The organism is Streptomyces sp. NPDC026575, from assembly GCF_055567415.1.
Genome location: NZ_JBVHQM010000043.1, coordinates 1 through 49,232 on the forward strand (window position 1 = coordinate 1; position 49,232 = coordinate 49,232).

The following is a 49,232-nucleotide window of genomic DNA, read 5'->3' on the forward strand; positions in this document are numbered from 1 at the left end:
CGATAGCGGAGCTATCGGGATGATTCGGCAACGCCGCGAGGTGCCGTGCCAGACGCCGCGGGCCCGGCCAGGACCCATCGGACAGGCCCTAGTCCCGGGGCACCCGGGGGTCTCCGTGCACGGGATGGCGTTGTCTTCCTGGTGACCCATAAAGGTATTTCCTCCGATCGGAATCAGAGGGCGCGCAGCGGAACCAGCACACTGAGCAGGTCCAGTACCAGTTCTCATACCCCTTGCCTGTCGTGCTCGTGTCCTTCCACAGGGGGTTTTGGCACTGCGGGCATGGTGGCGGCTGATCCATCACGAACCCCTCATCGGAAGTAGTCACAGGCACTGGCACCAGCCTTGCGTGCCTGTGGCTACCGGATGAGGCGGCGCGTCGTCTGCCATCCAGATGAGTGAGCACTACCGACTTGCGGCCACTCGAAGCCCTGTCGGACATCCTGCCTGCCGTCTGATCCTCACCGCTTCCTACGGTCAGCGGCGCCCCAGCGGCGGCACCGGCGATCGAGATACCCCGTTTGGGCTGAGCTGCGGGTGCGTTAGCGTCCGGACATGATCACGATACGGACCGCCGTTCCCCAGGATGCCGCCGAGATTGTCCGGCTGCGCCGGCTGATGTTCCACGCGATGAACGGGCGTGACGAACCCGGGAGTTGGGAACGGGGCGCGGAAGCGGCGGCCCGCCGGATGCTGACCGGGCCGGATCCGCGGCTGGGCGCGTTCGTGGTGGCGGGTGACGAGCCCGGTGCGCCGCATCTGGCCGCCTGCGCGGTCGGGACGGTCGAGGAGCGGCTGCCGGCGCCGGGCCACCCCTCGGGCCGCTTCGGCTTCGTCTTCAACGTCTGCACCGACCCCCGCTACAGGGGCCGAGGCTATGCCCGCGCCACGACCGAGGCGCTGCTCGACTGGTTCGCCGGCCAGGGCGTCAGCCGCGTGGATCTGCACGCCACCGACGGCGCCGAGCCCCTCTACCGCAGCCTGGGCTTCACCGAACACTCCACGCCGCTCTCACTGGATCTGCGCTCCCGTACAACCCCGACCGCCCCACCCCGCCCGTAGTGCGCAACGAGGGGACGCGGCAGGGTTCGGCAGGCGTGCTGCGAGGCCGTGCGGCGCCAGGCCAGTGCTTCATCGGCATGCTCGATCAGGACCACGACGTCGGCTGTGGGGCCTTCGTGTCCGTGCCAGTCGTGAAGGCAGTCCACGAGCGCGTCCCAGTTGTGACCGAAGTAGCCGGGGAAGGAGAGCTCCCGGGCAAACGCGGCGAACAGGGCCTCGGGCTCGCGCAGCTCCCGGCCGTCCATGCGGAGCACTCGCCCGCCCTGCTCCTGGAGCCTGGCGGTTTCGGCGTGCAGCCAGGCGTCGGGTGGACGCGTGAAGACGACCCATGGCGAGCGGCGCTGAGTGAGGGAGAGGGCCATGCGCGTGATCCTGGCACTGGCGTGAGCGCCGTTGCCACTCGGATTACCGGCTCGTCGCCGACATGCGTCGTCGATGTGTGTCGGTGTCCGACGCGCGGTGGGCGCGCAGCGAGCCCGTGGTGGTGGTCCCCGAGAAGCGACCTAGGCGACGCCGAGGCCCTCCAGGACGACGGCGCCGGGGAGTTCGGTCAGCGCCTTGCCGGGGACGATGAGCTTGCCGCGGCGGCTGCCGCTGCCGATCAGCGCGTACGGGATGTCGGCGACGGCGGCGTCCACGAGCAGCGGCCAGTCGGCCGGCAGCCCGATCGGGGTGATACCGCCGTACTCCATCCCGCTGTCGCCGACCGCCTGCGCCATCGGCGCGAACGACGCCTTGCGGGCGCCGAGTTGACGGCGCACCACGCCGTTGACGTCGACGCGGGTGTGCGAGAGGACGACACAGGCGGCCAGGGTGGTCTCGCCGCCGCGCTTGCCGGCCACCACCACGCAGTTCGCCGACTGCTCCAGCAGCCAGGGACCGTGGTGTGCGACGAGGGTGGCGGTGTCCGCGATGGCCGGGTCGGTGTCGACGTAGCGCAGCTCCTGGACCGGTACGGATCCGCTCCAGGTGCGGATCGCGGCGGCCACGGGCCCGGTCAGCAGGTCCAGGCACTCGGCGGCGGGCCGGACATCGTCGAAAGCATCCATCGGCGCAGGCATATTCGCCAAGTTAACAGCCCCGCCCGGCCGTCGGCGGGCCGTCTCAGCGGGCGAGCGGAATGATCACCGACATGGTCATCTCGACCGGCTCGCCGCCGTCGTTGCGGTAGCCGTGCGCGACCTTGGCCTCGAAGGACGCCGAGGCGCCCGCCGGCACCTCGTGCTCCACCTCGTCCACGACCAGCGTCAGCGTCCCGGCCCGGACGTGGATCAGCTCGACGGTGCCGGGCGGATGGGGGTCGGAGGCGCTGCTGTCGCCGGGCATCAGCCGCCAGTCCCACAGTTCGTACGGCCCCGGCGCCTCGGCGCCCACCAGGAGCATGGTGTAGCTGCCGGCCTCGGTGGACCACAGGCGGACCGCCTCGTCCGAGGGCACGATGCGGACCTGCGGCCCCTGCTCGTAGTCGAGAAGCGTGGTGATGCTGACGCCGAGCGCGTCGGCGATCTTGACGGTGGTCCCCACGCTCGGGTTCGTACGGGCCTGCTCGATCTGGATGATCATGCCGCGGCTGACCCCGGCGCGGGCGGCCAGCGCATCGAGGGTCAGGCCGCGCTCGGCGCGCCAGTGCTTGAGGTTGCGGGCGAGCGACTGCGTGAGCTGGTCGAGATCCGTCACGGTCCGTCCACGTCGTAGGCCAATATATTCAATACCGCAGTTCAATCTGTTGCACTACGGTGTGGTGTACTCAATCGTTCGGTTCACTGTACTGCGAGGTTTCACCATGACTGCGGTCTTCGCCCTGGCCACCAGCCTCCTGTGGGGGCTCGCCGACTTCGGCGGCGGACTGCTCACCCGGCGATTCCAGGCACTGACCGTAGTGGTCGTCTCGCAGACCCTGGCCGCCCTGGTGCTGGGCGCCATCGTGGTGGCCACCGGAGGCTGGCGGGAGGCCGGACCGCAGCTGTGGTTCGCGGTCGGCGCGGGCGTCGTCGGACCGGCGGCGATGCTCTGCTTCTACCGCGCCCTGGCGCTCGGCCCGATGGGCGTGGTCTCCCCGCTCGCCGCGCTCGGCACCGTCCTGGTACCGCTCGGCATCGGCATCGTGGCGGGCGAGCGGCCGGGCCTGCTGCAGGCGACCGGCATGGTGGTGGCCGTGGTCGGCGTACTGCTGGCGGGCGGTCCCCGGATAAGCGGCGCGTCGGTGGCCCGCCAGACGATCGTGCTGACGCTGGTCTCGGCGCTCGGCTTCGGCGCGGTGATGGCGCTGATCGCGGAGGCGTCCACCACCGTCACCGGGCTGTTCCTGGCGCTGTTCGTCCAGCGGGTGTGCAACATCGCGGTCGGCGGCGCCGCGCTGTACGCGTCGGTGCGGCGCGGCACCCCGGCGCTGCCCGAGGGCGGGTTCCCGGCCCTGCGCGGCTCGCTGCCGATGCTCGCCTTCGTCGGTATCGCCGATGTCGCCGCCAACGGCACCTACGCCATCGCCGCCCAGCACGGCCCGGTGACCATGGCCGCGGTCCTCGCCTCGCTCTACCCCGTCGTCACCTCGCTGGCCGCGCTCGGCGTCCTCAAGGAGCGGATGCGGGCGATCCAGACCGCGGGCGCCTCCCTCGCGGTGGTCGGCTCGCTGCTGCTGGCCTCCGGCGGCTGACGACCGGCCCGAGCGGGCCGGGGGGCCGGGGCCAGGTCGCGGGCCGGCCTCCGGCTGACAGCGCCTCAGGAGGCCGTCGCGGACCCGTCCTACCCCTCCCCCGCCGCCGCTTCCTGCCACGCTTCGAGCGCGAGCAGGTCCTGCGGAGTGACGCCCTCGGGGATCGGCACCGGCGTGGGCGTACGCAGCGGCGGCTGCCAGCCCTGCTGCGGGTCCCAGCGGCGCACGATCCTGGCGGGCGCACCGGCGACCACCGCGTGGTCGGGGACCTCGCCGCGCACCACGGCCCCGGCCGCGACCACCACGTTCCGGCCCAGCCGCGCGCCGGGCAGGATCACCGCCCCGGTGCCGATCCAGCCGCCGGGGCCGATGGCGACCGGCTCACTGCGCGGCCACTGCTTGCCGACCGGCACTTCGGGGTCGTCATAGCTGTGGTTGGTGGTGGTGACGTAGACGCCGGGGCCGAAGAAGCAGTCATCGCCGATCGTCAGCCGGACATCCGCGATCACATGGCTGCCGCGGCCCAGCACCACCCCGTTCCCCAGCGTGAGGATCGGCTCCGGGCCGAGATCGAGGTCCGGCATCATGCCCGCCGTCAGCGTCACGTCCTGGGCGATGATGCAGTAGTCGCCGATCTCGATCCACGGATCACCGAAGACCGTGCCCTGCGGAAAGGCGAGCCGGGTGCCGGGGCCGATCCGGCGGAAGCGGTACGGGCCCGGACGCTCGGCCGAGACGGCCGCGGCCTCTCTCACCCAGCGCGCACCGCGATGGACCGCACGCGACACGGCCCGGCGCCGCCAGGCCGCGACGGATGAGAACACGTTCTGGTTTATCGGCACCCGCACACCGTAATCGGCCCGCCGGGCGACCGGCCGCACGCCGGGCTGTGATCTTCGCCCCACCGGCTGCCGCACCCGCCCGGCGGTGCGACGGTCGTCTACGGTGCTGGTGGCGCGGCCCAGAAGCGGCAAAGGAGATCCAGTGATGGCGGAGCGGGCGTTGATTTCTCAGGTGGGCGGCAAGGAGCCGAGCATCGATCAGACGGCGTTCTGCGCCCCCACGTCCGTGGTGCTCGGCGAGGTCACGCTGGCCGCGGGTGCCGGCGTCTGGTACCACGCGGTGCTGCGGGCCGACTGCGGCCCGATCGTGCTCGGCGCCGACAGCAACATCCAGGACAACTGCACCGTGCATGTCGACCCCGGCTTCCCGGTGACCGTCGGCGAGCGGGTCTCCGTCGGGCACAACGCGGTGCTGCACGGCTGCACCGTCGAGGACGACGTACTGATCGGCATGGGCGCCACGGTGCTCAACGGCGCCCACATCGGCGCGGGCTCGCTGGTCGCCGCGCAGGCGCTGGTCCCCCAGGGCATGCAGGTGCCGCCCGGGTCCCTGGTCGCCGGGGTGCCGGCGAAGGTCAAGCGGGAGCTGACCGACGAGGAGCGCGAGCTGATCAAGGTCAATGCCGCGATGTATCTGGAACTGGCGGCACAGCACCGGGAGGCGACCGGGAGCGGCCAGGACTGAGCCGGGGCGCTCCGGCCCGCAATCACGCCGACGGCACGGGTCCCTGCATCTGCTCGCTGATCCAGTGCAGCGACTCGGCCATGCGCTGCATATAGGTCTGCGCGCTGTGCACACCGTCCGGTATTTCGAAGAGCGTGGAGTGGATCGGCCCGCCGGTGTAGTCCCTGACGAAGTCCTTCACATCGGGCACCGCGGCCTCCAGGCTGCCCAGCTCGAACGCCAGGTACACCGGCGGGCCCTGACGCTCGGCCAGCCGCCGGGCCAGATACCGCGGGTCGTTGGCGCGCATCTCGGCCGGGTGGCCCCGCCACAGCGGTGAATCCGGCGCCGTGTCCGGGCCGTTGACGATGGCCGCCTGGAATTTCTCCGGCTGTTTGAGCACGGCCTTCAGCGCGGCGAAGCCACCGGACGAGGACCCCATGAAGGCCCAGCCGTCACGGCCCGCGTACGTACGGAAGTTGGCCCGCGCGAAGTCCGGTACGTCCTCGGTCAGCCAGGTGCCCATCTTCGGCTGCCCCGGGATGTCGCTGCCGTCGTAGTACCTCTTGCCGGGATTGAGCACCGGCATCACCACGATGAACGGCAGCGTCTTGCCCTGCCGCGACCACTGCGCGATCCGCTCCTGCAGCGCGAACGACGCCCCGGCCCAGTAGTTGGAGGGATAGCCGTAGGCGCCGGGCAGCGCGATCAGCACCGGGAAGCCGCTCTTGGCGTACCGCGCCTGGTGGTACTGCGGCGGCACCCAGGCCCATATGTCGCCGGTGAAACCGGACTTGCTCCCGTGCCACCGGGTCCGCACCACCTGGGTGCCGTCGTCACCGGTCGTACGGAACGGGGCGAACGAGGAGCGCGGGCCACGGGGCGGGACCACCCGCGGCTTGCCGTTGGCCGCGTCCGCGGGCTGCGCCCTGAGTCGCGGCACGCTCGACGCGTCGACGGTGTCCATGCCGGTGCCGCATCCGGCCAGCAGCCCCAGAGCCACCGCACTCACCGCGGCACCCCACCGCAGGCACTTCATCGGGACGTTCTCCTCGGGTCCTTGGGCCGGTGCCACGGGCAGCCACGGTGCCACCCCATACCGGTCGAAAGACACCACTCTAAGTTCGGCCGGAGTGCCCTCGACGCCGACCCCGGCCTTGTGACCTGCGGGTCCGCTCTCCGGCCGTCGAGAAGGCGGCCCTCGCGTCAAGCGCACCGGCCGGGTTTTCCCTCGTTCGATGCGGCCACCGCCTGTTTACCGGTAGGTCGGTTCTGGCATGGTTGGTTCCCCCATCGGAAGGGCGCGGCGCTGTGCCGCGGTTGGGGATGACCGATGACCGCGTGGGCCGATCGAGGGCCGCTTTCCGGCGTAGTGGGGCGGGCCGTTGAGCACGAGCAGGTGTCCGGCCTGCTGCGCTCCGCTCCGTTGGTGACGCTCACCGGACCCGCCGGGGTGGGCAAGAGCGTCCTGGCCCGTGCCGTCCTGGAGGAGCACACCGCCCGGCACGGCGGCACGGTCCTCCGGGTCGCCTGCTGGGACGGCCTGGCCGAGGGCGGTCTGACCGACGCGCTGCTGCGGGCGGCCGGGCTGCCGGACGCCGCCCGCCGGTTCACCGCACGGGCACTCGCCCGGCGCAGCGCGCATCCGTGCGTCGGCAGGCCGGCGCGCGGCGCTTCGGGCGGCGGGGGCTCCCCCGCGGACGATCCCGCGGAGGCCGGGGAGGTCATCTCGGCGCTGGCCGCGCACTGCCGGCGGCAACGGGCGACCGTGCTGCTGGACGACTGCGATCCGATGCTCGGCGAGTGCGCGCAGCTCGTACGGCGGTTGCTGCGGGCCGAACCGGAGCTGCGCATCGTGGCGACCGCGCGGTGTGCGCTGGGGCTCGCCGAGGAGCGGGTGTTCGGGCTCACGACGCTGCCGGTGACGCTCGGCGAGGGGATCGCCGGACCGGCCGTCGAGCTGCTGGCCGCGCGGACCGGCCCGGCCGCCCCGGAGCTGCTGGTCGCGGTCTGCCAGGCGCTGGAGGGTTCGCCGCTGGCGATCGCGCTGGCCGCGCACCAGTTGGACCGGCTGTCGCTGCCGCAGCTCGCGGCCGAGGTGGGCGCGGACGGCGCGCTGTTCTACTCGGGGCCGGCGGTGAGCGTGCGGCACACCTCGCTCTACGCCGCGCACGCCGCCGGCTACGCGCTCTGCTCGCCCGTCGACCGGCGGGTCTGGGCGAGGCTCTCGGTGCTGCCCGGCGATTTCGACCCCTGGCTCGCCGGCTGCGTCTGCACCAGCAGTGACGTTCCTGCAGGCGCGGTCGACGGCGCGCTGGAGCGGCTCCGTACCGCCTCGGTCATCGAACGCGTACGGGACGCCGGCGGCCCCCGGCACGGCACCGAGGCCACGCTGCCGCCCCGCTACCGGCTCGCGCGCGCCGCCCGCGACTTCGGCCGCACACAGCTGCGCGAGGCGGGCGAGGAGGCCGCGGCGCTGCGCCGCTTCCGGCAGGCATGTGCGGCGCTCGCGGCCGAGGCGCAGATCGCTTGGCAGGGCCCGAACCAGCAGGTCGCGGTACGTCTGGTGGAGGACGAACAGCACAACCTCGACGCCGCGCTGACCCATCCGCCGCAGGATGCGGACGATGCGCTCGGCGCGCTGGAGATCGCGGTCTCGCTGTGGTTCCACTGGGCGGCCTGCGGCTTCCGCCATGAGGGGCGGGCGCACCTGGACCGGCTGCTGCTGCTCTCCCGGGAGGACACCGCGCTGAGGGCCCGGGCACTGTGGCTGGCCGGCTATCTGGCGGCGCAGGAGAACGCGCTCGGCACCGCGGAGCGGCTGCTGGACGAGGCGTGGACGGCGGCGGTGATGCATGCGGACGCCGACGGGCTGGCCCGTATCGCGCATGTGCACGGCGTGGTGGCGCTGTATCGCGAGGACACCGGGGCGGCCGTGGCCGCGCTGGAGGAGGCCGCCGGGCACCGCTCCCGGGACCGCTGGTTCGGACCGGGTCCGGCGCACAGCTGGGCGCTGCTGGCCATCACCCTCGCGCCGATCGACGCGGACGGGGCGCGGGCGGCGGCCCGCAGCGCCTGGGCGGGCCGGCACTCCGACGGGGACTTCTGGCTGTCCTCGACGGTCCTGTACGCCGAGGCCATGATCGAGCGGGCGCACGGTGAGCCGGCGGCGGCCCTGCGGGCCTGCCGCAAGGCGCTGGCGGCCAAGAAGGCCGTCGGCGATCCGCTGTTCATCGCGGGGGCCCGCAACCTGCTGGCGGGTCTGCGCCGTGCGGTACGCGGCGGCGCCCCGGTGCCGGACCTCGGCCGGGGCGCTCCCTGGTGGCAGGGCGACGGCAGTGGCACCGCCAAGGGGCGGCCGTTCTTCTCGCGGCTCCGGGCGGGGTCTTGATCACGGGCGGACGGACGCGCCTGAGAGCGGGCGGGCGCACCCGGGAACGGGCGGGCCGACGTACCCGGGAGCAGGTGGGCGGCGCGAAGACGGGCTCAGGGCGTGCCCCGGAGCCGCGAACACGCCGGGTGACGTACCGACCGCGCTCGGGATGCGGGGGCCAGGGGGCGGTCGCATCCTGGGGCCATGAAGCGTGCCCCCGTGATCGTGCATCCGCCGTGCACCGGCGGCCGGCGTGTAACGCTCCACGGACAGGATCTGGGCCGGGCGCTGCGCCCCGGCGATGTGGCCGCGATCCTGCGCCGGGCCGGTTTCTGCACCACGAGGCTGGTCTGGGACGACACCGGCGTCTTCGAGTGGCGGGATGGCGGGCCGGACATCTGGCAGATGCCGTGACCCGACGAACGCGCGGCCTGGGACGCGGTCAGTCGACCGTCGCGGCGACCGGGGCCTCGGCCGCCTCGCGCGCGGCGGCCGCCTTCTTCGCCCGATGCTTCATGAGGAGGAACGAGCCGATGCCGAACAGCACGGCCGCGACCAGTCCCCACGTCGAGAAGCGCTTGAGCCACGGCTCGGCGACGATGCCCACGCTGTAGATCAGCGCGGTCGTACCGCCGGCCCAGACGATGCCACCGAGGACGTTGGCGATCAGGAACTTCCAGTACGGCATCTTCAGCACGCCGGCGAGCGGACCGGCGAAGATCCGCAGCAGCGCGATGAAACGGCCGAAGAACACGGCCCACATGCCCCACTTGTCGAACTTCGACTCGGCCATGGCCACATGGTCGGGGCCGAAGTGCTTGGGGAACTTCCGCCCGGCCCACTGCAGCAGGGGCTGACCGCCCTTGCGGCCGATCAGATAGCCGATGGAGTCACCGACGATCGCGCCGACGGACGCGCAGGCGCCCAGGACGAACGGATCGATATGGTCCTGGGTCGCGGCCAGGATCGCCGCGCTGACCAGGACGATCTCGCCGGGCAGCGGAATGCCCAGGCTCTCCAGGCCGATGACCACCCCCACCAGGAGGTAGACGCTCACGGCCGGTACGGTCTCGAGCCACTCCTGGATGTGCAACGCCGATTCCTCCGCTGATTTTGGGCCCCCGTGGGCCGTCGCCCCGGCCGTCCGTGACGCCGGTGCCGGTCGTTCCCCTGACGCGCCGCAGCGCGCCCGGGAAGCGTACTCGATCGCGCCGACCGAGAGCCGAATTCACGTGCGGTACGCGACATCCGGCTTCTCGGCGGAACGATTCAAGCCCCGACGGCCCCAGGGCGGCCCGTCCAGCGGCTCACTTGTTGGGGCGCAGGGTCCACACGATGCTCATCTCGCCGGTCACCGCGCCGTCCTCACGCGTGATGGAGATGTTCACGGGGAATTCCGGGCGCTCACCGGCGTCCAGCTCGGCGACCACCTCGGCCACCGGCCGGCCCAGCTCCGCGGTGGCGGTGACCGGTCCCATGGCGAGCTTCTTGTAGCCGATCTCGGCGCGCACGGCCAGCGGCACCGCGCGACCGAGCTGGTCGCCGAAGGCCGTCATCACGATCGCACCGCTCGCGGACTCGGCGAGGGTGAACATCGCGCCGGCGTGCGGACCGCCGACGTGGTTGTGGAAGTCGGGCTGGTCGGGCATGCGGACCACGGCGCGCTCGGCGGTGGTCTCGGTGAACTCCAGGTTCAGGGTGCGGACCATCGGCACGGATGCCGCCATCATTTCGCCGATCGACGGCAGGGTCTCAGAGGACATACGCTGATGTTACCTAGCGGTAGCTTAGCTGTGAAGAGTCGGGCCGGACGGGGCACCGAGAACTGCCCGCGGCGCCCGGATCACGGCGCCGTACTGGCCGTCCGCCCCGCCGCATATCGTTGACGCCCATGGGGTCAGGACAACAGCACATAGGCGACGACAGGGCAGCGGGCGACGGGCGGAAGCGGCCCGGCCCGATCCGCCCGAGCTGGGCGGGGCGCAACTACCTGCTGCTCACGGGCGCCACGGTGATCGCCGGCCTCGGCAGCTCCGGCGCGCTGATCGCGACCGCCTTCGCCGTCCTCGCCACCGGCGGCTCCGCCACCGACGTCGGCCTGGTCGCCGCCGCCCGCACCATCCCGCTGGTCCTGTTCCTGCTCATCGGCGGCGCGGTCGCCGACCGGATCCCCCGGCACCGCGTCATGGTCGCCGCGAACGCCCTCAACTGCGCCTCCCAGGGCCTGTTCGCCGTGCTCGTGCTGACCGGGGAGCCGCGGCTCTGGCAGATGGCGGTGCTGGCGGCGCTCGGCGGCACCGGTCAGGCGTTCTTCGCGCCGGCCTCCGAGGGGATGGTGCTCGCCAGCGTCTCCGGAGCACAGGCGGGACGCGCCTTCGCCGTGTTCCGGATGGGCATGAACGGCGCGAACATCGGCGGCGCGGCGCTGGGCGGCGCGCTGGTCGCCGCGGTCGGCCCCGGCTGGGTGCTGGCCGTGGACTCGGCCGCCTTCGCGCTCGCGGGGACGCTGCGGGCGTTCCTCGACGTCGGCGAGGTCCCCGAGCGCGCGCCGGGCGGCGGGCTGCTGCACGATCTGCGGGACGGCTGGCGCGAGGTCGCCGCCCGGCCCTGGCTGTGGGCGGTGGTGGTCCAGTTCTCCATCGTCAACGCGGTGGTGTCGGCGGCCGAGGCGGTCTACGGACCGCTGGTCGCCGAGCAGCACCTGGGCGGCCCCGGCCCGTGGGGGCTGGCGCTGGCCGCCTTCGGCGCCGGCACCGCGGGCGGCGCGCTGCTGATGACCCGCCTCAAACCGCGCCGCATCCTCCTGACCGGCACCCTGTGCGTGTTCCCGCTGGCCCTGCCGTCCGCCGCGCTCGCCGTACCTCTGCCGGCCGCCGGACTCACGGTGCTCATGTTCGGCACCGGCATCGCCATCGAGGTCTTCGCGGTGATGTGGATGATGGCCCTGCACCAGGAGATTCCCGAGGAGAAGTTCTCCCGGGTCTCCTCCTACGACTGGTTCGGCTCGGTGGCCATGGTCCCGGTGGCCACCGCCCTGGCGGGTCCCGTACAGGACCTGATCGGCCGGACCACCGCCCTGTGGGGCTGCTCGGCACTGATCGCCCTGCTGACCGCGGCGGTCCTGTGCGTCCCCGACGTACGCCGCCTGACCCGTCGGGAACCCGCCACCAGCGCCGAACCGCCCGCCCAGTTCCTTGGCGACCACCCGAGCGGGCACCCGGGCGAAGAGCCTTCCAGTGGCTCGCTCTCCCCGTCGGCCGGCCCGCCCGCGCCCTGAGGCCGACGGCCCGCTTCGGTCGGCGGCCGGCCGTCGACCGACTCGCCCTCGGGCTCCTAGGCCCCGCCCGTCAGCCCACGCTGAACGCGCCGTCGGGCGGCACCGGAGAGGCCACCGCCTCGGCGTCCCGTACGGGCGCGGCGTCCGCGATCAGCCGCCGTAGCGCCGCACCGTGCTCGACCCGCGCCGGGAACACGTCGGCGGCCGCCCGCCGGGTCAGCGCGGCGATCGGGAGTTCGGCGCGCGAGGCGAGCAGCACGGCGTTGCCGAAGCGCCGGCCGCGCAGCACCGAGGGCTCGGCGATCAGCGCGAGATGCTCGAAGTGTGCGGCGAAATTGGCGAGTTGGCCGCGCAGAAAAGCAAAGGGCGCGCTGTCCGCGAGGTTCGCCGCGTAGCAGCCGTCCGGGCGCAGCACCCGGGCGGCGGCCTGCGCGTACTCGACCGAGGTGAGCTGGGCCGGTACCCGTGAGCCGCCGAAGACATCGGCCACGATGACATCGGCGCTGGCCGTCGGAGCCGCCTCCAGCGCGGTACGGGCATCCTGCGGATGCACCGCGATACCGCAGGCGCCGGGCAGCGGCAGATGCTCGGCCACCAGGGCGAGCAGCCCGCGGTCGGCCTCGATGACGTCCTGCCGGGAGCGCGGGCGGGTGGCGGCCAGATAGCGCGGCAGTGTCAGCGCCCCGCCTCCCAGGTGCAGCGCGTCCAGCGGCTCCCCCGGGGCGGCCACCTCGTCCAGGACGTGGGCCAGGCGCTGTACGTACTCGAACTCCAGATGCGTGGGCGCGTCGAGGTCGACGTACGACTGGGGTGCGCCGTCCACCGTGAGCAGCCAGGCGCGGGGCCGGTCGACGTCGGGCAGCAGCCTGGCGGTGCCGCAGTCGACGGGCCGGGTGACCGGTATGGGCTCCGGTGCCTCGGCAATGGGCTCGGGCGCCGCGGCCGTCGGTGCGGGCGCAGGGGGCGTCGGCTCCGCCACGGCGGGGGTCGGCTCGGGGGGTTGTTCCACCGTCCCATTGTGCCGGTGGCGCCGTTGCGCGGGTGGACGGGTGGCCGCGCAGGGGAAGGCGATGGGGCGTCGGGAGAGAAGACGGGTGGCCGGACGGATGGGCAGACGGGTGGGCGGGATCAGTCCGTGCCCGCCCAGACCCGTTGGATCTCGGCGACATGGGCGGCCGACTGCCGGTGCCCGGCGCGCGCCGCGGCGGCCCGCTTGGCGGGATCGAGCACATTGCGCCCGAACGCCGACCGGGACGCGCGGTCGGGGGTGATCACACACACCCGGGCGCCCTGTCGCGCCAGCCGCTCGCCCTGCGCCCGGGGTCCGGCGATCGGCCCGCCACTGACCGCCATCGGCGCGACGACCACCACACGGGAGTATCCGGCGGCCAGATCCGCGTTGGCGCTGGAGTGCACGCCGCCGTCGATCCATCGGGTGCCGTCGATCGTCACCGGCGGATAGACACCGGGGACCGCGCAGCTCGCGCCCACCGCGTCGAGCAGCGACACACCGCTGGTGTCGTCGAAGGCGGTCCGCTGCCCCGTCGCCGCGTCCACCGCCGTGATCATCAGCCGTCGGGCCGGCCAGTCGGCCAGGCCGCCCAGGGTCCTGGCGATCGCCGCGCGCTGCTCGGCCTCCGGGCCGGTGCGGGCCGCGAGCGCCAGCTTGCCCATCCGGGCACCGAACGAGACCGCGTCCCGGGAGCGCACCGCGATGGCCGCGAACCGGGCCAGCGCGGCCGGGCCCATCCGGGCGGCGGACCCGCCCCGGGGCAGGGCGAGCTGGTGCTCGTACAGCTCCTCCAGGGTGCGCTGCTCCGCGGTGAGATGGGCGGCGACGATCGATCCGGCGGAGGTTCCGATGACGACATCGGCATCGGTGAGATCGATGCCCTCGGCCGCGAGACCGGCGAGCACGCCGACCTCCCAGCCGATACCGGTGAGCCCTCCACCGCCCAGGACCAGCGCCGTACCCGCCATCAGAGGTCCTTTCCTCGTCGAGCCATGCCCGCTCCGACCGATGCGACCGCCACGCGACGTCCGTCCGACGCACCCACCGGTCGTCCAGTCGTCCGGCCCATCCAGTCGTCCGGCCCATCCAGTCGTCCGGTCGTTCGTCCGTCCGCGGCCCGTCATCCGACGGCCCGTGCCGGGCGAGCAGTGTCGCACCCCTCGCGCCCGTGCGACAGCACAGGGCCGCGCCCCGCACCTGGAAGGTACGGGGCGCGGCCGCCCAGCAGGCGGTGCTCACTCCTCCACGGTGCGCACCGTGCCGGCGCCGACCGTCCGGCCGCCCTCGCGGACGGCGAAGCCGAGGCCGGCCTCCAGCGGCACGTCCCGGCCCAGTTCGACCGATACCGTCACCGTCTCACCGGGGCGGGCGACGCCTCGCTCGCCGAGGTCGAGGTCGCCGACCACGTCCGCGGTACGGATGTAGAACTGCGGCCGGTAGCCGCTGGACACCGGTGTCCGGCGGCCGCCCTCCTCGGTGGAGAGCACATACACCTCGGCGGTGAAACGGCGCCGAGGTGTGACGCTCCCGGGCGCGGCGACCACATGCCCGCGGCGCACCTGGTCCCGGTGCAGACCGCGCAGCAGCAGCGCGACGTTGTCCCCGGCCTGCGCGGACTCCATGGGCTTGCCGAACGTCTCGATCCCGGTGACGGTCGTCTCGGCCTCCGCGCCGAGCACCGCCACCCGGTCGCCGATCCGCACCGTGCCCCGCTCGACGGCCCCGGTGACCACGGTGCCGCGCCCGGTGATGGTCAGCACGTTCTCCACCGGCAGCAGGAACGGCGCGTCGATGTGGCGCCCGGGCATCGGGACGTAGGTGTCCACCGCGTCGAGCAGCGCCTCGATCGCCTCCGTCCAGCGCGGGTCGCCCTCCAGGGCGCGCAGCCCCGAGACCCGTACGACGGGCACGTGCTCCCCGTCGTAGCCGTGGGCGCTCAGCAACTCGCGCACCTCCAGCTCGACCAGGTCGGTCAGCTCCGGGTCGCCGGCGTCGGCCTTGTTGAGGGCGACGACGATGTGCCGTACGCCCACCTGCTTGGCGAGCAGCACATGCTCGGCGGTCTGCGGCATGACGCCGTCGAGCGCGGAGACGACGAGGATCGCGCCGTCGAGCTGGGCCGCGCCGGTGACCATGTTCTTGATGAAGTCGGCGTGGCCGGGCATGTCGACATGGGCGTAGTGGCGGGTGTCGGTCTCGTACTCGACGTGCGAGATGTTGATGGTGATACCGCGGGCGGCCTCCTCCGGGGCCCGGTCGATCCGGTCGAACGGCACGAAGGTGCCGCTGCCCCGGTCGCTGAGCACTTTGGTGATGGCCGCGGTCAGGGTGGTCTTGCCGTGGTCGACGTGGCCCATGGTGCCGATGTTCAGATGCGGCTTGGTGCGTACGTATGCCGTCTTCGGCATGGTGTTCTTCCTCGCAACGATGCGGTGAGAACGGCGTGTTGGCGCCGTGGGGACCCCTGGGCCCGGCCGACCCTCCCCCTGCGGGGTCCGCCGGACGATCCGGAGAGGGTCAGCTTCGTGCGCCGTCAGTGGCCGCGGCGAGGGCCGCGAGGAAATCGGCGGCAGCCTTCGGCGCGTCCGCGACTGCGGACGACAGCGAGAGGAAGGCGTACCGGAACATGCGTCACATCCTGCCGGGCGGCGGTCCCCGCGTCGAACGATTTATGGCGGCGGGGCTCGCCGTTGCGGGTACCCGAAGCGCGGGCACGTGCCCGGCAGGGGCGTGACACCACGCCCGCGCCTGGCAGGGGCATGACGCCATGCACCCTCCCGGGGCACTCGGCCGGGAAGATGCGCCCCCAGGCCACTCGGCCGGGAAGCCCCATTTCGGGACCGTACGGGCAGGATGCCGCTTCCCCGACAGCCGGGTCGGTTACGCTCCCGGGATGCTCGACCCCGCCGCAACGCCCGACGGCCTCGCCGCGCGCTGCACGCGTGTGCTGTTCTCCCCCTGGGCCCGGCTGGGCCTGCTGCTCACCCTGCTGGCCTGCGCCGCGACGGCGATGCTGATGTGGCATCCGCAGCGGCTGCTGATCGGCGGCTGGCTCTCGCAGCTGTCCGGCCCGACGGCCTTGATGGCCTTCGTGCTGGCGTACGGCGTGTGCGCCAGCGCCTTCGTCCCACGCTCGGTCCTCAGCTTCGGCGCGGGCATGCTCTTCGGCGGCGCGGCGGGGTCGCTGGCCGCTCTCACCGGCACGGTGCTGGGCGCGGCACTCACCTTCGGGCTCGGCCGACTGCTCGGCCAGGACGCGCTGCGCCCGTTGCTGCGGACCCGCTGGCTGACCGCCGCCGACCGGCAGTTGAGCGAGCACGGGTTCCGCTCGACGCTGATGCTCCGGCTCTTCCCCGGTCTGCCGTTCTGCGCCACGAACTACTGCGCCGCGGTCTCCCGTGTCAGATGGTTCCCCTATCTGTTCGCGACGGCGCTCGGGAGCATCCCCAACACCACGGCGTATGTGATCGCGGGCGCCCGGGCCTCGACCCCCACTTCGCCGGCCTTCGTCCTCTCCATGGCCTTCATCGTCCTCAGCGGGCTGGCCGCGCTGGTGGTGGCCTGGTGCAAACGCAAGTCGCTGCGCGGAGACGAGCCGAAGGCGGAAGGGGAAGCAGAAGCGGGAAACGAAGTGGGCACGGGAGGGGAAACGCGAGCGAGCGCGGGAGCAGACCAGACCCGGAACTGACCGGGATCGATCGCGCCCCTCATAGGGCAGGGCGCACCCCAACTCGCGCGCTGTGACTCCTGCCACAGCGGGCGAGCACGGTTCGTACAGGACCCCTTGGTCACCCGGACATCTTCGGACGTTACGCTTCCCCGGTCGGGTCGGCAATGACCCATGTCCCCCGCCGGCGTCCGCTGTCCCCGCTCGCGCAGGTAAGCGCTCGATCACCCTTGGATCGCGTAATTCCATGACTTGGTTTGAATCTTTCGTTCTCGGGCTCGTCCAAGGGTTGACCGAGTTTCTGCCCATCTCCTCCAGTGCGCATCTCCGCCTGACCGCGGCGTTCGCCGGCTGGCAGGACCCCGGTGCGGCCTTCACCGCGATCACGCAGATCGGCACCGAGGCGGCCGTCATCATCTACTTCCGCAAGGACATCGGGCGGATCATCTCGACGTGGTGCCGCTCACTGTTCAACCGTGAGCTGCGACACCACCACGACGCCCAGATGGGCTGGCTGGTCATCGTCGGCTCGATCCCGATCGGCGTGCTGGGCATCACACTCAAGGACGCCATCGAGGGCCCGTTCCGTGATCTGCGGCTGATCGCGACCACCCTGATCGTGATGGGCGTCGTACTCGGAATCGCCGACCGCCTGGCCGCCCGCGACGAGACCGGGGGCAAGCACCGCGCCGTCAAACAGCGCAAGACCCTCACCGACCTCAGCGTCAAGGACGGTCTGCTGTACGGCGTCTGCCAGGCCATGGCACTGATCCCCGGCGTCTCCCGCTCCGGCGCGACCATCAGCGGCGGTCTGCTGATGGGGTACACCCGCGAGTCCGCGGCCCGCTACTCCTTCCTGCTCGCCATTCCCGCCGTACTGGCCTCCGGCGTCTTCGAGCTCAAGGACGCGGGCGAGGGCCATGTCTCCTGGGGCCCCACCATCTTCGCCACGATCATCGCCTTCGTGGTCGGCTACGCGGTGATCGCCTGGTTCATGAAGTTCATCTCCAACAAGTCCTTCATGCCCTTCGTCGTCTACCGCATCCTCCTGGGCATAGCCCTGTTCGCCCTGGTCGCGGCGGGCGTACTGGCGCCGAACGCGGGCGAGACGGCGGGCTGAGGACGGCTCATCCACTGCGGCGTCGAGCTGCTGCGATGTAGCACTTCCGCGCAGATCCTGGCGGGTTTCGGGAGACGATCTCCATGATCGTCTCCCGTTCTGCTCCCATTACCCGGGGCAGCGGCCGCTGGGCGATCAGGGCGGCGTCGAGCCGGTGATGGCGGTGAGCGCGCGGCGAAGGGCAGCACCGCTCGCTGGGCGGTCGCGCCAGCGGGCGCCGATGTGACCGTCGGGTCGGACGAGCAGTGCTCCGTGCGGGCGGAGTCCGCAGAAGTCGATGTGCTCGCGCGGAAGGGTCTCGATGCGCAGCGGCCACGGTGTGGTCGTGATGGCCTGTCGCTCCCACTGGACGGGGTCAGGCGTCAGCAGGGTGAACCGCTCGCCGAAGGTGTCGAGCGAGGAGCTGTTGGGCCTGAGCCACAGGTGCGGCATGCGATGGCCCGGCTCTGTGGTGGGGACGTAGTCCGTACCGCTGTCGGACGGCCCGGGTGGGGTGCCGTCGTCGTTGAGGATGCCATCATCATTGAGAACAGCGTCGTCGTTGAGGACGGCGTCGGAGTGGTAGGCGACGCCGAGTACGAGACCGAGCTGGGCGAAATACTCTTCCGACCAAGGCAGTTCGACCTGAGTCGGCGCCGCTACGCCGCTTCGGAGCTGATCGCGGCGCCGGTTCTGCACCTGGAGCAGGAGCTGGGTGTTGGCCACCGCTTGGCGGAGAGTCCTGTCGGCGACCGGCTGTCGTTCCGCCTCGAAGGTCTCCAACAGGCTTGGTCCAGCCCACCCGTGGAGAACGCCCGCCAGTTTCCAGCACAGGTTGTGCGCATCGGCGACGCCGGCGTTCATGCCCAGCCCGCCGATGATCGGGATCGCATGCGCGGCATCGCCGGCCAGCAGGATCCGGCTCTGGCGGAAGCGTTCGGCGACGAACGCGTTCATCACCCAGTGCTGGACCCGCAGCACCTCGGCCCGTACCTCGGCGCCGGGCCCGAGGGCGCGCGAGACGAGACCGGGCCAGTCGGCGTGCGCCGGGTCTTCGGGTGTGGGGGCGAACCAGGCCCAGCCTCCTTCCGGGTAGAGCGGGAGGAAGGAGCCGTGCGCGGTGAAGTAGACCCCGGCCGGCTGGCGGGCGCACCAGCGGTGGAGATCGGCGTCGAACACGACGGTTGTGACACCCCCCAACGCCCCGGGGCCCATGGTGTCGATTCCCAGTAAGTGGCGGACGGTGGAGTTCGCACCGTCAGCGGCGAGCAAATAGCGGGCACGGACCCGGGTTGCGTCACCGTTGCCACGGTCGACGAGCTGGGCCACGACGCCGTCGGTCTCCTCCGCCAGGCCGATCAGCTCGACCCCGAACCGCACCGGTGCGTCCGCTTCGTCCACTGCGGCGAGCAGGGTGGGTTCCAATCGGTCCTGCGAGGTGACCACACCGAGCACGGGGCTCTCGGGTACCGGCGCATTGATCCCGACCATCGCCGCCGTGGCGAAGTCGCGGTCGTACAGGGTGTCGCGAAAGCGGATCCGGCCGTACTCCGGCGCGAACGCGGCCGCCGTGATCCTGGCGGCCAGCCCGAGCTGGCGAAAGATCTCCATAGAGCGCACATTGACCAGCCGGGACCGTGGAAAGGGTGACAACTGCCGATGCTTCTCGACCAGCAGCACCCGCACGCCCCAGCGTTCCAGGAGCGCTCGGGCGGTGAGCCCGACGGGCCCACCGCCGACGATCAGCACCTCCGTCTCGGTGTCTGCCAAGGGCATATCGAAGTTCTGAACCGCCATGAGGCCCATCATCCGCACACGGCGGCCGGCGGCAGCCTCCGCGCCGCGGCGTACGCCCGAACACGCCCGGATAGACGCATGGCGACCGAATTCCAGGATGCGCACTCACCCGACGCCGCCACCCCGGTGGGCCCGGGGCAGCGAGCATCAGTCAGTGACCGTGCACGGGGACCAGCGAGCCATCAGAGGCAGTCGGCACATTCTGGCTGCGGGTGATCGGGCTTGAAGGGGTGGCACCGCCGTTGAGGTCGGCGTGCACCTTGCGAGCGACACCCTCGATCGCCTTCACGCCGGCCGGCATGCTTCCGTGGTCGGCGGTGAGTATGGCGAGTCCGTAGTCGTGTCCCTTTCCGGTGAACGCGCCGATGCTGTGCACCCGCCATCCACCGCCGGTGCGTTGCAGCCATCCGTTCTTGAGATGGACCGTCACCCCGCTCGGCGCGCCGGCGGACACGCCCCACCGTTGGGACGGGATCACCCGGCTCATCAGATCCAGCGCGATGGCACGCGCCTGCTTGTCGAGGACGGCGTTGTTGGACGTGAACAGCTTCATCAGGGTGAGCTGGTCAGTCGCATTGACCTGGGTGAGGCCCCAGTAGCCCTTTTCGTCGGGGGCGGTGTGTTTCATGCCCGCCAGTCGCAGGAACTCCTTGATCCGGCCGAGTCCGAGCTGTTTCCACAGTGCGGTGGTGGCGTCGTTGTCCGATCGCGTGATCATTTTCGTGGCGAGCGCGCGCTGGGTTGAGGTCAGTTCGCGATTCTCGTCCTGTGCCTGCCGCAGCAGCGTACCCAGGACAATTGCCTTGACGACGCTCGCTGAGTCGTACTGCCGGTTCGCGTCATACGTGCACTGCGTTCCGGTGGTGCGGTCGTACAGGGCGACTGAGGTGTGGCCCTTTGCCCCGGTGGCCGATATCGCCGCCCTGATGTCCTTGGTAAGCCGGTCGGCGAGACCAGGCTTGGCGGAAGTACAGACGACCTGGGGAAGTGACCGACCGGCCGCGCCTGTCGAGGACGCACTCGCCGGTGCGGCCGCCCCGAGGGCGGCGCCGGCTGTACCGACAAGGAGTGCCACAGCCACCGCACTTCGGAAACGGCGCGGCATGGCAGGTATGTCAGCTACTGCAAGTATTCCAGGTGTTGCAGATATTCCGGGTATTCCAGGTATTCGCGAAGACACGCCGTACTTTCTGTTCGCTCTCACATACGCTCGCTGCACTTGAATCGCAACGCACTACTGAACTTGAACTCGTGATGTCGGTCGGCTCGTCGTGGCGTCAGGGTGCGAGACCGCCGGATGTTGCCGGCTCGGGTTCAGGACGGTGGCTGCAGCCAGCGCCGCGCTGCGGCGAGATTCACCTCGACGTCATCGCTCCAAGAGCAGACCTCCAGCCATGAGAGGTAGCCGCCTTGCGCGAAGACCAGGACCTCGCCAGGGCACTCGCCGGTTTCGGTGAACAGCGGTACGTCGGCAGCCACGACGGTGCCGGGGCCCGTTGGCGCGGGCTCCACCGCGTCGGTGTCGAGTTCGAAGTAGGCAGTGCCGCACCCGCACTTACAACGGGATTGCACCCTGAGTTGGGGCACCTGCCGTCGGAGGGCGACGTGAGCGGGCTCGTCCGGGTTCAGGACGAGGTCAAGCACGTCGGCTACGTCCGCGGGCAGGCTGTCAGTCATGCCGCCACCGTAGCTGACCAGCGGCTTTGGGCTTCGACCAATTTCGGGTCCGTCGACCCGACGCTCACAGGTCCAGGGGCAGGTCGGTGCCGGCGAGGCAGCCGTCGATGACCTCCGGTCGGTACTGCAGCATCTTCAGTTTGCGCTTCACGGCGCGGGTGATCTGGCCGAGGTCGGACGCGGCGAGGTTGCCGATGTCACGCTTGACCAGCGACCAGACGCCCTCGGTCGGGTTGAGGTCCGGGGCATGTGTACGAGACATGGAACAGCCGGCCTATCAGCGTCTTGATCCGTGCCAGGGTCCACCGCTGGTCCGCCCAGCCGTGAGCCAGTGGACCACGCGCTCCAACTCCCGCTCCAGCCTGGCAATCTGGGCATCGTTGAGTCGAGGTCTTCCCGGCGACCCCTTCGACAGGACCCCTGCTTCTCCGCTCTCGCGCCAGGCCCGGCGCCACCGCTCGACCGACCGCACGCTCATCCGCAAGGCAGCGGCAATCTCCGCGTTCTTCTGCCCAGCCTCGAAACGCTCCACGGCCTGGCGCCGTAACCGCTCCCGCGTGGTTCTCTCGGCGTCGGTCAGCCCGCGCCCTGCGCGTACCTCACAGCCACAGGGCTACCGGTGCCGACCCCCAGCTGTCGGGCGAACGGCACCGACATCACCCAATCAAGTTCAGTAGCCTCCCTGTTTCAGTTGGGGGGCTGAGCTGGACTGATTGCAGCGGGCCGTGGTCGGTGGCCGCTTGTCGTTGAGCGGGCATGGCCGTGGTCCGACGCTGGGGTCGGGTGCTCCAGGGTTCCTCGGGTCGTGGGTGGGCAGGTCGGGTGTCGTTGGTCAGGTTGCCGGCCTGGGTAGAGCGCTGAGGCAGGCGAATGCGTTCACCAGTTCCTGCCGCCAGGGCCAGGTGGCGGCGATCCGCAGAGGTGCAGACGGCGGCCTCCACGGGTGAGACGGGCGGCTGTGTGCAGCAGTCGGTAGCGGAGCTTCTTGGGCTCGGCGGTGGCCAACTCACCCTCCAGCAGCAGGGTCTGGGGCCAGGCGAGCAGGTCGACGGCGGTCAGGGCCAACTCCGGCCAGGCCGTGTTGAGCGCGAAGGGGGGAGAGGGGAAGCGGCCGAAGCCGGTGGCCTTGCCGCAGCGGATGCGGTCCTCGACGCGGGCGTGCGCGCGGTGGCGGGTCTCCAGGTACTGCAGGGAGCCTTGGTCGCAGGGAGTGTCGGTGAGGAAGACCTGGTGGCGCATGCCTTCGTCCAGGTCGAACAGGGAAAACTGGGCGCCGGGATGTGGGGGCGCTCGCGCCGCACGACTGGGCCGAACACTTCGGCCCGGCCGCGGAGCAGGGCCAGGTCCGCGATCGCCTCGCCGCCGTCGGCGGGCATCACCGCCGGATCAACCGCCACCCGGCCCGGGTCGTGTCCGGTGCCACGCGGCCGCAGTCGACGCAGTGCATCGGTGAAGGCGCCGGTCCGGCTGGTGGCATCGTCGAGATCGGCCAGCAGACGGGACCCGGCATGGCTGCCCACCCCGCGCCCGTCGGTGGAGACGACGAGCTTGGGGCGCGACCCGGTGGTGTGCACGCAGAAAGTGCCTTCCTACTGGAACGACAGAAGCCTTCGACAAGCCCTATCGTCCCAATTCAGAAGGCACTTTCACTTTCCCGCTCAAGATCCGGACGCCACCGCAAGTGAAACGCGGAGGCTAAGGGCTGGCCCTTAGGCCACGTTGAGGAAGAACTTCTCGTCGCCGCCGCCGTTGGCCTTGATCTGGCAGTTCACCGTTCCGCCGGGGCCGGTGGCGGTGGTCACCCCACTGCCGGTGACCATGCGCAGGAATATGTTCGAGAAGGCCGCCGACTCGAAGGAGAACGAACCGTCGGCCTGGGCGCGAGCACGGAACTTCTCGTAGGGGCCGAGACCGTACTGACAGTTGACCGTTCCCCCGCCGGCCATGCTGGCGGGGACCCCAGTGCCATCCATGCGCAGGAACACATTCGGGAAGGCCATCGACTCGAACGCATATGAGCCATCGGCCTGCGGCCGGACCTTGAACGTCGTCCAGGGGCCGGTGCCGTATTGGCAGTTGACCTTGCCGCCGCCGGGGTCGGTGGAGGAGGTCACACCGGTCCCGTCCATGCGCAGGTACACGTTCGGGTAGTGGGTCGACTCGATCGTGATCGGAGTGTCTCCGAGCTTTTCGATGTCAGCTGCCGATAACGGCATGATGGCCTCTCCTTCCGTCTGGAGGTGTCGCGGACGAGTTGAACGAGCGCCGTTGTTGGCAGACTTTGCGGCGCTGAGTGCCGGGCTAGAGGGATGTATCCAGTTCCGCACTTACGGCGTCAGTGGCGGGAGTCCTTTGGGCTGAACTACGCGACCTTGCCAGCCCCATGAGTTACTTTCCCGTAAAATGGAAGTCCGTCAAAGCGCAAGATAAGGCGGCAGCTACCCACATGTTTTCTACCCCCCTCTTTCCTGCTGTCGCAGGCCCCGGACGCACTGTATTCGGGCGGGCACAGCCTGTCTAGCCTCGACGCTTCAGTAATGTTTTCCAGCCCGAGTGACGCGCCAATCATTTCTGGCCATTCGCGGGTATCGACTTCCTGCGAATGATCGTTCGGCAGCAGGTCGGCGCAGGACCTCGCCGAGGGCGTGGGTGAGGCCGGTGCATCGGACGATCGCCGGAATGCAGCTTCCGGAGAGCGCGGCCAGTGGACCGGCGCCATGAGTTTTGCTCCTCACGACGGGTCGTTGGTCGTGGTCTCCACATCGCCCTCCGCCGGGTCGTCCAGCTTCTCCTGCCGACTGGCGCGGGAGTCGACCTTTCCGGTCGTGGCGTCCACATAGACGGGCGGGATCCCCAACGAAGGATCGTCCCCGACGAAGGTGGTAAGCCATTGGATCCGCCACGTGCCGTCACGCTGAACGGCCAGCAGTTCACTGTCAGCGGGGCGGATGCCCTTTTCCTGTCCAGGGCGCTTCAAGGTGCCGAGCGCCGCCTGCTCGGCCTGTTCCTTCTTCACCTTCAAGGGAGGGAGTCCACTGGGGTCTTCCGCAGTGCGAGCGAGAAGTTGGGACACCCGGCCGGCTGTGTTGATCTGAACGTCCAGCCGCATGGGCATCAGGACCCCTGAACTGGCTCGCCGTCTCCAGCTCACCATCCACCCGAGTTCGGCCTTGTCACCGACGGGGTAGACCTGCGATGCAGCCGCGCGCAGTTCTTTGGGGAAGTGGGCTTCGGCGTAGCGTCGGGCGATGCGCAGGGCGTCTTTTTCGCCGGTGGGCGCGTTACCGACTCCGGGAACCGGGTAGCTCGCCGATGTGATCTCGCTGGAGTTCTCCAGGCTGACCGTGAGCTGGTCGGCGTCGGGCCAGGAGAGTTCGGCAAACCCCTGGTCCAGGGTGATGAGCAATGTGTCGGGGACGTCCTCCGTCCCGGACTGGAGCTGCACATTGCTGATGGCGTATCGGTCACCGAACGCCTGGCGCAGGACCCTCTTCGCCGCCGCCTTCTCCTCGCTTCCGGTGAATTGCAATCCGGTGGCATCCACCGACATCAAGGTCACCCACGCCGTGCAGACAACACCGGCGACGAGCAAGGCCACCCCAGCGGCGATTGCGCTGCCCCGCGCATGTGCCCGAGCCGGAGCGACCCGGAGCTTGCTCAAGCGCAAGATCCCCCACGAGGCCAACGCGCCGACGATACCTCCGAGGGCGTTCATCTGGAGGTCGCTGCTGTCACACCCCCGGCTGACGCCGGGCAGCAGGGTCTGCAGCAACTCCGTCGCCAAGGACAGCAGCACGCTACCGACCAACACGGGAAAAAGCGTCCGCAGCGCCATCAGCCCAAAGAAGCCGATCGGAAGAAAGAGCAGGAGGTTCCACAGCCCCTGTTGCGTGGCAAACGGTTCGGCGAGATCGCGGTTGATGACGCATATGCTCGACGCGGCCGGGGATTCTCCCCCGCTCGGCAGGCAGAGCGTCACAGCCAACTCGGCACCGACGGATGCTCCGAGGGCCGCGAAGCACCACGGTCTCCCCACCGTGCGTCGGGCGAGAAGGAAGCAGATCGCAGCCATGGCGGCCACAGCGGCGGACGCGATGACTATGAAGTCTGTCTGACCTTTGAATATGGCAGTAAACACGAAGGACAGCGTCCCAATACTGAAAGAGAGCAGAAGGGGTTGCCCTGGCCCGTCGGACCGCATCCTTGAGGCCAGGGTGCAAGTGTCAGTGGGTGCAGTCGGCCGGCGGCGTCTGGAAAGTCTGCTGCCCCTCTACATGCAACATACCGACAGAGGAGGAACAGTACGAAACCCTGCTCCAGGATCCGCTCTTGGTCGTTCCACTGCTCTGACTGAACCAGCCACTCCAGTGGCTGGTTCCATTGACGCTGTAGCCCACGCGCGCCTTGATTCTCGCCCCGTCGGTCTTCTTGTACCAGGTCGACGCCTTGTCATTGGTGTACTTCCGGTGGAACAACTCCCCGCTACCGAGCGAAGTACAGGTGTAGTTGATGTCGATCCGGCCGTCACCTGGGCAGCCCACCGCGGAGGCGACAGCACGGCTCTGCGAGGTGGACGGTGCTGCATAAGCGGTAGTTGCGGTACCGGCGGCAACCAGGGCCATCCCCGTCACAAGGGTGGTGCGCGCAAACTGGGTAATTCTCACGGCGAGTTATCTCCTTCAGTACATATGGCTGGTCGTTCCAGGGCGGGTCGCCATCGTTCAAGGCGCCTCGGCCGGTTAACAGGAAGACAATCGAACTACCGGCCTCAATGATGGCGGAGGGCGGCTCGCGAGCCGTTAGCACGGAGTGCACACCTGTGTTGGCGATGAGTTCACTCGTATGCGATCGCGGCCGGGATCCGGACGTCGCCGACGCAGTCGCTGCGCAGCTCCCTGGCGCCCCGGGCAGCTACCTCCCCCGTGGGTAGCTGTCCGGGGCGTGAGGTCACCGACGTACCGCCACGGCCATGGAGACCGGAGCTCGGACGGCGTCGGCGTCTATCGGAACCAGCGGAGCCGGTGGCGAGGGAAGTCGCCAAGTGGTCCAGCCCCGTCGGTGATTCAGTTCTGCGCGGTCCCGGTCAGGCCCTCAAGCTCCAGCGTGTTGCCCTTATAGGCCAGAGCGTTGAAGTTGATACGCCGGTTCTCCTTCAGCTCCCCGGAGAATTCGCAAGCCGTCCAGCCCGCGTCACCGCCCTTGAAGTCCCGGCAGTCGAAGACGGTCTGCGGGTTGCCCGCGTACATGACGCGCATATAGATGCTCATGCCGTCGGCCCGCATGTCCTTGACGTAGAACTTGTCGCCGTTCGGATCGAAACACACCTTGCCGTGCGTCTTCCTGCCTCCCTCGGAGTAGACGAAGGTGCAGCGAACCGTCCTGCTCGGCTTCGGCACACCGGCGTCGGCCACGTTCTTGGCGTTCTTGACGTAGGTGGCCCACCCCTGACGGTGGGCCTCTCCGGCGTGCCGTGCCGCAGCCGTGGAGGTGGAAGCGGTAGGCGCGGAGGCGGCGTGCGCCGTGTCCGCCAGGCCGCCCAGGCCCAGCAGGGCGGCGGTGGCGACAGCTGTGGCAGTGCGTCGGACTGGCAAAGGAGTCCCCCAGGTCGTGGATGGTGCTTCGGCTGGCTGTGCCGTCGGCTGCCCGGCCGGCTGTCCGGGCGGCCCGACGTCCTCTAGTTCACGGGCCGGGGAGTTGATTCGCACCCCGTCTGACCTGCGGGAATCAATTCGTCGTGGGTCGTCCCTCGGAACGGCCCGCTGTTTGCGGGCCTGGTGAACTGATCTTCAGGGAGCCGCCGTACCGCGGATTGGCACGCTACGAGCCCGGCGAGGCGGAACTGTTCTTCGGCCGCGAGGAGATGACGGAGAGGTGGGAGGAGACGGCCCGTCGCGGAAGCATCACCAGGTCGACGCAGCACCCGATCACGAATGACGAGACAGCCCTTGGCACGGGGGATATGGCCTCACCCCGGGCGAGGCATTGCCGAGGCGTTCTTCTCCGGCCGGCTCGAAGGCCGTCACGCGGAGGCCACGACCTCCCCGGTCGTGACCTGGGGCGGGTTGGGGAGCAGTGACGCGAGCTGGTCCCGTACGAAGCCGACCGCTCTGGAGACCGATTCCTCGGCGCCGGCCTGGTCGCGGAAGACGCTGGTCGAGACCATGACTCCGTTCCCGGCGTCGATCCAGTAGTAGGCCACAAAGCCGGGGGCTTCGCGCATGAGCGGTACGAACCCCTCGTTGACGCGGCGTCCCGCCTCGGCTGGATCGGTGACCCCTTCGTACCGTCGGACTGCTGCGTACATGGGCGAATCTCCTCGTGCGGGTGCGCGGGTCGTGATTGCTGGATCGCCGTACCCCTGCGACGGCCGCCCGGCTCGTGCGAAGTCCGGAAATCACCTGAAGGGCCGTCTTCGGTGGTCCGATCGGCGTGCTGGATCGACGACGTCAGCGCTTGATGGTCCGGTGCCGGCGGATCTCGCCGTCGGCTGTCTGTGGTCAGCGCCCCGGCAGCGTCTCCTGGAGCCAGTCGAAGACGACGTCGCCTCTTCAGCGTCGCGGCATCGGCCGCGGGCAGCTCGGGGGCGACCTCCTTGTTCCAGATGTCGTTGGTCTCCGCCTTGCTCGGGGTGAGGATCTTGCGGACCTCCGGCGGGAAACCCGGCCAGGGTTCCAGGCACCCCGGCATCGCCACCAGGGCGGCGATCCGCTTCTCGAAGGCCGCGGCCCTCGGGGCCAGGTCGCCGCCCATACTCAGCCCGGTCAGGGCGATCCGGGCACCGTCCACGTCGGAGCGGGCGATCAGCCAGTCGACGAGTGGTGTGACCACCGTCTCCCAGCGCGGTGTGAAGACCACCCGGTTCACGAAGAGCAGCTGCCCCTGGCCCGGTCCGTCGTACACCAAGGCGTTCCAGCCGCGCTCCAGGGCCGCCGAGACGCCGTAGGTCCACATATCGACATTCTGGCCGTCGCTGCCGTTCGTGAGGATCACGGTGGGGCGCCGGGTGCCGGAGTCGTCCGGGCGGAAGAACCACACCGGCAGCGGGGTCGCGCCGTACGGAACGTTCGCCGTCACCGGCGCCGGGTCGCACAGCCCGCAGAACGTGTCCCAGGCGCCGCGCCCGTCCCTGTAGAGCCGCTCCTCGCCGCCGGGGCGTCGGAGCCGAGCACGAAGAACAGCGCCTGGGCGTAGTACTGCGCGGCCCGCAGCGCACGGAAGCGCCGCGTCTGCCGGTCGGGCCTGCTGCCCTCGGGAGCCCGCATCAGCTGGTCGCCGAGCTTCTTGAAGGTCTCGACGTACGTCTGCGCGGACAGTCCGGCCTTGTGGATCGTGTTGACGGCGGTGAGCACCTCGCCCACCTCGCTTGTGCTGAACCCGGCCCCGCCGAGCGCCAGAAGGGCACTGAAGTTGTACGCCGGGTTCTCCAAGAGCGTCATGGCCCCGGGCGCGGCACCGGCGGCCGACGCCGAAGGCCCTTCGGTGGGGCCTTGTGCGGAGCTGCTGTCCATGGGCACGCAACCGGCGGTCAGTGCGATCCCGGCTCCGCCGACGAGCCCGGTGAGCGCGGTGCGCCGGCTCAGACCAGATGCGTCCTGCGATACGTGCGTCAGCTGCAGATCGCAGCCAACGGCGAGACCCAGGCGATCCCCACCGAGCAGCTTGATGTCCAGTACGAGCAGGGTCATGGCGATGGCCATCACGCCGTCGGCGAGGGCCAGCATCCTGCCCTTCGGCACCTGGTCCGCCTCGGGCGGGATGAAGCGTCGCCGCTCGCCTTCGTCCATGGCACCGTCGTAGCACCCGCCCCACCCGGGCGACGGCAACCGGGCACGTGTCGTCCACGTCCCCGGAGCCGGCGGTCCGACGAGTCGGCGCGCCCAGGGCGTGGGTCAGTGGCCGTAGGGCGGTTCGAAACAGCCCGTCTCCATGTAGGGCCCGTTGACCTGGACCTGATAGTTGGTCTTCTGCACGAACGCGGTCACGCAGGCGTCCTTGTGGACGTGGAGGCCGATCCGGGCGCCTTCGGGGGTGACGTAATGGTCGCCCTCGAAGCGGGCGTTCATGCCCCGCACTTCGAGCTTCCCGCCGAGTTGCTCCCCCTTGGGGCCGGTGCGCAGTTCCTCGTACCCGAGGGCGAGCAGGGCCGTGCGGACGCTCTTGGGGTCCCACTTCCGCTGCTTCCAGAGTCGTTTGAGTACGGGCTCGATGCGGTCGGCTTCCCGCTGGGCGTCCTTCCCGCTGGCAGGGGACATTTCGCCGGAGCGGCGGTAGGCGTTGTTGTCGCCGTAGTGCGGGGCTCCGTCGTGGGCTCCGGGTTCCACGTAGGGGGACGCACCGGCACCGGACGGGCTGGGAGTGGAGCTCGGAGTCGGGCTGGGAGAAGCGGGGGTGGAGCGGGGGGTGGAACTGGGGGTCGTTCCCGGGGCGCCGGCCGCGACGCGCTGCTGGCCGCAGGCGGTCAGTGGCAGGGCGACGCTCACCAGCAGTAAGGCGGCAGCGAGGTGTCTTCGGCGGCGAGGCGTTGATATGAGCATGCGGGTTACTCTGCCACGACGGGCGCCTCGGTATCGGGCCACGGCCGTCAGAGCGCGGCAGCAGGCCGTGCGGCCCCCACTACCGCACCGCGGGTGAGCCTCGGCCGCCGCCTCCATGGGAGTGACCGCAGCGCCCTTGCCGCGGCTCCGGTCAGCGGTAGCCGGTGTCGTCGGCGGGGAGGCCGCGGGACTGGACCTCGTCGAGGTAGCGCCAGCAGTCCGGCTGGGTGCCGTCGGTGTCGGTGAAGCCGTAGAGGGGGGCGAGTTGGCCGCTGGAGACGACCTTCCCGCTCCAGCGGGCGACGTCCGGATCGGCGGCGAGTGCGGTCACCGCCCGCGCCACGTAGACCGGGGACTCGGAGATGCAGAAGTGCGGCACGTCGGCGGTCGCGTCGCGCCAGTTGTCCTCGGTGACGCCGAATGCCTCCAGCATGTGCTCCGAGCGGAGCCAGCCGGGAGTCACGGCCACGGCGAAGGCCCGGTGCGGGGCGAGTTCATGGCTCTGGGCGAGGGTCATGCGCTGCACGGCGGCCTTGACCAGGTCGTAGTAGAAGCCTTCGTGGTGGCGGTAGGCGGCGTTGTACTCCGCGGTCCCGTCGGTCATTTCGACGACCAGTCCACCGGGGCGGCGGATGAGCAGCGGCAGCGCGTGGTGGCTGGTGATCGCGTGGGTGTCGATGCCCATGCGCAGTATGCGCAGCCCACCGGCGAGGTCGTGCTCCCAGAGAACGGTGCCGAACTGGGCGTATCTGTCGCCGCCGAAGATGTCGTTGACGAGGAGGTCGAGACGGCCGTGGTCGCGGTCGATGCGCCGGACGAGGTCACCGACCTGGTCGCTGTCGAGGTGGTCCACCCGCAGGGCCGCACCGGTACCGCCGGCCGCGACGATCAGGTCGCCGGTCCCCTCGATGGTCTCGGGCCGGTTGATCTCCGACCGTCCCGCGGTCCGGCTGCTGCGCCCGGTGGCGTAGACGAAGGCACCCGCGCGGGCGAGTTCCACCGCGATGGCGCGTCCGGCCCCCCGGGTGGCGCCGGCCACCAGCGCCACTCTGCCGTCCAGCGTGCCCGCCGGAGCTTCGTCGTTCGTCATGGGTCGGTCTTCGTCAGGGGTCAAGAACTGAGGTGGTATTGGGCCCAGGGCTGATGCGCCGGCGCGGCCTCCTCGTGCGAGGGTGCGATGGAGCCCCAGGGGGCGAGGGCGTTGTCCCATTCGGAGGCAAGGGCCGTCACGTCCGGGACGCACTCGGTCGAGGGCATCGTGCCGGTGTGCCAGGCCGATGCCATCTGGTGCGCGGAGGGCGCGGCGTTCCAGGCGGCCGTCTGCTGTGCGGGAATGGTGTACTCGGCTTCATGGACATCTCCGGGGCCGCGCCGGTGGCGTCCCGCATGGGATTCCACGGCGCCTGGATAGAACCGCCCCTGGGCGGACAGTTGCTGGGCACGGGTAACCAGGCGCGTGAGGTCGAGCCCGAATTCGGAGGCGAGTTCCCGCAGGTCCACACCGGTCTGCCAACTGCCGATGAGGACCGCGTCCATCGCCGGGGACCAGCTCTGGTCGGACGTGCCCGCCGTGCCGCCACCGGTACCGTCGCGGGACGAACCGGTGGACCGGGTTCCGGCGGACGGGTTCTGAAGCGGAGGCTCGGCCGAGGCATCGGGCACGGGGGGCGCGTCGTCCGGCTCGCTGGGCGGTGCGGCGACAGGCGAGGAGGCGGCCAGCAGCTTTTCGGCGACGGCACGGGCATCGTCCTTGCCCACGGTGCGCCGGGCGATCCGCACTTCCCGCTCGTTCAAACCGAACAGACCGGCCACCGCGCCCGTACTGCCCACCGTCACCGCGAACGCCGCCAAAACCCGTGACCGGTCGGCCTGCGCCTCGTCGAGCCTGGCCTGCGCCTCCCGCACGCGCTCGTCGCCCAAACAAAACGCTTCCGCCAGAACGGCATTGCGGTCCCACAAGTCTCTAGGATCCATACCCATTCAACGCCTCTTGCGCGGAGGTGTCCCGATCTTGCATAGCAAAGCACACCAAAGCACCCATCGAACCACCAGATGAAAATCACTCCGTGTGTCCGGACGAGGGGTGCCGCCAGGGCGGGCGCACGACGAATCCGCAGGCCAGCGAAGTGCCGTTGATATTCGGCATGGATTGTCAGTGCGGTGGGTTACCGTCTTGATCCATCACATCTTCATAGTTTCGGGTGTCTGTGGGGAGACCATGTCCGATCTTTCGCGTAACTCTTCTTCTGCCGGCTCGCGTTCAGGCGTGTCACGTTCCGGCGCCACCGAGTCCGGCGTCTCTCCGTCCGGTGCCGGGCGGTCCCGTACGGCCATCCGGACGCTGGGGGCGCTGCTCGCGGGTGTGATGGTCTGCGGCGGTGCGGCGGCGTGTACGGCCTCCGGCGGCAAGCCCGCGGCCCGGTCCGGCGGGTCGGGGACCCTCAACGCGACGCCGGTCGCCGCGGTGCAGAAGGCGGTCAACAAGGGCGCCAAGCTCAATTCGGGGTCCTATCGCCTTTCGGGCGAGGTCCCGGGCCAGGGAACCGTCGAGGGCAAGGTGTCGTTCAGCCTTCGCCCGCGGGCCATGGACATGCGGATGAAGGCGTCCGGAGGCCGGGAGGAGGGTGAGTTCTCGGTGCGGCTCGTCGGAGGCGCGCTGTATCTGGGGGGCGGCAAGGACGCGGCGGCCGCGATGGGCGGCAAGCGCTGGATCAAGTTCCCCATGAAGCACAAGGACGCCGACCGGGCCGGCGGCTTCGGGGGAATGCGGCGGCAGGCCGACCAGGACCCGGCGGCACAGGCGTCGTTCCTCCCCCAGTCCGAGGACGTCAGGAAGGTCGGCGAGGAGACCGTCGACGGGGTGCGGACCACGCACTACTCCGGCACGGTCGCCGTGTCGGATCTGCTGACGAAGCGGGCCGCCAAGAGCGCGCTGACCGCCGAGCGCCGCAAGAGGGCGGTCGAGCAGTACAGGCAGCTCGGGGTGGACAAGCTGAAGCTCGATATGTGGGTCGGCCCCGATGACCGGATGGTGAAGTTCCGGGAGCGTGCGCAGGCGACGCAGGGCCCGCTCGACGTGACCATACGGTTCTTCGACATCAACAAGCCGGTCCGGGTCCAGGCCCCGCCCGCCTCCGAAACGATGGACCTGGGGCAGAAGTTGAAGGAGGCGGGCAGGCAGCGCGCCTAGGCTTTCCGGCCCCGGGCCACCGGACCGTGGGCCCTTACGAGGGCAGGGGGTCGTCGAGGTGCGGGAGCCCGATGGGGTTGGGGAAGGGCAGCACGTCCGCGGCCAGGATGCGTCGGACGACGGGTTCCAGGGCGTGCAGCAGCGCCTGGATCTCCACTTCGGGCAGGGAGTTCAGCAGCCGGGCGGCCAGCCGGTCGGTGGCCTGCTCGATGCGCTCGCGCTCCCGCAGGCCGTGGTCGGTGGCGCCGCCGTGCGCGTCGACGAGGCCGCGGGAGCGCAACCGGTCCGCGGCGGCCGCCCACTCCTCCTCGCTCCAGCCCCGGTCCTGGCGGATGGTGTCTTCGGGGACGCGGCCGGACGCGGCGGCCAGGACGAGGGCTTCGCAGCCGTCGAGGCCCTCGTCGGCGAGCACGGCGAGGTGCGCGTCGCCCCTGAACTCGCGCAGAGTGGTGACCAGTTGCCACAGTCGCTCGACGGGGTCGGCATGGTCGCACAGTGCCCGGTTGGCGGCGAAGAGGGGCCGTGCCAGGGCGGGGGCATCGTCGACGATCTTCTGGAGCGGCGGCAGCAGTTCGGCGGCGCCGCGCTCCAGTTCGGGACCGATCCTGCGCAGGGCGCGGGCGGCCCGGCTGCCGCGCTCGTCGAGGACGTGCGACGGTCCGGCGATGCTCCAGGCCGCCGGCAGGGCACGGGCCACCATCTGCGGGGCGAACACCCCGAGTACGGCCGTGGCGGCGGCGGGTTCCACGGCCCCCAACGGTGCGGTGCGGGAGGCGAAATACCCCATCCAGAAGCCCTTGAGGCCGAGCGCCCTGCCCAGGCCGCGGCACTCCTCGTCGAAGTAGCAGACCGCGTGCAGCGGTTCGGTCACCAGCCAAAGCGATCGCGCATGCAGCTCCATGAAGATCACGCTACCGCCGCCGCACGTCCGGCGTGGCGCGTCCGGGCACACCGAAGGGCGTGAACCACCCGTACCGCCCCACCCGCCGGCCGACCGGGTGCTGGAGGAGACGTACGAGGACGCGATGCGACGTCTGGCCTGGTGGAGGGCCCAGCGGGGATCGCCGGCCGCGCTCCCGGGCGTCAGCCGTCGGTGCGGCCGCCGGCGCCGAAGCCCGACTGCCAGGCCCACAGGTGGGTGCAGTTGGGGCACTGCAGATGCAGCACGCTGCCCTCGTTGGCCAGGAGGTAGCGCCAGTGGTCGTGGCAGGTGCGGCCGTCGCGGCAGGCGCCGCAGCCCTCGTGGTCCTGGCAGCGGGGGCACGGCACCCAGGCCCGGCGGCCGATATCGGCGGTGGGGTCGAGGGGCAGCATGCTCAGTCCTGCCCGGAGGGCGGCAGCACGCCCGCGGCGACCAGCATGTCGTAGGTGGCCTGCTGGTCGGCGTCCAGGCCCGAGTAGAGCAGGCGGTTCGCCTCCGTCTCGCCCTCCATGACCGCGATGGGGTCCCAGGTGTCGCCCAGCGCCGCGAGGACCTCGGTCCGCCGGCGGGCCTCGTGCTCGGTGAGGTCGAGCTCGAATATGTGGTGGTCCGAGGTGTTGCGGTCGTTCATGGTGCGCGTCCCATACCACGTGCGGATGATGCGGACGTGTCTATCAAGCGGGACGGCACTGAGGAAGCGTCAGGCGGGGAGGGCGGACCCCAGGGGCCGGGAGGCGAGCGGAAGTGGTGGCGCGGAGTGAGGGGGTGTGGCGCAGGGTGAGGGGATTTATATCGGGCGAAAGTCAATCATGTGGGATCTTCTGGGCACCTGGCTGCACATTCCGATGGGCCGCCCCTCCCCCGTCGACCGATATGTACGGGATCTTCCGGCGTGACGTAATTCATCCTCCGTCATCCCACCCGGCGGCCGTCCCTTCACCTCACCCCGCCCACCCCGCCGCCTCCGCCCGGAATGCCGCGATGAGCAGATCGAGGGCGGACTCGACGGCCGAGGCCGCCATGACCGGGAGGTGCTCGCGTACGCGGTGCAGGCTGGGGAAGGCGTCCGCCGGGAGGCTGCCGTACGCGTCCTGCCATGCCTGCTCGTCCGCCGCGCGCTGGGCGGGTGCCAGCCGCAGCACACCGGCGTCCAGGGCCGCATGGCCGAGGGCGGTGTCGACGAAGGCGTGGTAGTGGCGGACGGCGGCGGCGTCGTCGAATCCGGCCTGGAGCAGCAGCCCGATACCGGTGTCGACGGCGCGCTGCTCGTGCGGGCGGCCGGTGACGCGAAGAGTGCTGAAGGCCGCGATCTGCGGGTGGCGCAGCGCGGAGCGGTAGGCGCGCATACCGAAGTCGCGCAGGTCGGCCGCCCAGTCGCCGCTCGGCTCGAAGCCCTCCATGGACTCACCGATCAGCCGGTCGGCGAGCGCCAGCAGCAGGTCCTCGGTGTTGCGGAAGTAGCGGTAGACGGCGGACGGATCGGCGCCGAGGGCCGCGCCCAGCTTGCGTACGGTGAAGCCCTGCGCCCCTTGGCCGTCGATCAGCTCGCGTGCGGTGTCGACGATGAGATCGGCCGACAGAACCACCCCTGAACCGGTCGGCCGACGCCTTTTGCGCTCGGCCGGGACCCGCTCGCTCGCCGCCACACCGCACCCCTCCGCTTCGCCATGGCGCCCGGCCCTGCCCGGCGCGCTCCTGCGCCGTTCCCGAGCCGCGTCAGCGCCCGTCCGGGCCAGTTAACCACCAGGTTACGTCAACACCGTTGACACAAGGGTGTGCGGACTGTTTCATCGGCGGACACACGGCCCATCGGGACCGGTCCGGCCCCCCGTCCAAGGAGTCAGTGCCATGCCCTCCGCAGTGCAGCAGCAGGACCCCGGCCCGGCGAGAATGCGCCGCTCACTGGGGGTGAAGGACGGGGTGGCGATCGCCGCGTCGAGCACCGCAGCGACCACCAGCATCGGCATCGGGATGGGGTCGCTGGCCGCGTACGCCGGCCGGCAGACCCCCGCCCTGTTGCTGCTGGCCTTCCTGCCCATCCTCGGCATCGCGCTGTCGTACGCCCGGCTCAACCGCACCGAGCCCAACTGCGGCAGCGGCTACACCTGGGTGGGCCGGTCCATCGGCCCCTGGCCCGGCTTTCTGACCGGCTGGGTGGTGCTGGTCGGCAATGTGATCTTCATGGCCTACACGGGTGCCGTCACCGGGTCCGTCGTGCTCCAGTTCCTCAACAAGCTCGGTCTGTACAGCCTGTTGGGGCTGCGCCTGGATCCGTCCTCCACCGGCATCAGCACGGCCGTCGGGCTGATCGCGCTGGTCGCCGTCACCCTCACCGCCATCACGGGCGTACGGGCCGCGACCCGGCTGCAGCTGTGGCTGCTGGTCTTCGAGTACGCGGTCCTGCTGGTCTTCTGCGGATACGCCCTGGTCGTCGGCGACCAGCCGTTCTCGCTGTCCTGGCTGAACCCGTTCGACATCGCCTCACCGCAGGCGCTGGCCCAGGGCATGGTCATCGCGGTGTTCATCTACTGGGGCTGGGACGCCGCGTTCAGCGTCAACGAGGAGACCCGCGACGCCTCCGACGCGGCCCGCGGCGGAATGATCGCGCTGGTGGCGATGCTCGGCCTGTTCCTGATCGGTGCGCTGGCCTTCCAGCGGGTGATGAACACCGAGGAACTCATCCGCAACGGCCCGCAGGCGCTCACCTTCCTCGGCGGGAAGCTGGCGCCCGAGCCCTGGGCCTCCCTGCCGCTCGCCGCGCTGATGTGCTCCGCCTTCGCCTCCCTCCAGTCGAGCGTCATCCCCACCGCCCGCGGTGCGCTGGCGATGGCCCGCGACCGGACGCTGGGCCCCGTGTGGCAGCGGGTGCACCCGCGCTACGGCTCCCCCGCCGTGGGCACCCTCCTGATCATGGCCCTCGCCGCGCTGCTCGCCGTACTCGCCGTCGGCATCCCGCAGCTCAACGACATGATCCTCACGGCGGTCAACTCGATCGGCCTGACCGTGGCCCTCTACTACGGGCTGACCGCCCTGGCCTGCGCGGTGCGCTTCCGCAGCAGCCTGCGCCAGGGGGCGGTCCGGGCGCTGCGGGATGTGGTCGTCCCCGCGGCGAGCGCGCTGGCGCTGTTCGGACTCGGCGGCTACCTCGTCCGGTACTACGCGACGCTCAGCGACCACTTCGAGCCGAGCCCGGACAACGGCTGGTTCATGCTGCTGCTCCCCTCGCTGTTCATCCTGGCGGGCCTGGCGACCGCGGCCTGGGCCAAGTGGGTACGCCGGGCGCCGTACTTCACGACCGGCCGGGGCACCGACGCCGACGCGATCACCTTGCCGATGGACGGCGAGGCGGCCCCGCTGCCCCGCGCGTAGCCGAGCCGGCCGCACCCCGATACGGCGGGTCCCGGACCACGGCCCGCCCGGTCCGGAACACGCCGCACTCGACCTCCCCCATCGCGGCCGGTCCCCTGCCGCACCCGCACCACACACATCCGCATCACACACCCCACGCGACTGGAGCAACTGCCAGATGGACCTCCGCACCACCGTCGAGCCCGAGCCGACCCCGGACACCACCGCCGCCGCCGGCTCCCCGGCCGACCTCGTCTTCCTCTCCGGCCCCGTGCACACCGTCGACGCCGCGCGCAGCCGGGCGGGCGCGGTGGCGGTGCGCGGGGACCGCATCGTCGCCGTCGGACACGAGCCGGAGGTACGCGACCTGATCGGGCCGGGTACGGAGGTGGTCGATCTGGGCGGCCGGCTGCTGATCCCCGGCTTCCAGGACGCGCATGTCCATCCGGTCGGCGGCGGCATGGAGCTGGCCCTGTGCGATCTGAGCGCGGCGGAGACGGCGGACGCCTACCGCGAGCTGATCGGCCGCTATGCCGCCGCGCATCCGGACGTGCCGTGGATCACCGGCGGCGGCTGGTCGCTGGAGGCGTTCCCCGGCGGGATGCCGACCCGGGAGTTCCTGGACGCCCTGGTGCCCGATCGCCCGGTGTTCCTCGTCAACCGCGACCACCACGGCGGCTGGGCCAACTCCCGTGCGCTGGAGCTGGCCGGGCTCACGGCCCGTACGCCGGACCCGGCCGACGGGCGGATCGAGCGGGCGGCCGACGGCCGGCCCACCGGCATGCTGCAGGAGGGCGCCATGCGGCTGGTGGCCGAGCTGATTCCGGAGGCGGGCCTCGACGAGCAGATCGCCGGCCTGCTCAGGGCGCAGCGGCTGCTCCACTCCTACGGAGTGACCGCCTGGCAGGACGCGATGCTGGGCGACGGACCCGGCACGGTCGACGCCGTACCCGCGTATGTGGCCGCCCGGCAGGACGGGAAGCTGACCGCACGGGTGACGGGGGCGCTGTGGTGGGACCGGGCCCGGGGCGTCGAGCAGATCCCCGAACTCATCGCGAAGCGAGCCGAGTTGACCGACGGGCGGCTGCGCGCGACCAGCGTGAAGATCATGCAGGACGGGATCGCCGAGAACCACACGGCCGCGATGCTCACGCCCTACCTCACCGCCTGCGGCTGTGCGTCCGACAACAGCGGCATCTCCTTCATCGACCCCGAGGAGCTGCGGACCTACGTCACCCTGCTGGACGCCGAGGACTTCCAGGTGCACTTCCATGCGCTGGGCGACCGGGCCGTACGCGAGGCGCTGGACGCGGTGGAGGCGGCCCGGCGGACGAACGGCCGGCGCGACACCCGGCCGCACCTGGCCCATCTCCAGGTCGTGCACCCCGATGACGTCCCGCGGTTCCGCCGACTGGGGGCGACGGCGAACATCCAGGCGTTGTGGGCGGCCCATGAACCGCAGATGGACGAGCTGACGATTCCCTTCCTGGGTGCCCAACGGGCGGCCCGTCAGTACCCGTTCGGCGATCTGCTGCGCGCGGGCGCCACCCTCGCGGCGGGCAGCGACTGGCCGGTCAGCTCCCCCGACCCGCTCGCCGCGCTGCATGTCGCGGTCAACCGCCGTACGCCGGAGGCCCCGTCCTCGGCGCCGGTCTTCCTGCCCGAGCAGCGCATCGATCTGGGCTCGGCGCTCGCCGCGTACACGGCCGGCAGCGCCTACGCCAACCACCTCGACGACACCGGCTCCATCCGGCCGGGAATGCTGGCCGACCTGGCCGTCCTGGACCGCGATCCCTTCGACGGCCCCGACGAGGAGATCGCCGAGACCCGTGTCCTGCAGACGTTCGTCGGGGGGCGTCGGGTGTACGCGGCCGAGGACGCCTGAGGCCGGGCGCGGCGCGGGCGTTCTTGGGCGTTCCTCCAGATGCCGTGGGCCTTCCGCGGCGTCGTTTCGGAGGACGTGCGGATGGTCCGGCGGCCGGGACCACGGGTCTACTGGGGCGAGTTGCTCGTTCGGGGGGATGCGGTGTCTGCGGTGAGCGGTCTTCGTTCGGTGTTGTCCGTCGCGGGTACCTGGCTGCCGGTGCTCTCGTTCCTGGCGCGGCTGCCCGCTGCGCTCTGCCCGATCGGCACGCTGATGCTGCTGACGGAGCTGGAAGGTATCGCGCGGGCCGGGGTGGTCGCGGGGATGCTGTGGCTGGGGCAGGCGGTGGGCGGTCCGCCGATCGGGCGGCTGGCCGACCGGCGCGGGCACCGTCCGGTGTTCCTGGTGGCCGCCCCGGCGAACGCGGTGGCCGCCGTGGCGCTGGTGGGGTCGGTGCTCGGCGGGCTTCCGGTAGCGGCGTCGGCGCTGCTGGCGGGGCTGGTCGGGTTGACGATGCCGCAGGTGGGGCCGCTGTCGCGGACGCGGTGGATCGCCTTGACCGTGTCCCGCCCCGAGGGGAAGGAGTTGACCGCGCGTGCGCTGTCGTTGGACACCACGATCGACGAGATCAGTTTCATGGCGGGGCCGGCGCTGGCGGCGACGGTCGTGGTGGTGTGTCACCCCTCGGCGGCGCTGCTGCTCGCGGCCCTGCTCAGCGCCGTGTGCGGGGTGCTGTTCGGGCTGCATCCGACGGCTCCGGGGCCGGTGCGGTCCGGGCCCGGGACGGCGGCCGGGGTACGGCTGGCGTCGCCCGCCCTGATCGTGCTGTGTGCGATGGCGCTGGCGCAGGGGCTCATCTGGGGCGGCGCCAACGCAGGTGTCAGCGCGCTGTCCGAGCATCTGGGCGATGCCGGCATGGCCGGTTTCGTCTGGGGCGCGATGGCGGTGACCAGTGCGCTGGCGGGGCTGGTGGCGACCGCGCGGCCGGGGAAGCGGGATCTGACGGTCCGGCTCCGGCTCGCGATCGTGGCGCAGACGCTGCTGGTGCTGCCGCTGCTCGCGGTGTCCGGGTTCGCCGGTACGACACTGGTCGTCGCCGGGATCGGCGCGGCGGTGGCGCCGCATCTGATCGCGGTGTTCGGGCTCGCCGAGCGGGTCGCGCCGGCCGCGCGGATGGGCGAGGCGATGACGCTGCTGGGGTCCGGGCTGATCGTCGGGCAGGGTGTGGCGGCGCTCGCGGCCGGTCCGCTGGCCCAGGCGTACGGGTTCCGGGCCGCGTTCGGGGTGAGCTGTGCGGCGGGGCTGGCCGCCTGTGCGGTGGCGCTGGTGCTGGTCCGGGGGCGGCGGTTCACCCCGGTGGCCGCCGGGTCCGGGCGTCCAGCACCGTCCGCCACCCTGGTGTCGCCGCCGGCTCCGGAGCCCGCGCCGGCCGCCGACCGCCGCGCTTGAGGAAGTCCGCCAGCGGCAGTGTCGCCGCGCCGACCGTGACGGCGTCCGGGCCGAGCAGGCCCAGACCGATGGTGACGCGGCCGGCGGGGTGGGCGAGGGCGTAGGCGGTGGCGTGGGTGCGGACGGCGGGCAGGAGGTGCGGGCCGAGCCGGAGGCCGACCCAGCCGCCGATGAGCACCCGTTCCGGGCCGAAGAGGTTGATCAGGTCGGAGATACCGGCCCCGAGGTATTCGGCGGTCTCGTCCAGGACGCCGCGGGCGATCGGGTCGGGGGCGCTGCCGTACGGGGGGAAGGCGGCGTCGGCCAGGGCGGTGATCGCCGTCTCCTCGTCGGCGTCCACCGGGGGCCGGCCGCCCGCCTCCCGCCAGCGTCGCAGCAGCGCCTCGGATCCGGTGTACGCCTCCAGGCAGCCGCGGGCTCCGCAGCGGCAGCGCCGGCCGCGGACCTGGACGGTCAGATGCCCCCATTCGCCGGCGCTGTCGCGGGCCCCGCCGTGGACGGCGCCGCCGGTGACGATGCAGGCGCCGACGCCGGAGCCGAGGAGCACGACGACCGCGTCCTGGGCGCCGCGTCCGCCGCCGAACCACATCTCGGCCTGGCCGAGCGCCTTGGCACCGTTGCTGATGAAGAGCGGTACGTGTGCGGGGAGTTCGACGGCGTCGCGGAGCAGGCCCTCCAGCGGTACGGCGTCCCACCCGATGGTCTGGCCGTGGACGACCGCGCCATCGGGACCGGCCCGGTCGACGATGCCGGGGACGCCGACACCGATGCCGAGCAGCCGATCCGGGTCGGTACCGCTCTCGCCCAGCACGGTGGCGACGCCGTCCGCGATCTGCCGGGTGATCGCCTCGACGTCGTAGCGGTGGTCGCTCAACGGGAGTTCGGTGCGGGCGAGTTCGGCGAGCGAGAGGTCGAAGAGCTCGATCCCGACCCGGGTCTCGCCGACGTCCACGCCGATGAGCCGGCCGGCCGACGGGGCGATGCGCAGCAGGGTGCGCGGCCGGCCGCCGTCGGAGCCGACCACCCCGGCCTCCTCCAGCAGTCCGTCGTCGACGAGTTCGGCGACCACATTGCTGACGGAGCCTGAACTGAGGCCCGTTTCCGGGCCGAGTTCCTGCCGGCTCAACGGGCCGTCGAAATACAACCGTTGCAGAACCGCGGAGCGATTGGCTCGGCGCAGGTCACGCACGGTCCGTTGGGTGTGCTCGGCCATCCGGTCCCCCTCCCGCCCGCAATCTACCGGGGTGCGGTCCCTTGACGCGCCCTTCTCTCGGGCTTTAACTCACACCCTAAGTTAAGCCATGAGGCCGTTCAGGAACTGAACATGGCCGACCTCGGACTCCTCAGAGAGAGGCGTATCCGTCATGCGCAGACTCCGAGCCGCGACCCTCACCGCCACCGTCACCGCGCTCGCCGCCCTGGCCTCCGGATGCGGCGGCGGGACGAGCCCCGGTGGCGGGGCCGGCAACGACTCCCCCAGGACGCTGACCTACTGGGCGTCCAACCAGGGACCCAACGTCGAGGCGGACAAGCGGATCCTCGGCCCCGAGCTGAAGAAGTTCGAACGCCGCACCGGAATCAAGGTCGAGCTGGAGGTCATACCGTGGCCCGACCTGCTCAACCGGATCCTGGCCGCCACGACTTCGGGGCAGGGGCCGGACGTCCTGAACATCGGCAACACCTGGTCCGCCTCGCTCCAGGCCACCGGGGCGCTGCTCCCCTGGGACAAGCGGAACTTCGACGCGATCGGCGGACGCGACCGGTTCGCGGCACCGGCGCTGGGCGCAACGGGCGCCCCGCACCAGGATCCGGCCGCGGTCCCGCTGTACTCGCTGACCTACGCGCTCTACTACAACAAGCGGATGTTCAAGGACGCCGGAATCAGCCGACCCCCCACCACCTGGGACGAGTTGGTCGCGGCCGGCAAGCGGATCTCCAAGGACGGCAGGTGGGGCCTGGGCGCCGAGGGCGGCCAGCTGGCCAACAACATCCACCAGGCGTTCGTCCTCGGCAAGCAGCACGGCGCCGACTTCTTCGACGGCGTCGGCAGGCCCACCTTCACCTCCGACGGCGCGGTCGCGGCGGTCAAGCAGTACGTCGACCTCATGGCCAAGGACAAGATCATCGCGCCGGGCAACGCCGAGTACGGGCAGAACCAGTCGCTCAGGGACTTCGCCAAGGGCAGGACCGCCATGGTGCTGTGGCAGGCCGCGGCCACCACCTTCGCGGCCGACGGGATGAAACCCGAGGACTGGGGCGTCGTCCCGGTGCCCGTCGCGTCCGGCACCCCGGGCGGCGGCCGGCAGACCAACTCCATGCTCGCGGGCATCAACCTCGCCGTCTTCCGCAACACCGACAACCTCGACGGCGCCCGGAAGTTCGTGAAGTTCCTGACGAGCGACGCCGAGCAGCGGCTGCTGAACAAGACCTACGGCTCCGTACCGCCGGTCAAGGCCGCCCAGCGGGACGCGGCGTTCAACCGGCCGGACACCAAGGTGCTGCGCGAGACGCTCACCAGGAGCGCGGCACCGCTCCCGCAGGTCACCGACGAGGCGCAGTTCGAGACGTCCGTGGGCACGGCGATCAAGGACCTGTTCGCCGACGCGGCGGCCGGCCACCCCGTCACCACCGAGTCGGTCAGGGCGCGGCTGGCCAAGGCAGAACAGCAGATGGCGAAGTGAGGCGGCTGCCCGTCCGGTTGCGCCGCGCCGGACTGCCCTATCTGCTCCTGCTGCCCGCGCTGGCGCTGGAGCTGCTGGTCCACCTCGTACCGATGGTCATCGGCATCGTGATGAGCTTCAAGGAGCTGACGCAGTTCCACATCGGCAACTGGGGCCCGGCCCCCTGGAAGGCGCTGGGCAACTACCGGGTCACCGTCGACCTCGACGCCCCGGTCGGCGCCGCGCTGCTGCACTCCTTCTGGATCACCTGTGTGTTCAGCGTGCTGTCGGTCGGGCTGTGCTGGCTCCTCGGCACCACGGCCGCGATCATGCTGCAGGAGAACTTCCGGGGCCGCGGCCTGCTGCGCGCCGTCTTCCTCACCCCGTACGCCCTGCCCGTCTACGCCGCGGTGATCACCTGGGCGTTCATGTTCCAGAAGGACAACGGCCTGGTCAACCACGTCCTGCACGACCAGTTGCGGCTCACCGACGGGCGGCCCTTCTGGCTGCTGGGCGGCAACAGCTTCGTGGCGCTGCTGGTGGTCGCGGTCTGGAAGACCTGGCCGTTCGCGTTCCTGGTCGTGATGGCCGGGCTGCAGAACATACCCAAGGACCTCTACGAGGCGGCGGCGCTCGACGGCGCGGGCATGCTCCGGCAGATCCGGCGGATCACCCTGCCCTCGCTGCGGCCGGTCAACCAGGTGCTGGTGCTGGTGCTGTTCCTGTGGACCTTCAACGACTTCAACACGCCGTATGTGCTGTTCGGCAAGGCCGCTCCGGAGGCCGCGGACCTGCTGTCCATCCACATCTACCAGTCCTCGTTCGTCACCTGGAACTTCGGCACCGGATCGGCGATGTCCGTCCTGCTGCTGCTCTTCCTGCTGGTGGTGACCGCCGGCTACCTGCTGGCCACCTCGCGCGGAAGGAGATCCGCCGATGGCTGACCGCTCCCCCACGGCCCGTAGGCGCACCCCGGCCCGCCGCAGGGCCTCCCCCACGGCACCGCCCCGCTGGTTCCGGTATGCCCGAGGGATCTTCCTCACCGCGCTGACCGGCTTCGTCCTGCTCCCCGTCTACGTCATGCTCAGCAGCTCCCTCAAACCGCTGGAGGACGTCTCGGGCACCTTCCACTGGCTGCCCAGCGAGCTGACGATCCGTCCGTACCTCGACATCTGGCGCACGGTCCCGCTGGCCCGCTACTTCACCAATTCGCTGATCGTGGCGGGTTCGGCCACCGTCTGCTCGGTGCTGATCGCGGTCTTCGCGGCGTATGCGGTCAGCCGCTACCGCTTCCGCGGCAAGCGGGTGTTCACGGTAACGGTGCTGTCGACGCAGATGTTCCCGGGCATCCTCTTCCTGCTGCCGCTGTTCCTGATCTACGTCAACATCGGCAACTCCACCGGCGTCGCCCTCTACGGCTCCCGCGGCGGCCTGATCCTGACCTATCTGACGTTCTCGCTCCCGTTCTCGATCTGGATGCTGGCCGGATACTTCTCCTCCGTGCCGCGGGAGCTGGACGAGGCCGCCTACGTGGACGGCTGCGGGCCGCTCGGCGCGCTCTTCCGGGTCGTGGTCCCGGCCGCGCTGCCCGGGATCGTCGCGGTCGCGGTCTACGCGTTCATGACGGCCTGGGGCGAGGTGCTCTTCGCCTCCGTCATGACCAACGACACCACCCGCACCCTGTCGGTCGGACTGCAGGGCTACGCCACCCAGAACGACGTCTACTGGAACCAGGTCATGGCCGCGTCGCTGGTCGTCAGCGTCCCGGTGGTCGCCGGGTTCCTGCTGCTCCAGCGCTATCTGGTCGCCGGGCTCACCGCCGGGGCCGTCAAATGAACCGTGCCGAACCGAACCGTACCGAAAGGCCCCCTACAGAAAGCGGTGCCGTGACCGACCGGATCGACTTCGCCGCCCTGCCGGACGACTTCGCCTGGGGCGTGGCCACGTCGGCGTACCAGATCGAGGGAGCCGTCGCCGAGGGCGGCCGAGGTCCCTCCATCTGGGACACGTTCTCGCACGCCCCGGGCCGGACCCACAACGGCGACACCGGCGACCGGGCCTGCGACCACTACCACCGCTGGCGCGAGGACATCGGCCTGATGCGGCAACTGGGCGTCGGCGCCTACCGGTTCTCCCTCGCCTGGCCGCGGATCGTGCCGGACGGCCGCGGCCGGGTCAACGCCGAGGGCCTGGCGTTCTACGACCGGCTGGTCGACGGGCTGCTGGAGGCGGGCATCACCCCCTCCGCCACCCTCTACCACTGGGATCTGCCGCAGGCGCTCCAGGACCGCGGCGGCTGGACCTCGCGGGAGACCGCCGAGCATCTGGCGGCGTACGCCTCGGTCGTGGCCGGGAAGCTCGGCGACCGGGTCCGGCACTGGGCCACGCTGAACGAACCGCTGTGCTCGGCCTGGATCGGCCATCTCGAAGGCCGGATGGCGCCCGGCCTGCGGGACCTCACCGCGGCGGTGCGCGCCTCGTACCATCTGCTGCTCGGGCACGGCCTGGCGACGGCGGCGATCCGCGCCGGGGCCACCGACCCCGAGGTCGGCATCGTCAACAACCTCAGCACGGTCGAGCCCGCCACCGGATCACCGGCCGATGCCGCCGCGGCGCTGCGGATGGACGGGCACACCAACCGCTGGTGGCTCGACCCCGTCCACGGCCGCGGCTTCCCGGCGGACATGCGCGAGGTGTACGGGGTGGAACTGCCGGAGCGCCCCGGTGACGCGGAGACCATCGCCCGGCCGCTGGACTGGCTGGGGCTGAACTACTACTTCCCGGCCGTGGTCGCCGCCGACCCGGACGGCCCGCCCCCGTTCGCCCGCCCGGTGCGCCGCCCGGGCGTCCCGCGTACGGGCATGGACTGGGAGATCGACGCCGGCGGCATCGAGGCCCTGCTGCTGCGGCTGACCCGGGAGTACGCGGCGCGCAAGATCTACGTCACCGAGAACGGCTCGGCCTACCCGGACGTGGTCACCGCCGACGGAAGCGTCCAGGACGTCGAGCGCACCGATTATCTGCATCGGCACATCGCCGCGTGCGCCCGCGCGGCCCGCCGGGGCGCGCCGCTGGCCGGATACTTCGCATGGTCCCTGATGGACAACTTCGAGTGGGCCTACGGGTACGACAAGCGCTTCGGCCTGTTCCACGTCGACTACGCCACCCAGGCCCGCACGCTCAAGGACAGCGGCCGGCACTATGCCGAGCTGATCGGGAGCCGTCCGCGCCGCGGCACTCCGCCCGCGGCCTGACCGCCACCTCGCCGGCACGGCCTCCGGCCGGCCTCCGCGACGGGGGCCGGCCGGAGGGCGGGCGGGTTACTCGACGACCAGCTCGACGTCGATGTTGCCGCGGGTGGCCTTGGAGTACGGGCAGAACTCGTGGGTCGCCTCGACCAGCCGGCGCCCGGTCTCGCCCGCGAGCGCGTCCGGCAGCTCCACCCGCATCACGACGGCCAAGCCGAAGCCGGTGGCGTCCTTGCCGATCGAGACCTCGGCGGTGACCGAGACGTCCTTGGTGTCGAGCTTCATCTGGCGGCCGACATTGCTCATCGCGCTGGCGAAGCAGGCCGCGTATCCGGCGGCGAAGAGCTGCTCCGGGTTGGTGCCGGCGCCGTTGCCGCCGAGCTGCGGCGGCATGGCCAGCGCCAGGTCGATCTTGCCGTCGGAGCTGACGGCGCGGCCCTCCCGGCCGTTGGCGGTGGCGACAGCGGTGTACAGCGCGTCCATGAGGGGTCCCCTTCGATAGCGCGGCGGCCGTTTCCCGGCCGCCCGACGACATCGACGATCGCACACTTTTAAATTGCTCGCAACTTAGTTGTGCACAACTAAGTCGCTCGCAGGGAGCTACCCTGGATGCCATGACCACGACTCCCGTGCCCGACGCCGAACTGCTCCGCTTGGACCACCAGGTCTGCTTCTCCCTGCACGCCGCGTCGCGCGCGTTCGGCGGCGTCTATCGGGACGCCCTGAAGGACCTGGGCCTGACCTACCCCCAGTACCTGGTCATGCTGGTCCTCTGGGAGCACGGCTCCCAGCCGGTCAAGGCCATCGGCGAGCAGCTCCGGCTGGACTCCGGCACCCTCTCCCCGCTGCTCAAGCGACTGGAGGCGGCCGGCCTGGTCCGCCGCGAGCGCAGCGCCGAGGACGAGCGCTCGGTCACCATCCACCTCACCTCCGGCGGCGATGACCTGCGCGAACAGGCCCTGCCGGTTCCCCGCCGGATGCTCGCCGCCACCGGGTTGACCATCGAGGAACTCCGGACTCTGCGAACCCTGTTGGGCCGCGTGACCAGCGCGCTCGACGAGGCATGACCTCCGCTTCCGGCACGACTTCGACGCGGTTCCCGGCCGCGCCTCTCACCGGTTGACCTGATTTGGACCGTAGGCTTCTCGCCGTCACCGCAACGCGGGGCGCGCCCCTCTGTCGTGCCCTGTACGCCATCACCCCATTGAGCGACCAATGTTGGGGCGAAATCGGGACGAAGGCGTATAAAGGGTGGCTAAACCAGCCGGGCCGCCGGCGAACACCCGTGCAGGACGCGGATGGCAGCACGCCTACGACAAGCGGAGGAGCGCCACGTGAATGCGGCAGAAGTGGTCAAGATTTTGCTGGTCCAACGATTCGGAGTCCCCGCACCCCACGTCAACGCCGATACGCCGTTGTGCAATCTGCGCATGGACTCGCTGGCCCTGGAGGAACTCCGCGTCCTCATCGAGGAACAGCTGGATGTCGACCTCGATGAAGTGCCGTTGACCTCGCGCAACACCGTGGGTCAGCTGGTGGCCGCCCTCGACGGCAAAGTCACCGCGTGACGGCCCGCCGGCAGCCGTTTCACGCGGCTGTGACGGGGCTCGGGATGGTGACCGCCGCAGGCGTGGGCACGAAGGCCACCTGGCGCTCCGTCACCGAGGACACCGTGCCGCACGGAGTGCGCCACGAAGAAGAACTCGTGGATCTCCCCTGCGACTTCATGTACACCATCGCCGATGTGGACACCGCCGCGCTGCTCGGCGTGAGCGCCCAGCGGCTGATGGACCGCTTCTCCCAGCTCGCGGTGATCGCCGCACGGGAAGCCGTCGCCGACGCCGGGCTGGACTCCGACACCTGGGACGGCAGCCGGGTCGCCGTCGTCATCGGCTCGGCGCACGGCGGGCTGCCCTTCTACGACGAGCAGCATGCCGCCATGACCACCCGCGGCGCGCGGCGCGTCTCCCCCAAGCTCGCCCCCCTCACCATGGTCAACGGTGCCGCCAGCAGCGTGTGTATGGACGTCGGCGCCCAGGGCCCCAGCCTGGGTGTGGCGACCGCGTGTTCGTCCGGCACCGTCGCCCTGGGTACCGCCTACCAGATGTTGCGCTCCGGGGCCTGCGATATCGCCATCGCCGGCGGCACCGAGTCGGTCCTGTCCCGGCTGCTGGTCGCCAGCGCCTGCCGGCTCAAGGCGGTCTCCACCCGCCGGGAGAACCCGTCCGCGGCCTGCCGGCCGTTCGACGCGGACCGGGACGGTTTCGTCATCGGCGAAGGCTCCGGGCTCCTCGTCCTGGAGCGGCCCGAGCACGCCAAGGCCCGTGGGGCCACCGTCCGCGCCAGGATTTCCGGATACTGCGCGACCAGCGACGCGTACGCGGCCGTGGCACCCGACCCCGAGGGGAAGGGGATCGAGCAGGCGCTGCGCAGCGCCATGGCGGACGCGGACGTCCAGGCCGGCGACGTCGGCCATGTCAACGCGCACGGCACCGCGACCGTCGTCAACGACCTCGTCGAAGCCACCGTGCTGCGCCGGGTGCTCGGGGACCACCCCCTGGTCACGTCCACCAAGGCGATGACCGGGCACACCCTGGGCGCGGCCGGCGGCATCGAGTCCGCGCTGACGGTCCTGGCCCTGGAGCAGCAGCTGGTTCCGCCGACCGCCAATCTCGATGTGCCGGATCCGCGGATCCCGATCGAGATCGTGCGAGCGAAGGCCAGGCCGGGGACGTTCGACTGCGCGGTCAAGACGTCGCTCGGCTTCGGCGGGCACAACGCCGCGCTGGTGCTGACCCGCGGCTAGGGCCTGTCCGATGGGTCGGGGTCGGAAAGGCCGCGGCGTCTGGTGCGGTGCATCGCAAGGCGCCGGAGCGTCTCGATAGCGGAGCTAT

At 70.9% G+C, this 49,232-nt stretch carries 48 protein-coding genes and 2 pseudogenes; 20 read left to right on the plus strand and 30 right to left on the minus strand.

Annotated features, from left to right (window positions below):
- Window positions 1-555: 555 nt before the first annotated feature.
- Window positions 556-1,062 (plus strand): GNAT family N-acetyltransferase, encoded by a 507-nt coding sequence (locus ACZ4NB_RS36350; RefSeq protein WP_467667321.1) that lies wholly within the window; start codon window positions 556-558, stop codon window positions 1,060-1,062.
- Here the strand turns inward: ACZ4NB_RS36350 and ACZ4NB_RS36355 are convergent.
- The 3 genes from ACZ4NB_RS36355 to ACZ4NB_RS36365 all read right to left on the minus strand — a co-directional run bounded on the left by ACZ4NB_RS36355 (window position 972) and on the right by ACZ4NB_RS36365 (window position 2,739).
- Window positions 972-1,424 (minus strand): barstar family protein, encoded by a 453-nt coding sequence (locus ACZ4NB_RS36355; RefSeq protein ID WP_467667322.1) that lies wholly within the window; start codon window positions 1,422-1,424, stop codon window positions 972-974. The genes ACZ4NB_RS36350 and ACZ4NB_RS36355 overlap by 91 nt on opposite strands.
- Window positions 1,425-1,565: 141 nt before the next feature.
- Window positions 1,566-2,123 carry a YbaK/EbsC family protein gene (locus ACZ4NB_RS36360; protein WP_467667323.1) on the minus strand — a complete coding sequence of 186 codons (558 nt, stop codon included), beginning with the start codon at window positions 2,121-2,123 and terminating at the stop codon, window positions 1,566-1,568.
- A gap of 43 nt (window positions 2,124-2,166) precedes the next feature.
- Complete coding sequence (locus tag ACZ4NB_RS36365) at window positions 2,167-2,739, minus strand: XRE family transcriptional regulator (RefSeq protein ID WP_467667324.1); 573 nt, start codon at window positions 2,737-2,739, stop codon at window positions 2,167-2,169.
- A gap of 106 nt (window positions 2,740-2,845) precedes the next feature.
- On the opposite strand from ACZ4NB_RS36365, the gene ACZ4NB_RS36370 reads away from it, so the two are divergent.
- Window positions 2,846-3,715: an EamA family transporter gene (locus ACZ4NB_RS36370; RefSeq protein ID WP_467667325.1), complete on the plus strand. Its 870-nt coding sequence runs from the start codon at window positions 2,846-2,848 to the stop codon at window positions 3,713-3,715.
- Window positions 3,716-3,804: 89 nt separating this feature from the next.
- Here the strand turns inward: ACZ4NB_RS36370 and ACZ4NB_RS36375 are convergent, their stop codons facing one another.
- Window positions 3,805-4,539: an acyltransferase gene (locus ACZ4NB_RS36375; protein WP_467667326.1), complete on the minus strand. Its 735-nt coding sequence runs from the start codon at window positions 4,537-4,539 to the stop codon at window positions 3,805-3,807.
- Between the two features lie 163 nt (window positions 4,540-4,702).
- Here ACZ4NB_RS36375 and ACZ4NB_RS36380 point away from each other — a divergent pair, with 163 nt between their 5' ends.
- Window positions 4,703-5,242, plus strand: a complete 540-nt coding sequence (locus ACZ4NB_RS36380) for a gamma carbonic anhydrase family protein (protein WP_467667327.1) — start codon at window positions 4,703-4,705, stop codon at window positions 5,240-5,242.
- A 22-nt stretch (window positions 5,243-5,264) separates the two neighbouring features.
- Here the strand turns inward: ACZ4NB_RS36380 and ACZ4NB_RS36385 are convergent, their stop codons facing one another.
- Window positions 5,265-6,260 carry an alpha/beta hydrolase gene (locus ACZ4NB_RS36385; protein WP_467667366.1) on the minus strand — a complete coding sequence of 332 codons (996 nt, stop codon included), beginning with the start codon at window positions 6,258-6,260 and terminating at the stop codon, window positions 5,265-5,267.
- A 294-nt stretch (window positions 6,261-6,554) separates the two neighbouring features.
- On the opposite strand from ACZ4NB_RS36385, the gene ACZ4NB_RS36390 reads away from it, so the two are divergent.
- Both ACZ4NB_RS36390 and ACZ4NB_RS36395 read left to right on the plus strand, forming a co-directional pair.
- Entirely contained in the window at window positions 6,555-8,612 is a 2,058-nt protein-coding gene (locus ACZ4NB_RS36390) for an ATP-binding protein (RefSeq protein ID WP_467667328.1), read from the plus strand.
- Window positions 8,613-8,798: 186 nt separating this feature from the next.
- The gene (locus ACZ4NB_RS36395) at window positions 8,799-9,008 is read left to right on the plus strand and encodes a hypothetical protein (protein ID WP_393490684.1); all 210 of its coding nucleotides are present in this window, start codon (window positions 8,799-8,801) and stop codon (window positions 9,006-9,008) included.
- Between the two features lie 28 nt (window positions 9,009-9,036).
- On the opposite strand, the gene ACZ4NB_RS36400 is transcribed toward ACZ4NB_RS36395, so the two are convergent.
- Together ACZ4NB_RS36400 and ACZ4NB_RS36405 are read right to left on the minus strand one after the other, a co-directional pair.
- Window positions 9,037-9,687, minus strand: coding sequence for a DedA family protein (locus tag ACZ4NB_RS36400; protein WP_467667329.1), 651 nt, complete (start codon window positions 9,685-9,687; stop codon window positions 9,037-9,039).
- A 214-nt stretch (window positions 9,688-9,901) separates the two neighbouring features.
- Window positions 9,902-10,357, minus strand: a complete 456-nt coding sequence (locus ACZ4NB_RS36405) for a DUF4442 domain-containing protein (protein ID WP_467667330.1) — start codon at window positions 10,355-10,357, stop codon at window positions 9,902-9,904.
- 128 nt (window positions 10,358-10,485) lie between these two features.
- Between ACZ4NB_RS36405 and ACZ4NB_RS36410 the strand changes: the two genes are divergently transcribed.
- Window positions 10,486-11,871, plus strand: a complete 1,386-nt coding sequence (locus ACZ4NB_RS36410; protein ID WP_467667331.1) for an MFS transporter — start codon at window positions 10,486-10,488, stop codon at window positions 11,869-11,871.
- A 70-nt stretch (window positions 11,872-11,941) separates the two neighbouring features.
- Here the strand turns inward: ACZ4NB_RS36410 and ACZ4NB_RS36415 are convergent, their stop codons facing one another.
- The 3 genes from ACZ4NB_RS36415 to tuf form a co-directional block, all read right to left on the minus strand.
- The gene (locus ACZ4NB_RS36415; protein ID WP_467667367.1) at window positions 11,942-12,796 is read right to left on the minus strand and encodes a spermidine synthase; all 855 of its coding nucleotides are present in this window, start codon (window positions 12,794-12,796) and stop codon (window positions 11,942-11,944) included.
- Window positions 12,797-12,999: 203 nt separating this feature from the next.
- Window positions 13,000-13,851, minus strand: a complete 852-nt coding sequence (locus ACZ4NB_RS36420; protein ID WP_467667332.1) for a patatin-like phospholipase family protein — start codon at window positions 13,849-13,851, stop codon at window positions 13,000-13,002.
- A gap of 267 nt (window positions 13,852-14,118) precedes the next feature.
- Window positions 14,119-15,291: an elongation factor Tu gene (gene tuf, locus ACZ4NB_RS36425; protein ID WP_467667333.1), complete on the minus strand. Its 1,173-nt coding sequence runs from the start codon at window positions 15,289-15,291 to the stop codon at window positions 14,119-14,121.
- Between the two features lie 485 nt (window positions 15,292-15,776).
- Between tuf and ACZ4NB_RS36430 the strand changes: the two genes are divergently transcribed.
- Complete coding sequence (locus ACZ4NB_RS36430) at window positions 15,777-16,571, plus strand: TVP38/TMEM64 family protein (RefSeq protein ID WP_467667334.1); 795 nt, start codon at window positions 15,777-15,779, stop codon at window positions 16,569-16,571.
- A gap of 226 nt (window positions 16,572-16,797) precedes the next feature.
- On the plus strand, window positions 16,798-17,670 hold the full coding sequence (locus ACZ4NB_RS36435; protein ID WP_467667335.1) for an undecaprenyl-diphosphate phosphatase: 873 nt from the start codon (window positions 16,798-16,800) through the stop codon (window positions 17,668-17,670).
- A 135-nt stretch (window positions 17,671-17,805) separates the two neighbouring features.
- Here the strand turns inward: ACZ4NB_RS36435 and ACZ4NB_RS36440 are convergent, their stop codons facing one another.
- The 10 genes and pseudogenes from ACZ4NB_RS36440 to ACZ4NB_RS36485 form a co-directional block, all read right to left on the minus strand.
- Window positions 17,806-19,446: an FAD-dependent monooxygenase gene (locus tag ACZ4NB_RS36440; protein WP_467667336.1), complete on the minus strand. Its 1,641-nt coding sequence runs from the start codon at window positions 19,444-19,446 to the stop codon at window positions 17,806-17,808.
- Between the two features lie 151 nt (window positions 19,447-19,597).
- Window positions 19,598-20,551 carry a serine hydrolase gene (locus tag ACZ4NB_RS36445; protein ID WP_467667337.1) on the minus strand — a complete coding sequence of 318 codons (954 nt, stop codon included), beginning with the start codon at window positions 20,549-20,551 and terminating at the stop codon, window positions 19,598-19,600.
- A gap of 209 nt (window positions 20,552-20,760) precedes the next feature.
- The gene (locus tag ACZ4NB_RS36450) at window positions 20,761-21,123 is read right to left on the minus strand and encodes a hypothetical protein (protein WP_467667338.1); all 363 of its coding nucleotides are present in this window, start codon (window positions 21,121-21,123) and stop codon (window positions 20,761-20,763) included.
- A 64-nt stretch (window positions 21,124-21,187) separates the two neighbouring features.
- A pseudogene (locus tag ACZ4NB_RS36455) lies at window positions 21,188-21,726 on the minus strand (helix-turn-helix domain-containing protein).
- Window positions 21,727-21,955: 229 nt separating this feature from the next.
- A pseudogene (locus ACZ4NB_RS36460) lies at window positions 21,956-22,416 on the minus strand (transposase); the annotation flags it as partial.
- A 416-nt stretch (window positions 22,417-22,832) separates the two neighbouring features.
- Window positions 22,833-23,339, minus strand: a complete 507-nt coding sequence (locus tag ACZ4NB_RS36465) for a fascin domain-containing protein (RefSeq protein WP_467667339.1) — start codon at window positions 23,337-23,339, stop codon at window positions 22,833-22,835.
- A 515-nt stretch (window positions 23,340-23,854) separates the two neighbouring features.
- Window positions 23,855-25,261 (minus strand): VanZ family protein, encoded by a 1,407-nt coding sequence (locus ACZ4NB_RS36470; RefSeq protein ID WP_467667340.1) that lies wholly within the window; start codon window positions 25,259-25,261, stop codon window positions 23,855-23,857.
- 85 nt (window positions 25,262-25,346) lie between these two features.
- A complete protein-coding gene (locus ACZ4NB_RS36475) occupies window positions 25,347-25,787 on the minus strand; it encodes a hypothetical protein (protein WP_467667341.1) in 441 nt (146 codons plus the stop codon).
- 399 nt (window positions 25,788-26,186) lie between these two features.
- Complete coding sequence (locus ACZ4NB_RS36480) at window positions 26,187-26,714, minus strand: hypothetical protein (protein ID WP_467667342.1); 528 nt, start codon at window positions 26,712-26,714, stop codon at window positions 26,187-26,189.
- Window positions 26,715-27,142: 428 nt separating this feature from the next.
- Window positions 27,143-27,427 (minus strand): hypothetical protein, encoded by a 285-nt coding sequence (locus ACZ4NB_RS36485; RefSeq protein WP_467667343.1) that lies wholly within the window; start codon window positions 27,425-27,427, stop codon window positions 27,143-27,145.
- Between the two features lie 333 nt (window positions 27,428-27,760).
- Here ACZ4NB_RS36485 and ACZ4NB_RS36490 point away from each other — a divergent pair, with 333 nt between their 5' ends.
- Window positions 27,761-28,066: a hypothetical protein gene (locus tag ACZ4NB_RS36490; protein ID WP_467667344.1), complete on the plus strand. Its 306-nt coding sequence runs from the start codon at window positions 27,761-27,763 to the stop codon at window positions 28,064-28,066.
- Between the two features lie 127 nt (window positions 28,067-28,193).
- On the opposite strand, the gene ACZ4NB_RS36495 is transcribed toward ACZ4NB_RS36490, so the two are convergent.
- The 4 genes from ACZ4NB_RS36495 to ACZ4NB_RS36510 all read right to left on the minus strand — a co-directional run bounded on the left by ACZ4NB_RS36495 (window position 28,194) and on the right by ACZ4NB_RS36510 (window position 31,616).
- Window positions 28,194-28,907, minus strand: coding sequence for a hypothetical protein (locus ACZ4NB_RS36495; RefSeq protein ID WP_467667345.1), 714 nt, complete (start codon window positions 28,905-28,907; stop codon window positions 28,194-28,196).
- A 105-nt stretch (window positions 28,908-29,012) separates the two neighbouring features.
- The gene (locus tag ACZ4NB_RS36500) at window positions 29,013-29,444 is read right to left on the minus strand and encodes a hypothetical protein (RefSeq protein ID WP_467667346.1); all 432 of its coding nucleotides are present in this window, start codon (window positions 29,442-29,444) and stop codon (window positions 29,013-29,015) included.
- A gap of 364 nt (window positions 29,445-29,808) precedes the next feature.
- Complete coding sequence (locus ACZ4NB_RS36505; protein WP_467667347.1) at window positions 29,809-30,747, minus strand: SDR family oxidoreductase; 939 nt, start codon at window positions 30,745-30,747, stop codon at window positions 29,809-29,811.
- Window positions 30,748-30,767: 20 nt separating this feature from the next.
- Window positions 30,768-31,616 (minus strand): hypothetical protein, encoded by an 849-nt coding sequence (locus ACZ4NB_RS36510; RefSeq protein WP_467667348.1) that lies wholly within the window; start codon window positions 31,614-31,616, stop codon window positions 30,768-30,770.
- 307 nt (window positions 31,617-31,923) lie between these two features.
- Between ACZ4NB_RS36510 and ACZ4NB_RS36515 the strand changes: the two genes are divergently transcribed.
- Window positions 31,924-32,847 carry an SCO4651 family lipoprotein gene (locus ACZ4NB_RS36515; RefSeq protein ID WP_467667349.1) on the plus strand — a complete coding sequence of 308 codons (924 nt, stop codon included), beginning with the start codon at window positions 31,924-31,926 and terminating at the stop codon, window positions 32,845-32,847.
- A gap of 34 nt (window positions 32,848-32,881) precedes the next feature.
- Here ACZ4NB_RS36515 and ACZ4NB_RS36520 read toward each other — a convergent pair whose 3' ends face one another.
- From ACZ4NB_RS36520 to ACZ4NB_RS36535, 4 genes are all read right to left on the minus strand, one after another.
- Window positions 32,882-33,748, minus strand: coding sequence for an SCO6745 family protein (locus ACZ4NB_RS36520; RefSeq protein WP_467667350.1), 867 nt, complete (start codon window positions 33,746-33,748; stop codon window positions 32,882-32,884).
- A gap of 182 nt (window positions 33,749-33,930) precedes the next feature.
- Complete coding sequence (locus ACZ4NB_RS36525; RefSeq protein WP_467667351.1) at window positions 33,931-34,161, minus strand: hypothetical protein; 231 nt, start codon at window positions 34,159-34,161, stop codon at window positions 33,931-33,933.
- A 2-nt stretch (window positions 34,162-34,163) separates the two neighbouring features.
- Complete coding sequence (locus ACZ4NB_RS36530; RefSeq protein ID WP_467667352.1) at window positions 34,164-34,400, minus strand: DUF6400 family protein; 237 nt, start codon at window positions 34,398-34,400, stop codon at window positions 34,164-34,166.
- A 310-nt stretch (window positions 34,401-34,710) separates the two neighbouring features.
- Window positions 34,711-35,415 carry a TetR/AcrR family transcriptional regulator gene (locus ACZ4NB_RS36535; RefSeq protein WP_467667353.1) on the minus strand — a complete coding sequence of 235 codons (705 nt, stop codon included), beginning with the start codon at window positions 35,413-35,415 and terminating at the stop codon, window positions 34,711-34,713.
- A 202-nt stretch (window positions 35,416-35,617) separates the two neighbouring features.
- Between ACZ4NB_RS36535 and ACZ4NB_RS36540 the strand changes: the two genes are divergently transcribed.
- The 3 genes from ACZ4NB_RS36540 (at window position 35,618) to ACZ4NB_RS36550 (ending at window position 40,430) form a co-directional block, all read left to right on the plus strand.
- Window positions 35,618-37,138 carry an APC family permease gene (locus ACZ4NB_RS36540; protein ID WP_467667354.1) on the plus strand — a complete coding sequence of 507 codons (1,521 nt, stop codon included), beginning with the start codon at window positions 35,618-35,620 and terminating at the stop codon, window positions 37,136-37,138.
- A 157-nt stretch (window positions 37,139-37,295) separates the two neighbouring features.
- Window positions 37,296-39,002 carry an amidohydrolase gene (locus ACZ4NB_RS36545; protein WP_467667355.1) on the plus strand — a complete coding sequence of 569 codons (1,707 nt, stop codon included), beginning with the start codon at window positions 37,296-37,298 and terminating at the stop codon, window positions 39,000-39,002.
- A gap of 150 nt (window positions 39,003-39,152) precedes the next feature.
- Complete coding sequence (locus ACZ4NB_RS36550; RefSeq protein WP_467667356.1) at window positions 39,153-40,430, plus strand: MFS transporter; 1,278 nt, start codon at window positions 39,153-39,155, stop codon at window positions 40,428-40,430.
- Here ACZ4NB_RS36550 and ACZ4NB_RS36555 read toward each other — a convergent pair.
- Window positions 40,330-41,643, minus strand: coding sequence for an ROK family transcriptional regulator (locus tag ACZ4NB_RS36555; protein WP_467667357.1), 1,314 nt, complete (start codon window positions 41,641-41,643; stop codon window positions 40,330-40,332). The two genes, ACZ4NB_RS36550 and ACZ4NB_RS36555, sit on opposite strands and share 101 nt — an antisense overlap.
- A gap of 151 nt (window positions 41,644-41,794) precedes the next feature.
- On the opposite strand from ACZ4NB_RS36555, the gene ACZ4NB_RS36560 reads away from it, so the two are divergent.
- Genes ACZ4NB_RS36560 through ACZ4NB_RS36575 form a run of 4 tightly spaced genes read left to right on the plus strand, consistent with a single transcriptional unit; the run spans window position 41,795 to window position 46,344 of the window.
- Window positions 41,795-43,111: an ABC transporter substrate-binding protein gene (locus tag ACZ4NB_RS36560; RefSeq protein WP_467667358.1), complete on the plus strand. Its 1,317-nt coding sequence runs from the start codon at window positions 41,795-41,797 to the stop codon at window positions 43,109-43,111.
- The gene (locus ACZ4NB_RS36565) at window positions 43,108-44,034 is read left to right on the plus strand and encodes a carbohydrate ABC transporter permease (protein WP_467667359.1); all 927 of its coding nucleotides are present in this window, start codon (window positions 43,108-43,110) and stop codon (window positions 44,032-44,034) included. Before ACZ4NB_RS36560 ends, ACZ4NB_RS36565 begins: the two co-directional genes overlap by 4 nt.
- Window positions 44,027-44,926, plus strand: a complete 900-nt coding sequence (locus tag ACZ4NB_RS36570) for a carbohydrate ABC transporter permease (protein WP_467667360.1) — start codon at window positions 44,027-44,029, stop codon at window positions 44,924-44,926. Before ACZ4NB_RS36565 ends, ACZ4NB_RS36570 begins: the two co-directional genes overlap by 8 nt.
- A gap of 50 nt (window positions 44,927-44,976) precedes the next feature.
- The gene (locus ACZ4NB_RS36575; protein WP_467667361.1) at window positions 44,977-46,344 is read left to right on the plus strand and encodes a GH1 family beta-glucosidase; all 1,368 of its coding nucleotides are present in this window, start codon (window positions 44,977-44,979) and stop codon (window positions 46,342-46,344) included.
- 66 nt (window positions 46,345-46,410) lie between these two features.
- Here the strand turns inward: ACZ4NB_RS36575 and ACZ4NB_RS36580 are convergent, their stop codons facing one another.
- Complete coding sequence (locus tag ACZ4NB_RS36580) at window positions 46,411-46,821, minus strand: organic hydroperoxide resistance protein (protein WP_467667362.1); 411 nt, start codon at window positions 46,819-46,821, stop codon at window positions 46,411-46,413.
- A gap of 131 nt (window positions 46,822-46,952) precedes the next feature.
- On the opposite strand from ACZ4NB_RS36580, the gene ACZ4NB_RS36585 reads away from it, so the two are divergent.
- The 3 genes from ACZ4NB_RS36585 to ACZ4NB_RS36595 all read left to right on the plus strand — a co-directional run bounded on the left by ACZ4NB_RS36585 (window position 46,953) and on the right by ACZ4NB_RS36595 (window position 49,144).
- Window positions 46,953-47,405 carry a MarR family winged helix-turn-helix transcriptional regulator gene (locus ACZ4NB_RS36585; protein WP_467667363.1) on the plus strand — a complete coding sequence of 151 codons (453 nt, stop codon included), beginning with the start codon at window positions 46,953-46,955 and terminating at the stop codon, window positions 47,403-47,405.
- A 267-nt stretch (window positions 47,406-47,672) separates the two neighbouring features.
- Window positions 47,673-47,906 (plus strand): acyl carrier protein, encoded by a 234-nt coding sequence (locus tag ACZ4NB_RS36590; protein ID WP_467667364.1) that lies wholly within the window; start codon window positions 47,673-47,675, stop codon window positions 47,904-47,906.
- Window positions 47,903-49,144, plus strand: a complete 1,242-nt coding sequence (locus ACZ4NB_RS36595; protein ID WP_467667365.1) for a beta-ketoacyl-[acyl-carrier-protein] synthase family protein — start codon at window positions 47,903-47,905, stop codon at window positions 49,142-49,144. Before ACZ4NB_RS36590 ends, ACZ4NB_RS36595 begins: the two co-directional genes overlap by 4 nt.
- Window positions 49,145-49,232: the final 88 nt, after the last annotated feature.

What these genes read in the sequence shown, in the direction of transcription:
- ACZ4NB_RS36350 (WP_467667321.1), top strand. Translation starts at nt 556, where the DNA reads ATGATCACGATACGGACCGCCGTTCCCCAGGATGCCGCCGAGATTGTC.
- ACZ4NB_RS36355 (WP_467667322.1), bottom strand. Translation starts at nt 1,424, where the DNA reads ATGGCCCTCTCCCTCACTCAGCGCCGCTCGCCATGGGTCGTCTTCACG.
- ACZ4NB_RS36360 (WP_467667323.1), bottom strand. Translation starts at nt 2,123, where the DNA reads ATGCCTGCGCCGATGGATGCTTTCGACGATGTCCGGCCCGCCGCCGAG.
- ACZ4NB_RS36370 (WP_467667325.1), top strand. Translation starts at nt 2,846, where the DNA reads ATGACTGCGGTCTTCGCCCTGGCCACCAGCCTCCTGTGGGGGCTCGCC.
- ACZ4NB_RS36380 (WP_467667327.1), top strand. Translation starts at nt 4,703, where the DNA reads ATGGCGGAGCGGGCGTTGATTTCTCAGGTGGGCGGCAAGGAGCCGAGC.
- ACZ4NB_RS36385 (WP_467667366.1), bottom strand. Translation starts at nt 6,260, where the DNA reads ATGAAGTGCCTGCGGTGGGGTGCCGCGGTGAGTGCGGTGGCTCTGGGG.
- ACZ4NB_RS36390 (WP_467667328.1), top strand. Translation starts at nt 6,555, where the DNA reads ATGACCGCGTGGGCCGATCGAGGGCCGCTTTCCGGCGTAGTGGGGCGG.
- ACZ4NB_RS36395 (WP_393490684.1), top strand. Translation starts at nt 8,799, where the DNA reads ATGAAGCGTGCCCCCGTGATCGTGCATCCGCCGTGCACCGGCGGCCGG.
- ACZ4NB_RS36405 (WP_467667330.1), bottom strand. Translation starts at nt 10,357, where the DNA reads ATGTCCTCTGAGACCCTGCCGTCGATCGGCGAAATGATGGCGGCATCC.
- ACZ4NB_RS36410 (WP_467667331.1), top strand. Translation starts at nt 10,486, where the DNA reads ATGGGGTCAGGACAACAGCACATAGGCGACGACAGGGCAGCGGGCGAC.
- ACZ4NB_RS36420 (WP_467667332.1), bottom strand. Translation starts at nt 13,851, where the DNA reads ATGGCGGGTACGGCGCTGGTCCTGGGCGGTGGAGGGCTCACCGGTATC.
- tuf (WP_467667333.1), bottom strand. Translation starts at nt 15,291, where the DNA reads ATGCCGAAGACGGCATACGTACGCACCAAGCCGCATCTGAACATCGGC.
- ACZ4NB_RS36430 (WP_467667334.1), top strand. Translation starts at nt 15,777, where the DNA reads ATGCTCGACCCCGCCGCAACGCCCGACGGCCTCGCCGCGCGCTGCACG.
- ACZ4NB_RS36435 (WP_467667335.1), top strand. Translation starts at nt 16,798, where the DNA reads ATGACTTGGTTTGAATCTTTCGTTCTCGGGCTCGTCCAAGGGTTGACC.
- ACZ4NB_RS36440 (WP_467667336.1), bottom strand. Translation starts at nt 19,446, where the DNA reads ATGGCGGTTCAGAACTTCGATATGCCCTTGGCAGACACCGAGACGGAG.
- ACZ4NB_RS36445 (WP_467667337.1), bottom strand. Translation starts at nt 20,551, where the DNA reads ATGCCGCGCCGTTTCCGAAGTGCGGTGGCTGTGGCACTCCTTGTCGGT.
- ACZ4NB_RS36450 (WP_467667338.1), bottom strand. Translation starts at nt 21,123, where the DNA reads ATGACTGACAGCCTGCCCGCGGACGTAGCCGACGTGCTTGACCTCGTC.
- ACZ4NB_RS36465 (WP_467667339.1), bottom strand. Translation starts at nt 23,339, where the DNA reads ATGCCGTTATCGGCAGCTGACATCGAAAAGCTCGGAGACACTCCGATC.
- ACZ4NB_RS36485 (WP_467667343.1), bottom strand. Translation starts at nt 27,427, where the DNA reads ATGTACGCAGCAGTCCGACGGTACGAAGGGGTCACCGATCCAGCCGAG.
- ACZ4NB_RS36495 (WP_467667345.1), bottom strand. Translation starts at nt 28,907, where the DNA reads ATGGACGAAGGCGAGCGGCGACGCTTCATCCCGCCCGAGGCGGACCAG.
- ACZ4NB_RS36505 (WP_467667347.1), bottom strand. Translation starts at nt 30,747, where the DNA reads ATGACGAACGACGAAGCTCCGGCGGGCACGCTGGACGGCAGAGTGGCG.
- ACZ4NB_RS36520 (WP_467667350.1), bottom strand. Translation starts at nt 33,748, where the DNA reads ATGGAGCTGCATGCGCGATCGCTTTGGCTGGTGACCGAACCGCTGCAC.
- ACZ4NB_RS36525 (WP_467667351.1), bottom strand. Translation starts at nt 34,161, where the DNA reads ATGCTGCCCCTCGACCCCACCGCCGATATCGGCCGCCGGGCCTGGGTG.
- ACZ4NB_RS36530 (WP_467667352.1), bottom strand. Translation starts at nt 34,400, where the DNA reads ATGAACGACCGCAACACCTCGGACCACCACATATTCGAGCTCGACCTC.
- ACZ4NB_RS36540 (WP_467667354.1), top strand. Translation starts at nt 35,618, where the DNA reads ATGCCCTCCGCAGTGCAGCAGCAGGACCCCGGCCCGGCGAGAATGCGC.
- ACZ4NB_RS36545 (WP_467667355.1), top strand. Translation starts at nt 37,296, where the DNA reads ATGGACCTCCGCACCACCGTCGAGCCCGAGCCGACCCCGGACACCACC.
- ACZ4NB_RS36555 (WP_467667357.1), bottom strand. Translation starts at nt 41,643, where the DNA reads ATGGCCGAGCACACCCAACGGACCGTGCGTGACCTGCGCCGAGCCAAT.
- ACZ4NB_RS36560 (WP_467667358.1), top strand. Translation starts at nt 41,795, where the DNA reads ATGCGCAGACTCCGAGCCGCGACCCTCACCGCCACCGTCACCGCGCTC.
- ACZ4NB_RS36570 (WP_467667360.1), top strand. Translation starts at nt 44,027, where the DNA reads ATGGCTGACCGCTCCCCCACGGCCCGTAGGCGCACCCCGGCCCGCCGC.
- ACZ4NB_RS36580 (WP_467667362.1), bottom strand. Translation starts at nt 46,821, where the DNA reads ATGGACGCGCTGTACACCGCTGTCGCCACCGCCAACGGCCGGGAGGGC.
- ACZ4NB_RS36585 (WP_467667363.1), top strand. Translation starts at nt 46,953, where the DNA reads ATGACCACGACTCCCGTGCCCGACGCCGAACTGCTCCGCTTGGACCAC.